The organism is Ruegeria spongiae, assembly GCF_023502395.1.
Lineage (GTDB): Bacteria > Pseudomonadota > Alphaproteobacteria > Rhodobacterales > Rhodobacteraceae > Ruegeria_C > Ruegeria_C spongiae.
Window position 1 is genome coordinate 1 of the sequence record NZ_JAMFMB010000021.1, and the last position, 57152, is coordinate 57152.

The 57152-nt window shown below is 61.6% G+C and carries 53 protein-coding genes (1 of these 53 running past the window's edge); 35 read left to right on the forward strand and 18 right to left on the reverse strand.

Features of this window, described 5'->3' with window-relative positions; genetic code table 11:
* Positions 1-62: 62 nt before the first annotated feature.
* Complete coding sequence (locus tag M3P21_RS15765; RefSeq protein WP_249711352.1) at positions 63-671, reverse strand: TetR family transcriptional regulator C-terminal domain-containing protein; 609 nt, start codon at positions 669-671, stop codon at positions 63-65.
* A 164-nt stretch (positions 672-835) separates the two neighbouring features.
* On the opposite strand from M3P21_RS15765, the gene M3P21_RS15770 reads away from it, so the two are divergent.
* From M3P21_RS15770 to apbC, 9 genes are all read left to right on the forward strand, one after another.
* Positions 836-2086, forward strand: coding sequence for a Zn-dependent hydrolase (locus M3P21_RS15770; protein ID WP_249711353.1), 1251 nt, complete (start codon positions 836-838; stop codon positions 2084-2086).
* Between the two features lie 93 nt (positions 2087-2179).
* Positions 2180-3634 (forward strand): dihydropyrimidinase, encoded by a 1455-nt coding sequence (gene hydA / locus M3P21_RS15775; RefSeq protein ID WP_249711355.1) that lies wholly within the window; start codon positions 2180-2182, stop codon positions 3632-3634.
* A 14-nt stretch (positions 3635-3648) separates the two neighbouring features.
* Positions 3649-4440, forward strand: coding sequence for an ABC transporter ATP-binding protein (locus tag M3P21_RS15780; protein WP_249711357.1), 792 nt, complete (start codon positions 3649-3651; stop codon positions 4438-4440).
* Complete coding sequence (locus M3P21_RS15785; protein WP_249711359.1) at positions 4437-5351, forward strand: ABC transporter permease; 915 nt, start codon at positions 4437-4439, stop codon at positions 5349-5351. The genes M3P21_RS15780 and M3P21_RS15785 overlap by 4 nt, the downstream gene beginning before the upstream one ends.
* Complete coding sequence (locus M3P21_RS15790; RefSeq protein ID WP_249711361.1) at positions 5348-6193, forward strand: ABC transporter permease; 846 nt, start codon at positions 5348-5350, stop codon at positions 6191-6193. Before M3P21_RS15785 ends, M3P21_RS15790 begins: the two co-directional genes overlap by 4 nt.
* A gap of 61 nt (positions 6194-6254) precedes the next feature.
* Positions 6255-7241, forward strand: a complete 987-nt coding sequence (locus M3P21_RS15795; RefSeq protein ID WP_249711362.1) for an ABC transporter substrate-binding protein — start codon at positions 6255-6257, stop codon at positions 7239-7241.
* A gap of 108 nt (positions 7242-7349) precedes the next feature.
* Positions 7350-8117 carry an inositol monophosphatase family protein gene (locus M3P21_RS15800; RefSeq protein WP_249711363.1) on the forward strand — a complete coding sequence of 256 codons (768 nt, stop codon included), beginning with the start codon at positions 7350-7352 and terminating at the stop codon, positions 8115-8117.
* Between the two features lie 141 nt (positions 8118-8258).
* A complete protein-coding gene (locus tag M3P21_RS15805) occupies positions 8259-8456 on the forward strand; it encodes a DUF6494 family protein (protein ID WP_249711365.1) in 198 nt (65 codons plus the stop codon).
* Entirely contained in the window at positions 8453-9514 is a 1062-nt protein-coding gene (gene apbC, locus M3P21_RS15810) for an iron-sulfur cluster carrier protein ApbC (protein ID WP_249711367.1), read from the forward strand. Before M3P21_RS15805 ends, apbC begins: the two co-directional genes overlap by 4 nt.
* A 64-nt stretch (positions 9515-9578) precedes the next feature.
* Here the strand turns inward: apbC and M3P21_RS15815 are convergent, their stop codons facing one another.
* The 8 genes from M3P21_RS15815 to acs form a co-directional block, all read right to left on the reverse strand.
* Positions 9579-10421, reverse strand: a complete 843-nt coding sequence (locus tag M3P21_RS15815) for an alpha/beta fold hydrolase (protein ID WP_249711369.1) — start codon at positions 10419-10421, stop codon at positions 9579-9581.
* Between the two features lie 79 nt (positions 10422-10500).
* A complete protein-coding gene (locus M3P21_RS15820; RefSeq protein ID WP_249711371.1) occupies positions 10501-11913 on the reverse strand; it encodes a 3'-5' exonuclease in 1413 nt (470 codons plus the stop codon).
* Entirely contained in the window at positions 11913-12434 is a 522-nt protein-coding gene (locus M3P21_RS15825) for a hypothetical protein (RefSeq protein WP_249711373.1), read from the reverse strand. The genes M3P21_RS15820 and M3P21_RS15825 overlap by 1 nt, the downstream gene beginning before the upstream one ends.
* Before the next feature lie 33 nt (positions 12435-12467).
* Positions 12468-14291, reverse strand: coding sequence for a DUF294 nucleotidyltransferase-like domain-containing protein (locus tag M3P21_RS15830; RefSeq protein WP_249711374.1), 1824 nt, complete (start codon positions 14289-14291; stop codon positions 12468-12470).
* A 110-nt stretch (positions 14292-14401) separates the two neighbouring features.
* Positions 14402-16192, reverse strand: a complete 1791-nt coding sequence (locus M3P21_RS15835; RefSeq protein WP_249711376.1) for a sodium:solute symporter family protein — start codon at positions 16190-16192, stop codon at positions 14402-14404.
* Positions 16193-16197: 5 nt separating this feature from the next.
* The gene (locus M3P21_RS15840) at positions 16198-16482 is read right to left on the reverse strand and encodes a DUF4212 domain-containing protein (protein WP_249711378.1); all 285 of its coding nucleotides are present in this window, start codon (positions 16480-16482) and stop codon (positions 16198-16200) included.
* Positions 16483-16654: 172 nt separating this feature from the next.
* Complete coding sequence (locus M3P21_RS15845; protein ID WP_249711380.1) at positions 16655-17338, reverse strand: adenylate kinase; 684 nt, start codon at positions 17336-17338, stop codon at positions 16655-16657.
* The gene (acs, locus tag M3P21_RS15850; RefSeq protein ID WP_249711381.1) at positions 17338-19302 is read right to left on the reverse strand and encodes an acetate--CoA ligase; all 1965 of its coding nucleotides are present in this window, start codon (positions 19300-19302) and stop codon (positions 17338-17340) included. Before acs ends, M3P21_RS15845 begins: the two co-directional genes overlap by 1 nt.
* A 468-nt stretch (positions 19303-19770) precedes the next feature.
* Here acs and dctP point away from each other — a divergent pair, with 468 nt between their 5' ends.
* Positions 19771-20787 (forward strand): TRAP transporter substrate-binding protein DctP, encoded by a 1017-nt coding sequence (gene dctP / locus M3P21_RS15855; protein WP_249711382.1) that lies wholly within the window; start codon positions 19771-19773, stop codon positions 20785-20787.
* Between the two features lie 15 nt (positions 20788-20802).
* Here the strand turns inward: dctP and M3P21_RS15860 are convergent, their stop codons facing one another.
* A complete protein-coding gene (locus M3P21_RS15860; protein WP_373320049.1) occupies positions 20803-21387 on the reverse strand; it encodes an exonuclease domain-containing protein in 585 nt (194 codons plus the stop codon).
* Positions 21384-22067 (reverse strand): TetR/AcrR family transcriptional regulator, encoded by a 684-nt coding sequence (locus M3P21_RS15865; protein ID WP_283781005.1) that lies wholly within the window; start codon positions 22065-22067, stop codon positions 21384-21386. Before M3P21_RS15865 ends, M3P21_RS15860 begins: the two co-directional genes overlap by 4 nt.
* Here M3P21_RS15865 and M3P21_RS15870 point away from each other — a divergent pair.
* The 8 genes from M3P21_RS15870 to M3P21_RS15905 all read left to right on the forward strand — a co-directional run bounded on the left by M3P21_RS15870 (position 22066) and on the right by M3P21_RS15905 (position 30631).
* Positions 22066-22944, forward strand: coding sequence for a haloalkane dehalogenase (locus M3P21_RS15870; protein ID WP_249711384.1), 879 nt, complete (start codon positions 22066-22068; stop codon positions 22942-22944). The genes M3P21_RS15865 and M3P21_RS15870 overlap by 2 nt on opposite strands.
* 140 nt (positions 22945-23084) lie before the next feature.
* Positions 23085-24116 (forward strand): LacI family DNA-binding transcriptional regulator, encoded by a 1032-nt coding sequence (locus M3P21_RS15875; RefSeq protein WP_249711386.1) that lies wholly within the window; start codon positions 23085-23087, stop codon positions 24114-24116.
* Between the two features lie 94 nt (positions 24117-24210).
* Positions 24211-25515 carry an ABC transporter substrate-binding protein gene (locus M3P21_RS15880; RefSeq protein ID WP_249711387.1) on the forward strand — a complete coding sequence of 435 codons (1305 nt, stop codon included), beginning with the start codon at positions 24211-24213 and terminating at the stop codon, positions 25513-25515.
* Positions 25516-25640: 125 nt separating this feature from the next.
* The gene (locus M3P21_RS15885; RefSeq protein WP_249711389.1) at positions 25641-26519 is read left to right on the forward strand and encodes a carbohydrate ABC transporter permease; all 879 of its coding nucleotides are present in this window, start codon (positions 25641-25643) and stop codon (positions 26517-26519) included.
* A gap of 10 nt (positions 26520-26529) precedes the next feature.
* Complete coding sequence (locus tag M3P21_RS15890; RefSeq protein WP_249711391.1) at positions 26530-27360, forward strand: carbohydrate ABC transporter permease; 831 nt, start codon at positions 26530-26532, stop codon at positions 27358-27360.
* A 12-nt stretch (positions 27361-27372) separates the two neighbouring features.
* Entirely contained in the window at positions 27373-28377 is a 1005-nt protein-coding gene (locus tag M3P21_RS15895) for an ABC transporter ATP-binding protein (protein ID WP_249711393.1), read from the forward strand.
* On the forward strand, positions 28374-29141 hold the full coding sequence (locus M3P21_RS15900) for an L-iditol 2-dehydrogenase (RefSeq protein ID WP_249711395.1): 768 nt from the start codon (positions 28374-28376) through the stop codon (positions 29139-29141). The genes M3P21_RS15895 and M3P21_RS15900 overlap by 4 nt, the downstream gene beginning before the upstream one ends.
* Positions 29141-30631 carry a mannitol dehydrogenase family protein gene (locus M3P21_RS15905; RefSeq protein ID WP_249711397.1) on the forward strand — a complete coding sequence of 497 codons (1491 nt, stop codon included), beginning with the start codon at positions 29141-29143 and terminating at the stop codon, positions 30629-30631. Before M3P21_RS15900 ends, M3P21_RS15905 begins: the two co-directional genes overlap by 1 nt.
* 18 nt (positions 30632-30649) lie before the next feature.
* Here M3P21_RS15905 and M3P21_RS15910 read toward each other — a convergent pair whose 3' ends face one another.
* Positions 30650-31855, reverse strand: coding sequence for an MFS transporter (locus tag M3P21_RS15910; protein ID WP_249711399.1), 1206 nt, complete (start codon positions 31853-31855; stop codon positions 30650-30652).
* 176 nt (positions 31856-32031) lie between these two features.
* Between M3P21_RS15910 and M3P21_RS15915 the strand changes: the two genes are divergently transcribed.
* The gene (locus tag M3P21_RS15915; RefSeq protein ID WP_249711401.1) at positions 32032-32370 is read left to right on the forward strand and encodes a hypothetical protein; all 339 of its coding nucleotides are present in this window, start codon (positions 32032-32034) and stop codon (positions 32368-32370) included.
* Between the two features lie 24 nt (positions 32371-32394).
* On the opposite strand, the gene M3P21_RS15920 is transcribed toward M3P21_RS15915, so the two are convergent.
* Positions 32395-32946 (reverse strand): LOG family protein, encoded by a 552-nt coding sequence (locus tag M3P21_RS15920; RefSeq protein ID WP_249711403.1) that lies wholly within the window; start codon positions 32944-32946, stop codon positions 32395-32397.
* 129 nt (positions 32947-33075) lie between these two features.
* Between M3P21_RS15920 and M3P21_RS15925 the strand changes: the two genes are divergently transcribed.
* The 4 genes from M3P21_RS15925 to M3P21_RS15940 all read left to right on the forward strand — a co-directional run bounded on the left by M3P21_RS15925 (position 33076) and on the right by M3P21_RS15940 (position 37313).
* Positions 33076-34452, forward strand: coding sequence for a LysM peptidoglycan-binding domain-containing protein (locus M3P21_RS15925; RefSeq protein ID WP_249711405.1), 1377 nt, complete (start codon positions 33076-33078; stop codon positions 34450-34452).
* 24 nt (positions 34453-34476) lie between these two features.
* Positions 34477-36303 (forward strand): ABCB family ABC transporter ATP-binding protein/permease, encoded by a 1827-nt coding sequence (locus tag M3P21_RS15930; protein WP_249711407.1) that lies wholly within the window; start codon positions 34477-34479, stop codon positions 36301-36303.
* Between the two features lie 107 nt (positions 36304-36410).
* Positions 36411-36737, forward strand: a complete 327-nt coding sequence (locus M3P21_RS15935; protein WP_249711409.1) for a hypothetical protein — start codon at positions 36411-36413, stop codon at positions 36735-36737.
* 168 nt (positions 36738-36905) lie between these two features.
* Positions 36906-37313 (forward strand): DUF2147 domain-containing protein, encoded by a 408-nt coding sequence (locus M3P21_RS15940; protein WP_249711411.1) that lies wholly within the window; start codon positions 36906-36908, stop codon positions 37311-37313.
* A 139-nt stretch (positions 37314-37452) separates the two neighbouring features.
* Here the strand turns inward: M3P21_RS15940 and M3P21_RS15945 are convergent, their stop codons facing one another.
* The 3 genes from M3P21_RS15945 to M3P21_RS15955 form a co-directional block, all read right to left on the reverse strand.
* Complete coding sequence (locus M3P21_RS15945) at positions 37453-37998, reverse strand: P-loop nucleotide/nucleoside kinase family protein (protein WP_249711413.1); 546 nt, start codon at positions 37996-37998, stop codon at positions 37453-37455.
* A gap of 275 nt (positions 37999-38273) precedes the next feature.
* Positions 38274-42098: an efflux RND transporter permease subunit gene (locus tag M3P21_RS15950; RefSeq protein WP_249711415.1), complete on the reverse strand. Its 3825-nt coding sequence runs from the start codon at positions 42096-42098 to the stop codon at positions 38274-38276.
* Positions 42095-43339 (reverse strand): efflux RND transporter periplasmic adaptor subunit, encoded by a 1245-nt coding sequence (locus M3P21_RS15955; RefSeq protein WP_249711417.1) that lies wholly within the window; start codon positions 43337-43339, stop codon positions 42095-42097. Before M3P21_RS15955 ends, M3P21_RS15950 begins: the two co-directional genes overlap by 4 nt.
* 242 nt (positions 43340-43581) lie before the next feature.
* On the opposite strand from M3P21_RS15955, the gene M3P21_RS15960 reads away from it, so the two are divergent.
* From M3P21_RS15960 to M3P21_RS15980, 5 genes are all read left to right on the forward strand, one after another.
* Positions 43582-44253 (forward strand): tetratricopeptide repeat protein, encoded by a 672-nt coding sequence (locus tag M3P21_RS15960; protein WP_249711419.1) that lies wholly within the window; start codon positions 43582-43584, stop codon positions 44251-44253.
* A gap of 23 nt (positions 44254-44276) precedes the next feature.
* Positions 44277-45620, forward strand: a complete 1344-nt coding sequence (locus M3P21_RS15965) for a PQQ-like beta-propeller repeat protein (RefSeq protein ID WP_373320051.1) — start codon at positions 44277-44279, stop codon at positions 45618-45620.
* Between the two features lie 49 nt (positions 45621-45669).
* The gene (der, locus tag M3P21_RS15970; protein ID WP_249711422.1) at positions 45670-47127 is read left to right on the forward strand and encodes a ribosome biogenesis GTPase Der; all 1458 of its coding nucleotides are present in this window, start codon (positions 45670-45672) and stop codon (positions 47125-47127) included.
* A 161-nt stretch (positions 47128-47288) separates the two neighbouring features.
* On the forward strand, positions 47289-48275 hold the full coding sequence (locus M3P21_RS15975; RefSeq protein WP_249711423.1) for a fatty acid desaturase: 987 nt from the start codon (positions 47289-47291) through the stop codon (positions 48273-48275).
* A gap of 94 nt (positions 48276-48369) precedes the next feature.
* A complete protein-coding gene (locus M3P21_RS15980; protein WP_249711425.1) occupies positions 48370-49056 on the forward strand; it encodes a helix-hairpin-helix domain-containing protein in 687 nt (228 codons plus the stop codon).
* 30 nt (positions 49057-49086) lie between these two features.
* Here M3P21_RS15980 and serS read toward each other — a convergent pair whose 3' ends face one another.
* The gene (gene serS, locus M3P21_RS15985) at positions 49087-50379 is read right to left on the reverse strand and encodes a serine--tRNA ligase (RefSeq protein WP_249711426.1); all 1293 of its coding nucleotides are present in this window, start codon (positions 50377-50379) and stop codon (positions 49087-49089) included.
* Between the two features lie 34 nt (positions 50380-50413).
* Positions 50414-51733 (reverse strand): pentapeptide repeat-containing protein, encoded by a 1320-nt coding sequence (locus M3P21_RS15990; protein ID WP_249711428.1) that lies wholly within the window; start codon positions 51731-51733, stop codon positions 50414-50416.
* A gap of 149 nt (positions 51734-51882) precedes the next feature.
* On the opposite strand from M3P21_RS15990, the gene yajC reads away from it, so the two are divergent.
* From yajC to ccmB, 7 genes are all read left to right on the forward strand, one after another.
* Entirely contained in the window at positions 51883-52167 is a 285-nt protein-coding gene (gene yajC / locus M3P21_RS15995) for a preprotein translocase subunit YajC (protein ID WP_249711430.1), read from the forward strand.
* Positions 52168-52200: 33 nt separating this feature from the next.
* Entirely contained in the window at positions 52201-53862 is a 1662-nt protein-coding gene (gene secD / locus M3P21_RS16000; protein ID WP_249711432.1) for a protein translocase subunit SecD, read from the forward strand.
* A gap of 1 nt (position 53863) precedes the next feature.
* Complete coding sequence (gene secF, locus M3P21_RS16005; RefSeq protein WP_249711434.1) at positions 53864-54832, forward strand: protein translocase subunit SecF; 969 nt, start codon at positions 53864-53866, stop codon at positions 54830-54832.
* A gap of 36 nt (positions 54833-54868) precedes the next feature.
* Positions 54869-55618, forward strand: a complete 750-nt coding sequence (locus tag M3P21_RS16010) for a sulfite exporter TauE/SafE family protein (protein ID WP_249711436.1) — start codon at positions 54869-54871, stop codon at positions 55616-55618.
* Between the two features lie 3 nt (positions 55619-55621).
* Positions 55622-55975 (forward strand): Mth938-like domain-containing protein, encoded by a 354-nt coding sequence (locus M3P21_RS16015; protein WP_249711438.1) that lies wholly within the window; start codon positions 55622-55624, stop codon positions 55973-55975.
* A gap of 146 nt (positions 55976-56121) precedes the next feature.
* On the forward strand, positions 56122-56736 hold the full coding sequence (gene ccmA, locus M3P21_RS16020; RefSeq protein WP_249711440.1) for a heme ABC exporter ATP-binding protein CcmA: 615 nt from the start codon (positions 56122-56124) through the stop codon (positions 56734-56736).
* Positions 56733-57152 carry the 5' portion of a heme exporter protein CcmB gene (ccmB, locus tag M3P21_RS16025; RefSeq protein ID WP_249711442.1) on the forward strand. It continues 237 nt past the right edge of the window, so only the first 420 of its 657 coding nucleotides appear in the window; the start codon lies at positions 56733-56735; its stop codon lies beyond the right edge, outside the window. The genes ccmA and ccmB overlap by 4 nt, the downstream gene beginning before the upstream one ends.

The window sequence follows — 57152 nt, forward strand, 5'->3', positions numbered from 1 at the left end:
ATAGCGACTTTGCGTGTAGGGGTCTTGGTGTAAGATTTTTTGCGCTCCCAAGAGCGACCTTGTCAAGGTGTCAGCAGGCGGCGGTAGAGTGTTTCCATGAAATCCGGAGCGGTGGCGAATGGGTCTTCGTCGCCCAGCACCGCCCGGACCTGAACGTCGAAATCGGCGTAGTGCTGGGTCAGCGACCAGATCGAGAAGATCAGGTGATAGGGGTGGACCGGGGCGATGCGGCCTTGATCCATCCAGTCTTGCAGAACCGACACCTTTTCATCGACAAGTGATTTCAGTTCTTGCGTCAGCGCGGCATGGATACGGGGCGCGCCTTGCACGATCTCATTGGCAAACAACCGACTTTCTCGGGGATAGTCGCGGCTCATCTGCAATTTGCGCTGCACATAGCCCATCAGTTCCTGCAGCGGGTCGCCCTCGGCCTGCAACTCGCGCAGCGGATCGAGCCATGTGTCGAGCAACTGTTCGAGCAGGGCGTTGTGCATCGCTTCCTTGGAGGGAAAGTAATAGAGCAGGTTTGGCTTGCTCAGCCCGGCCTCACTGGCGATCTGATCGACGGTCGCACCGCGAAACCCATGTGCCGAAAACACATCCAGCGCCGCTTCGAGAATGGCGGCGCGGTTTTTCTTCTGAATGCGAGTGGGAGAGCGATCCGCAGGCATGGGCGTGTCTGTTTTTTCCTCAATACTTCCGGATTTTCATATGGACCGGGATGAAGGTGATGCAATTTCTTGACTGATGCTGTCCCCGTGATAGCGTGACTTTGACCAGTTGGTCAAATCAGGAAAAGACCAGCGAGCCAAATCGCGAGCAACAGGGGAAAGACATGGCAGCTCCGGCGCAGAATCTCAGGATCAATGGGGACCGGCTGTGGGACAGCCTGATGGAGATGGCCAGGATCGGGCCCGGCGTGGCCGGTGGCAACAACCGCCAGACCCTCACCGACGAGGATGGCGAGGGCCGCGCCCTGTTTCAGGACTGGTGCGTGGCGGCGGGCTGTTCGATGGGGCTCGATCAGATGGGCAACATGTTCGCCCGGCGCGAGGGCACCGATCCCGACGCGCTGCCGGTCTATGTGGGCTCGCATCTGGATACCCAGCCTACGGGTGGGAAATATGATGGGGTGCTGGGCGTTCTGGGCGGGCTGGAGATCATCCGCACGCTCAACGATCTGGGCATCAAGACCAGACATCCCATTGTGGCGACAAACTGGACCAACGAAGAGGGCACGCGCTTTGCGCCCGCGATGCTGTCCTCGGGCGTATTCGCCGGAATGCACACGCAGGGCTGGGCCTATGCGCGCGAAGATGCCGAGGGGAAGACCTTCGGCGACGAGTTGCAGCGCATCGGCTGGCGCGGCGAGGAAGAGGTCGGCGCCCGCAAGATGCACGCGTTTTTCGAGCTGCATATCGAACAGGGCCCGATTTTGGAGGCCGAGGGCAAGGATATCGGTGTGGTCACCCATGGTCAGGGGCTGAGCTGGACGCAAATCACGGTGACTGGCAAGGATGCTCATACCGGATCAACCCCCATGCCCATGCGCAAGAATGCCGGGCTGGCAATGGCACGGATATTGGAGAAGGTGGATGAGATTGCGCTGAGCCATGCGCCTCACGCGGTGGGCGCGGCGGGGCATATCGACGTCTATCCCAACTCGCGCAACGTGATCCCGGGCAAGGTGGTGTTCACGGTCGATCTGCGATCGCCCGATCTGGCGGTGATCACGGACATGGAGAACCGGTTGCGCGTCGCCGCCGAGGATATCGTGAACGAAATGGGCCTGAGCGTGGAGTTCGAAAAGGTTGGCGGGTTTGATCCGGTGAGTTTCGACGTGGAATGTGTTGCAGCGGTACGCGATGCGGCCGAGCGGTTGGGCTATTCGCATACCGACATCATCTCGGGCGCGGGGCATGATGCTTGCTGGATCAACCGGGTGGCGCCCACGGCGATGGTGATGTGCCCTTGCGTGGACGGGCTTTCGCATAATGAAGCTGAGGAGATTTCCAGGGACTGGGCGGCGGCTGGCACGGATGTGCTGTTCCATGCGGTCGTTGAGACGGCGGAGATCGTGGAATAGGGGGCGCTGCCCCCGTCGCCCCAGGGGCGACTCCCCCGAGGTATTTTTGAACAGAAGAAGACAGAGGCGCGTGCTGCCCACAGGGAGAAGAAAATGTCGACTGTGATCAAGAACGGAACCATCGTGACCGCAGATCTGACCTATAAGGCGGATGTGAAGGTTGAAGGTGGGGTGATTGCCGAGATCGGGCCGGATCTGCGCGGGGATCAGGAGTTGGACGCCACGGGCTGTTATGTGATGCCGGGCGGGATCGATCCGCATACTCATCTGGAGATGCCCTTCATGGGCACCTATTCCAGCGATGATTTCGAAAGCGGTACCCGGGCGGCTCTGGCTGGGGGCACCACGATGGTGGTGGATTTTGCACTGCCCAATCCGGGCGAGAGTCTGCTGGATGCGCTCAAACGCTGGGACAACAAATCGACACGGGCAAATTGCGACTATTCGTTCCACATGGCGGTGACCTGGTGGGGCGAGCAGGTCTTTGAAGACATCAAGACGGTGATTGAAACCCGCGGCATCAACACCTTCAAGCACTTCATGGCCTATAAAGGCGCGCTGATGGTCAATGATGACGAGCTGTATTCCAGCTTCCAGCGGCTGGCGGAACTGGGTGGCATCGCCATGGTGCATGCCGAGAACGGCGATGTGGTGGCAGAGCTTTCCGCCAAGCTGCTGGCCGAGGGCAATACCGGACCCGAGGCGCATGCCTATTCCCGCCCGCCGCAGGTCGAGGGCGAGGCCACCAATCGCGCCATCATGATCGCCGATATGGCCGGTGTGCCGCTTTATGTGGTGCATACCTCCTGCGAAGATAGCCACGAAGCGATCCGGCGGGCACGGATGCAGGGCAAGCGGGTCTGGGGCGAGCCTCTGATCCAGCATCTGACACTGGATGAGAGCGAGTATTTCCACCACGACTGGGACCATGCGGCACGCCGGGTGATGAGCCCGCCGTTCCGCAACAAGCAGCATCAGGACAGCCTGTGGAACGGGCTGCATTCCGGCTCGCTCAGCGTGGTGGCCACGGATCACTGCGCCTTCACCACCGAGCAGAAACGCTTTGGCGTGGGTGATTTCACCAAGATTCCAAATGGCACCGGGGGCCTTGAGGACCGGATGCCGATGCTCTGGACCCACGGGGTCAATACCGGGCGGTTGACGATGAACGAGTTTGTGGCTGTCACCTCAACAAACATCGCCAAGATATTGAATTGTTATCCGAAAAAGGGGTCGGTTCTGGTGGGTGGAGACGCCGATCTGGTGGTCTGGGACCCCGAAAAAGCCAAGGTGATCACGGCCGATACGCAGCAATCCTCGATCGATTACAACGTATTCGAGGGCAAAGAGGTGCGTGGCCTGCCGCGCTTTACCCTGACGCGCGGGCAAGTTGCGGTGCATGACGGCGAGATCCGCACGCAGGAAGGGCATGGAGACTTCGTGGCCCGTGAGGCCAACACCCATGTGAACCGGGCGCTCTCTACCTGGAAAGAGCTGACCGCACCACGTCCGGTGGAGCGGACAGGGATACCGGCAACCGGCGTATGAGCAAGGCAGATTGAATGACTGAACACCCCGGCGCCGATGTCGTTATCGAAGCGCAAAACCTCGATCTGACCTTTGAAACCAATGATGGACCGGTGCACGCGCTCAAGGATGTGAGCCTGACCATCGACAAAGGCGAGTTTGTCAGTTTCATCGGGCCTTCGGGCTGCGGTAAGACCACCTTTCTGCGCTGTATCGCGGCGCTGGAGCAGCCCACGGGCGGCAGCCTGAGTGTCAATGGCATGACCCCGGATGAGGCACGGCGCAACCGGGCCTATGGTTACGTATTTCAGGCGGCGGGGCTTTATCCTTGGCGCACGATAGCGCGCAACATAAAACTGCCGCTTGAGATCATGGGCTATTCCAGATCCGAGCAGGAAGAGCGCGTCAACAATGTCTTGCAACTGGTTGATCTTGAAGGTTTTGGCGGCAAATATCCCTGGCAGCTTTCAGGCGGGATGCAGCAGCGCGCCAGCATTGCGCGGGCGCTGGCCTTTGATGCCGATATCCTGCTGATGGACGAACCCTTCGGCGCGCTGGACGAGATTGTGCGCGACCATTTGAACGAGCAGCTTCTGGCGCTCTGGGCGCGGACCGAGAAAACCATCGGCTTTGTGACCCACTCGATCCCCGAGGCGGTGTATCTGTCGACCAAGATCGTGGTGATGAGTCCGCGTCCGGGCCGGATCACCGATGTGATCGACAGCCCGCTACCGAAAGAACGCCCGCTGGATATCCGCGATACGCCGGAGTTCATCGAAGTGGCGCATCGGGTGCGTGAGGGGTTGCGAGCGGGGCATTCCGAATGAAGCAGGTGCTGGCCGTCCTCACCGTTGTCGCCGTGATCATTGCCTTCTGGTACGCCGCCAGCGTGCCGATGAATATCCGGGGCGTGCTGGTCGAAGCCGAACGGGCCGGTGAGGTCGTTGACCCGCCGAAAGCGGCGGATCGGCGTCAGATTGATGAGTTTGAACTGATCCTCGACAACCCCTTTGCCATTGACGACACATGGGAACAGGAGCGGCCGCGTCTGCCTGCCCCGCATCAGGTGGCAGAAGAACTGTGGGACACCACGGTCGAGAAAAAGATCACCTCGAAACGTTCGCTGGTCTATCACGCTTGGGTGACGTTGAGTGCGACCTTGCTGGGGTTTGCCTTCGGCACCGGTCTGGGCATTCTGCTGGCCGTGGGCATCGTGCATTCCAAGGTGATGGATATGTCGGTGATGCCCTGGGCGATTGTCAGCCAGACCATCCCGATCATCGCATTGGCGCCGATGATCATCGTGGTGCTCTATTCGGTGGGCGTGCAGGGGATCATTCCCAAGGCGGTGATCTCGGCTTATTTGAGCTTCTTTCCGGTGGTTGTCGGCATGGTCAAAGGGTTGCGCAGCCCCGATATGATGCAGCTTGATTTGCTCAGGACCTATGGGGCCAGCAAGGCGCAGGGGTTCTGGAAGCTGCGGCTGCCGGCCTCGATGCCGTATCTTTTTGCTTCGCTCAAGATCGGGATTGCCGCCTCGCTGGTGGGTGCCATCGTGGGCGAGTTGCCGACCGGCGCGGTGGCCGGTCTGGGCGCTCGGTTGCTGGCTGGCAGTTACTATGGGCAGACGGTGCAGATCTGGTCGGCGCTGTTTGGGGCGGCGATCCTGGCGGCCTGTCTGGTCGGGCTGCTTGGGTTGATTGAGCGGGCGGTTCTGAAACGGATGGGGATGGCATGATGTTGATCCTCGCCGCGATGCTGCTCTGGGCGTTTGGCTGGTGGCTGAACCTGCGGCTGGCCGAGGGGTCGTATGCGCATACCCGGGCCATTCAGGTGACAGTGCCGCTGATCTTCGGGCTGACCATTCTGGTGGTCTGGGAATTGCTGGTGCGCGGGTTGCAGGTGCCGCTGGTCATCCTGCCGCCGCCGACGATGATTGCAGGGCGGTTTGCGAGCAGTACCAGCATCCTCTGGGCGGATTTCGTACAGACTTTCGTCAAGGGCGCGCTCAGCGGCTACGTGATGGGCTGCTGCGCCGCTTTTGTGATGGCGATTGCGGTGGATCGGTCAACCTTCCTGCGGATGGGGTTGCTGCCGGTGGGCAATTTCGTGGCGGCGCTTCCCATCGTTGGAACCGCGCCCATTCTGGTGATGTGGTTCGGATTCGACTGGCAGTCGAAGGCGGCGGTTGTGGTGGTCATGGTGTTCTTTCCCATGCTGGTCAACACGGTGGCCGGGTTGCGAGAGACCACCGCCATGCAGCGCGATCTGATGGAGACATATGCGGCAAGTTACTGGCAGAGCTTCTTCAAGCTGCGCCTGCCTGCCGCCATGCCGTTCATCTTCAACGGGCTCAAGATCTCGACCACGCTGGCGTTGATCGGGGCGATCGTGGCAGAGTTCTTTGGCTCGCCGACCGTGGGCATGGGGTTCCGTATCTCGACCAGCGTAGGGCAATTGGCGCTGGATATGGTCTGGGCCGAAATTGTGGTGGCCGCATTGGCCGGGACGTTGTTTTATGGGGCAGTGGCGATGATCGAGAAGGTGGTGACCTTCTGGCATCCGTCGCAGCGTGGGTAGTCGGGGAAATGAATACGACCTCGGAAATGGGGCGAAAGAGTTCAACAAGGAGAAGAAGAGAATGAAAAAGCTACTGAGTGGGGCCGCGCTGGCATTGTCACTGGCCGCCAGCCCGCTGCTGGCAGCCGATGAGGTGAAGCTGCAACTGCAATGGGTGACCCAAGCACAATTCGCTGGCTATTACGTGGCGCTTGACAAGGGGTTCTACGAGGAAGAGGGGCTGGATGTGACGATCCTGCCCGGTGGCCCCGATATTGCCCCGCCGCAGGTCCTGGCTGGTGGCGGCGCAGATGCGATGCTGAACTGGATGCCGTCGGCGCTGGCCGCACGGGAAAAGGGCCTGCCGGTGGTCAATATCGCGCAGCCTTTCAAGACCTCTGGCCTGATGCTGACCTGCTGGAAGGATACCGGCATCACCGGTCCGCAGGATTTCAAGGGCAAGACCATCGGCGTCTGGTTCTTCGGCAATGAATACCCGTTCCTGAGCTGGATGAGCCAGGAAGGCATCCCCACCGATGGCGGCGACGATGGTGTCACCGTTCTCAAACAGGGCTTCAACGTGGACCCGCTGTTGCAGCGGCAGGCCGATTGCATCTCGACCATGACCTATAACGAATACGGTCAGGTGCTGGATGCGGGCGTCGCCGAGGATGAGCTGGTGACCTTCAAATACGAAGACATGGGCGTCGCCACGCTGGAGGACGGCATCTATGTGCTGGAAGAAAACCTCGCTGATCCGGCATTTGCCGACAAAATGGCGCGGTTTGTAAAGGCGTCGATGAAGGGCTGGAAATATGCCGAAGAGCATCCCGAGGAAGCCGCAGGCATCGTGCTGGACAATGACGCTACCGGTGCCCAGACCGAGGCGCATCAGGTGCGCATGATGGGCGAGATCGCCAAGCTGACTGCGGGCAGCAATGGTGCGCTGGATCCGGCGGATTTCGACCGCACGGTGAACACGCTTCTGGCCGGTGGCTCTGACCCGGTGATTACCAAGGCGCCGGAAGGGGCCTGGACCCATGACATCACCGACAAGGCGCTGAACTGACGCGATCCTGAAAGAGATGAAGCGGGGCCGTTTCGGCCCCGTTTTTTGTTTTTGTCCGGCAAGGGCTTTGCTACATGTCGCGTGGAACGCGTTTCAGAAAAGGGTCCCATGTCCGCCTCCCGACTTGAGTTTGCAGAAACCATCGCGCGGAAGGCGGGGCAACTTGCTGTGGACCTGCGCCAGCATCCCGATGGGCTGGTCATCGACACCAAAGGCCCGCAGGATTTTGTCACCGCCGCCGATCTTGCTGTCGAAACGCTGATCCGTGCGGCAATTGCCGCCAAATATCCCGATGACGCGGTGCTGGGCGAAGAGGGCGGTCTGACCGGAGACGCCGCCGCCTGCTGGATCATCGACCCGATTGACGGCACGGCGAACTACATGCGGGGACTGCCGGACTGGGCGATCTCGGTGGGGTATTTTGACGGGTCGGAGCTGACCCACGGGGTGATATTCGCCCCGGATCTTGGGGCATTGGCCAGCGCGCGCAACGGTCAGCCCGCGCTACTGAACGGCGCGCAGATCAGCGTCTCGGACCGCTTTGATCTTGATCAGAGCATGGTTGTTCTGGGCTATTCCCGGCGGGTTGGTCTGAACGATCATCTGGACCGGATTGGCCGTCTGCTTGAATCGGGATGCGAATATCGCAGGCAAGGGGCGGCGACCATCGGGTTGATGTCCGTGGCCACCGGGCGGGTCGAGGCCTATTACGAACCCTCTCTGAACGTCTGGGACGCCGCCGCCGGGCTTATGATTGTTCGCGCGGCAGGCGGAAAATTTGCCGCCCCGGCCTTTCCCGATTTCCTGAATGCCCCCGGCGAGGTGATGGCGGCCAATCGCAACATGGACAGTCTTGCCGCCCTCTGCCGGAATTGAGACCTCTACCTGCCCATTCTGCCCTTTGGCGCAGAGAAGGGGTGGCGAACCGCGTAAGGCTCAGGCACATATGGGCGCGACCAATGCCTCGGCCCGGCGGGCAGGGGTATTGTTTCGCACACGATCAAGGAGAGCACAGCCATGAGCGGCGATTACAACATGTCGATGCGCAAATTCCTCAAGCAGGTCGGCGTGACCAGCCAGCAGGCCATCGAAGACGGGCTGCGCAAGGCGGGCACGCCCGCGGGCGGCGCGTTCGAGGTCAAGATGGTGCTGACCGTTGACGGGCTCGAGGTGGAACATGTCGTCACCGGCACCATCAAGGATGGCGACGCATGAGCATTCGCGACGCGGTACTGGCGAACCTCAAGCAGATCACCGACCCGGTCTCGGGCCAGGACATCGTCAGTGCGGGCATCGTGCGGGCGTTGAATGTCGAGGGCGACACCGTGCGCTTTGTGATGGAGATCGACCCGAAGCTGGCCGAACAGATGGAGGCGGTGCGCACCGTGGCCGAACGTGCGGCGCGGGCGGTGGACGGGGTGGAAAATGTCTCGGCCATGCTGACGGCGCATGCCGAAAAAGCACCGCCAGAGTTGAAGCCGAAACCCAAGCCCTCACAGACCGGCCCGCAGCCGGTGGCGGGTGTGGACCGGATTATCGCCATTGCCAGCGGCAAGGGCGGGGTCGGCAAATCCACCGTCTCGGCCAACCTGGCCTGTGCTCTGGCCGCTGAGGGGCGGCGTGTGGGTCTGCTGGATGCCGATGTCTATGGCCCGTCGCAGCCGCGCATGCTGGGGGTGTCGGGCCGTCCGGCCAGCCCCGATGGCAAGACCATCCTGCCGCTGCGCAATCACGGCGTGACCATGATGTCGATGGGGCTGATGACCAATGAGGATCAGGCGGTGGTCTGGCGCGGCCCGATGCTGATGGGGGCCTTGCAGCAGATGATGGGGCAGGTGCAGTGGGGCGCGCTTGACGTGCTGATCGTCGATTTGCCGCCAGGCACCGGCGACGTGCAACTGACGCTCAGCCAGAAATTCGCGGTGGACGGGGCCATTGTGGTCTCTACCCCGCAGGACGTGGCGCTGATCGATGCCCGCAAGGGGATCGACATGTTCCGCCAGCTCAAGACGCCGATCCTCGGCATGATCGAGAACATGTCCACTCATATCTGCTCCAATTGCGGTCATGAGGAGCATGTGTTCGGCCATGGTGGTGTCGTGGCAGAGGCGGAGGCGCTGAATGTGCCGCTGTTGGGAGAGATTCCGCTGCATCTCGATATCCGGGTCGCCGCCGACGATGGTGCGCCGATCGTGGTCAGCAAGCCCGACAGCCCGCAGGCCGAAGCGTTTCGCAAGATTGCCCGTGACCTGATCGCCAAGGGACAGGCTTGAGCGATCACAACAGGGCCGCGCAGGACACGCGGCCTGGTTGCACAGGCTCTGAGAGGGCTGCTGCTTACTGGCTCAGAAAATCTCGTATAGCGGAAGAATACGCCTCCGGGTCCTGCAGGTTCGCGAAATGGCTCACGTCTTGCAGGGTCAGCAACGTGGCCCCCGGGATGGTGTCTGCTATCTTTTGGGCGTGATCCGACAAGATGGCCTCGTCATGCGCGCTTTGAACCACAAGCGTGGGCACGCTCACATCCGCCAGTGCCTCGAACCCGCCCGGCTTCTCGGTCCCCCACATCTCCACGACATCCGCGAGAAACGCATCGAACCCATCCGGAGTGGGTGACATGGCGGCATAATCTGCCGCCATCATGCCGACATAAGCGCCAAAAAGCTCATTGGATTCGACCGTTGGGTCGATCCCGTCCAGTGTCACATTTCCCGCATGGGCAAAATGGCTGGCCAGACGGTCCGGCGCTGAGGTCGAGATTGCATATCCGATATTGGCACCATCGGACCAGCCCACCAGATGCACCTTGTCGACGCCTAACGTGTCGAGCAAAGCAAGATAGTCCTGTGCCAGAAGATCATAGGAATAGGCGCTGCCGTCATTCGAGGACCGTCCGTGACCGCGCGTATCGGCGACGATAACGCGGTGATCCGTGGCCAGATCCGCGACCTGATCCGCCCAGATGTCACCATGCGCCAGCCCGCCATGGATCATCAGCACTGGTGTTCCCTCTGCTGCGCCATAAAGCGCGTAATACATATCGATCCCGTTCACCTGTGCCGTGCCGGACTTGACGGCTTCGGGCATCGACGGCGCGGGCGGAAGGGTCAGCCATTTGTCGTCTGCGCAGGCCGCACCTGCTGACAACACGAAGCTCATGAGGGTCAGTATCTTGAACATCCCGGACCTGTCCTTTCCAACATGGTTGGATGCAAGTTTAGATGATCTGACTGGAAATCGCTCGGAAAATGCCAAGACGTTAGTTGAGGTCTTCAATCAAGCGGCCGTATTTGCGGGTCTGGGCGATGACGTCGCCGAAGGTTTTGAACCCGCGCGCCGTCAGCATCGGCAGCATCGCCACCAGAACTTCTGCCGTGGCCTGCGCATCGCCCAAGGCGGTGTGCCGAAGGTTCTCGGGGATGGTCACGCCGAGACGGTCACATAGAGCGTCCAGAGTATGGGTTTCGCTGGCCCCGAACAGCACCGCCGACAGCAGCACGGTATCCAGAATGGGATGATCCCATGTCACCCCCATCGTCTGGGCATCGCGGCGCAGAAACGCCATGTCGAAGGGCGCGTTATGGGCCACGATCACCGCATCGCGGGTGAAATGGTGAAACTGCCGCCCGGCCTTGGCGATATCCGGCGCGCCGTAGACCATCGCATCCGTCACCCGGTGCACACGGGTCGAGGCGGGTGGAATGGGCCTGCCGGGATCGACCAATGTGTCAAAGACCTCGCCTCTGACGAGCCGTCCGCGCAAGACACGCACCGCCCCGATCTGCACCACCGCGTCCTTGTGCGGCAGCAGGCCGGTGGTCTCGGTGTCGAAGACGACAAAACAAAGCTCCTCCAGACTGCGCGCCTCGATGGCCTGGTCGCCAGGCATCTCAAGCAATTCGAAATCGTAAACCAGCGGACGGGCCTCGTCCGGGGCGATCTGGGCCACGCTGTCGTCGAAGATCAGCAGGTACCCGGCTGTCGCGCCCAGCGGCCGCAGGCGCGTGGCATAGCTTTGCCTGCCATCCACGCTGGTGATCTGGGCGCTGACATCCTGCCCGGTCGTGTTCAGACGGGTATGGGCGGCCTCGACCTCGTCGCGGTTGAGATAGTCAAAGAGCAAGGCGTTCAGGCGCGGTGGCGCGGTCTGTGCCAGCACCTCTGCGGCCTGTCCGTCATAGAGCACAATCTGATGGGCAGGGCTGACCAGAACCATCGCGACCGGGATGTCTGTCAGCAGTGCGGTCAGGCGGTCTTTTTCGGCCGTCAGCCGCGCCGTTTCAGACGCGACGGCCTGGGCGGTCGCCAGGGTCTGTTCGGACACCCGCCCCGCAAGCCCGGCAGCGGCGGGCGCCAGATCGCCCAGATAGCGCGCGGCGTCGGTGTCGATCTCCAGATCAAGCGCCGCCGCCTCGCGGGCACGCAGAGACGCGGCGAGCCGTTCGATCGGCTTGGCGACGTTTTCGTCAAACAGCAGCCAGACACCGGCGATCAGCGCCATCAGGCCGAACCCGATGATCAGCCCCGAAAAGACGAAAGCCTGCGGCACACCCGAGGCAGGTGCCCGCGCCGACCCCAGATAAAGCGCCACGCCGGTCAGGCCCAACCCGCCCACTGCCAGCAGGCAGAAGAACAGAAAGACGCGCAAACGCAGGCTGAGACCGCGCAGCATTACGCATCCCCGCACAGCGCCCGGATTACCGCGTCGCCGTCATCGGTGGCGACCCAGTCGGCATCCAGCACCGTGCCGTCGTCTCCGAATTCTGCGCCATCCACCAGATTGGCGCGCCGAGATCCGGCGCAATCCACCAGCACCGGCAATTTCGACACCGCAGCCCAGCGGCCAAAGAAATAGAGATCGGCCAAACGTTGGTCAGGCAGGGTCGGGTTGGTCCGGACCGAGGCGCGATCCAGCGCCGCGAACCGGTCGACATATGGCGCGACATAGGTCCAGGGCCGGTAGATCGCGCGGCTGTCCACGGTCTCGATCACCTCGACATCCTCGGGCAGTGCGGCGGCGGTGCGGGTGTACCAGCTGTATTCGCTGGAAATGGTGACCGCGATCATCGCAAGACCGGCCCCGACCGGGGCCAGCCATTTGGGCAGCCGCCCGGCAAGCATTCGGTTCAGCAGCATCACCAGACCCGCCGTGGCGATCCCTGCAAACACCGTAGCGATCAGTTCCAGAAACATCTCTTTCCTCCCATGCGGGTCTGTTGCTGCGCCTTAGCCCAGCATGCCCTTACCGTGCCCGATAGCCGATTGCATTGTCTTTACCACGACAAAGGCGTCGCGCAGATGGCTCCGCTCGAAATCCGACAGGCTGCCCGGCGCCATGAAGTTATCCGGTGTGAGGCCTGCCTTGACCTGTGCGGCCTGATGTTCCAGCCGCGCATCGGCGATCAGATCATAGGCGTCGCGCAGATCGCGTGCGCCGGACGGGCTGAGCGCGCCGCTGCGTTCGGCACCGTCCAGACGGGCGAGGGTGTTCACAGGCGTCAGTTGCGCGCGCAAGGCATAAAGCCGACCCAGATCGACCACCGGCACGACGCCATTATGTTTCATGTCCACCCTATCGCGATGCTCGCCCGAGCGGATGGTGGCCAGACCGCGAAACAGGCCCAGCGGCACGCTATGCTTGAGCGCGTTGGATATCATGTGGGCCACAAAGATCGAATTGGCGCTGGCGGCTTTCAGTGTCTCGGTCTGGATATTGCGGAACAGATCGAAATCTCCGCCGATGGGGCGCAGGTCGAACATGACGCTGGCCAGCATCTGCGCCTCGGGGTTGGGTTTGGCGATCCAGCTTGCGAAATAGTCGCGCCACACCCGCACCGGCTGGCACCAGCGTGGGTTCGTTGCCATCATCTCACCGGGGCAATAGACATAGCCGCAGGTGTTGAGACCATCGCAGACGATCTTCGCCAGCGCCGCGAAATATGCCATATCCGCCTCGGTCACGCTGTCATCCAGCATCAGGCAATTGTCCTGATCGCTGACCCCGGTCTGCTCCTGCCGCCCTTGTGAGCCGCAGGCCAGCCACAGATAAGGCAGCGGCGGCGGTCCGAGTTTTGCTTCGGCCAGCGCCAGCAAACGCCGGGTTGCGGTGTCGGCAATGTCGGTGATCAGGCGGGTCACCACATCATGGCGGTTGCCACCCGCCACCAGCTGCACCAGCAGGCGGGGGATCTCGGCGGTGACCTGTGCCATGTCCTGCGCTGTTTCGGAGCGGGCCAGCGCCGCCACAAGTTCTGCCGAACTCACCGCCTGAAAACGGGTCAGGTCGGTTTGGGTGACGATGCCCTCCAGACGCCCGGCCTCGGTGATCGGGACATGGCCGATGCGATGTTCCATCATCATATGCAACACGTCCGAACCGATGGCAGAGGGCGGCAGGGTCATTGGCGCGGCGGTCATGACATCGCCCACGGGGGTGGTGCCGGGCAGGGCTTCTCCCACCACCTTGCCGGACAGGTCGCGGATCGTGACGATCCCGCGCAACAGCCCGTCCTGAACCACGCAGAGCGACGAGATGCGCCGGTCGCGCATCATCTTTGCCGCCTGCTGCACCGGCATATCGGGCGCGCAGACTGCCGGATCACGGGCCATCAGCGTTTCGACCGGGCTGGTGGCGAGGTCGTTTTGCGCCACACGAGTCTGGCGCGCGCGGTTGAAGAACCGCGCAACCCCGGCATGGTCGCGCTGCAGGGTTGCGATCAGCGTTGCGGGCAGTATCAGAAGGGTGGTCCGCCCGGTGGCCGTCGCGCTTGTCGCGGCCTTGCCGTCGCGCAGCAATCCGCGCTCGCCGAAACTGTTGCGCAGTCCCAGATGCGAGACCACTGCGCCATTCTCATCGACCACCTCGACCGATCCTTCATGGATCACGAAAAGGCCGGGCAGAGTGTCGCCGAACCGATAGATCGTCTCTTGCGCCGCACAAAGGCGCGTTTCGGCCTGCGCGGCGATGTCGCTCAGCGTCTCAGGTTGCAGCGCGTCATAGGGATGCACCGATCTGAGGAAGCGAATGATCTGATCTTGGTTAAGGGACATGAGGCAATGCCTTGGAATTCTGAAAAAAAGTCCCGCCGGGCCAAGGCCAGACGGGACCAGTCTAATGCGGGCGGGCCGTTACAGGGAGGGTAAAGGGCCCGCCCGGCATATCAGTGATCCGCCGTCGCGGCCGCTGCCCCACGGGGGATGCGCACGCTTTCGACCAGATCCTTGATCTCTTGCGGGGTCTCCTTGGTCATGCCGGCAACCACATAGGCCACGCCGAAGTTGACCATGGCACCGATGGCACCGAAGGAGGTCGACTTGATCGGACCCAGCAGCGGATCGGCATCGGTGAAGGAGTTGGTGCCCGGAATGAACAGCCAGCCCTTGTGCAGGAAGATGTAGACCAGCGTCACGGTCAGACCCGCAAGCATACCCGCAACTGCACCGACATTGTTGATCTTCTTCGAGAAGATACCCATCATCAGCGCCGGGAAGATCGAGGCAGCCGCCAGACCAAAGGCCAGGGCAACCGTCTGTGCCGCAAAGCCTGGAGGGTTGAGACCCAGATAGGTTGCCACCACGATGGCCACGGCCATTGCGATCCGCGCCGCCAGAAGCTCACCTTTTTCGCTGATTGCCGGGTTGATAGAACCCTTGATCAGGTCGTGGGACACCGCCGACGAGATCGCCAGCAGCAAACCGGCAGCAGTGGACAGAGCAGCCGCCAGACCACCAGCCGCGACCAGACCGATCACCCAACCCGGCAGGTTGGCGATCTCGGGGTTGGCCAGAACCAGGATGTCGCGGTTGAACTTGGTCAACTCGTTGCCGACCCAGCCCTTTTCAGCGGCCAGTTCCTGCATCTTTTCCGACTTGTCGTTGTAGTACTGGATCTTGCCGTCGCCGTTCTTGTCTTCCCAGTCCAGCAGACCGGTTTTCTGCCACGTGGCCATCCAGTCATAGCGCGCATCATTGTCGATCTGCTCGACCTTCACGGCGCCACCGTCGATGCCACCATTGGGCCACATCATGTCGGTGATGTTCAGACGCGCCATGGCACCCACAGCCGGGGCCGTCAGATAGAGCAGCGCAATGAACACCAGCGCCCAGCCAGCCGACCAGCGGGCATCGGACACTTTCGGCACGGTGAAGAAGCGCATGATCACATGCGGCAGTCCAGCGGTACCGATCATCAGCGACAGGGTGAACAGCACCATGTTCAGTGTGTTCGAGTGGTGTGCGGTGTATTCCGCGAATCCCAACTCGGAGACAATCGCATCCAGCTTGGTCAGCAGCGGCTCGGTGGTGCCAGCGGCGTCGCCAAACAGGCCAAGCGCCGGAACCGGATTGCCAGTCAGCTGCAGCGAGATGAAGATCGCCGGGATCGTGTAGGCGGTGATCAGCACGCAATATTGTGCCACCTGCGTATAGGTCACGCCTTTCATGCCGCCAAAGACCGCATAAGCGAACACCACGCCCGCGCCGATCAGCAGACCGGTGGTGTTGCTGACTTCGAGGAAGCGACCAAAGGCCACGCCGACACCGGTCATCTGACCGATCACATAAGTGACCGAGGCCACGATCAGGCAGATCACGGCCACCACGCGCGCGGTCGGGCTGTAGAACCGGTCGCCGATGAACTCGGAGACGGTGAACTTGCCGAACTTGCGCAGATAGGGCGCCAGCAGCAGGGCCAGCAGAACATAGCCGCCGGTCCAGCCCATCAGGAAGGACGAGTTGTCATAGCCGGTAAAGGCAATCAGACCCGCCATCGAGATGAAGCTGGCCGCCGACATCCAGTCCGCCGCCGTGGCCATCCCGTTGGTGACCGGGTGCACGCCGCGCCCGGCGGCATAAAATTCAGATGTGGACCCCGCACGGGCCCAGATCGCGATGCCGATATAGACCGCGAAAGACGCGCCTACAAACAGCAGGTTGATGGTAAACTGATCCATGACGCTTACTCCTCATCCACGCCATATTCGGCGTCGAGTTTGTTCATCCGCCAGGCGTAGAAAAAGATCAGGCCCAGAAAGACCAGGATCGAGCCTTGCTGCGCGAACCAGAAGCCCAGATCGGTGCCGCCGACGCTGATGCCCGAGAGCATCGGGCGCAGCAGAATGCCGAAACCGAACGAGACAAGAGCCCAGATCACCAGGCTCACAAGAATGATCCGCACATTCGCCTGCCAATAGCCTTTGTCAGCCTCGGCAACTTGCGCGGAGTTTGTGGTTTGATCCGCCATCGCGGGTCCTCCTTGCTTCCTCCTGATTTGCCCGGGGATCGGGCAAACCTCCTCCGTTTGCCTGCGCCGCTTCACTGGCTACAGGCATGACGTCACCGGTCCGCCAAAGCGGTCAGTCCGGATCTTTCATCAGGGGGTGGGGCAGGGGTTGACCCGGCCCCGGTCTTCTCGCCTAGCGCATCGCCCCCTTGACGATGGTGGCAAGGCCGCGGGCGATCTCGTCGATCTCGCCCATGGCGTTAATTCTCTCCAATACGTCCCGGCTGTCGTAATAGGTGATCAGCGGGGCTGTCTGGGTGTGATAGGCGCGCAACCGGCTGGCGACCGTTTCGGCGTTGTCATCGGCGCGGCGCTTGAACTCGGTATGGCCACAATTGTCGCATTTGCCGTCGGTTTGCGGGGTCTTGAACGTGTCGTGATAGCCCTCACCACAGCCGCCGCAGGTGTAGCGGCCCGAGATCCGGGTCACCATCGCGTCGTCGTTCACCTCAAGGCTGATGGCGGCGCTGACCTTCTGGTTGTTTTTGTCCAGCAGCGTATCGAGCGCCCTGGCCTGCGCATCGGTGCGCGGGAACCCGTCAAGGATCACGCCACCGGCGCAATCAGGTTCCGCCAGACGATCGCCCAGGATGGCGATGACGATCTCGTCGCTGACCAGGCCGCCGGCCTCCATGACCTCTTTGGCCTGCTTGCCAGCCTCGGTTCCGGCGGCGACAGCGGCGCGCAGCAGATCACCGGTCGACAGCTGGATCAGCCCGAACTGCTCTTCCAGCTTGCGGGCCTGCGTACCCTTGCCCGCGCCCGGAGGCCCGAGCAGGATCAGAACGGCGGGGGTGGTGAGAACCTGGGTCTCCATCACTTCACCGCCCGGTTTTCGATCAGGTCCTCGACGACCGAGGGATCGGCCAGTGTCGAGGTGTCACCCAGAGCGCCAAAGTCATTCTCGGCAATCTTGCGCAGGATGCGGCGCATGATCTTGCCCGAACGGGTTTTCGGCAGGCCAGGCGCCCATTGGATCACATCCGGGCTGGCGATCGGTCCGATCTCGGTGCGGACCCAGGTGCGCAACTCTTTGAGCAGATCATCCGATGGTTCACGGTCATTCATCAGGGTGACATAGCAATAGATGCCCTGACCCTTGATATCATGCGGGTAGCCCACCACAGCGGCCTCGGCCACGGCAGCATGGGCGACCAGCGCGCTTTCGACCTCGGCGGTGCCCATCCGGTGGCCCGAGACGTTGATCACGTCATCGACGCGCCCGGTGATCCAGTAATCGCCGTCCGCGTCGCGGCGGCAGCCGTCACCGGTAAAGTAATAGCCTTTGTAATCCGAAAAATAGGTCTTTTCGAACCGCTCATGATCACCCCAGACGGTGCGCATCTGGCCGGGCCAGCTGTCCTTGATGCACAGAACACCCTCGACTCCGTTGCCGGTGATCTCGACTCCCGATTGCGGGTCCAGAACCACCGGTTCGATGCCAAAGAATGGCTTCATCGCCGCGCCGGGTTTCATCGCGTGGGCGCCGGGCAGGGGGGTCATCAGATGGCCGCCGGTCTCGGTCTGCCACCAGGTGTCGACGATCGGGCAATTACCCTTGCCGACCACGTCGTTGTACCAGGTCCAGGCCTCGGGGTTGATCGGCTCGCCGACAGTGCCCAGCACCTTGAGGTCACTCAGGTCGCATTTCTCGACAAATTCCGGTCCCTGACCCATCAGCGCGCGGATCGCGGTGGGGGCGGTGTAGAACTGGTTCACCTTGTGCTTTTCACAAACCTGCCAGAAGCGGGAGGCATCGGGCCAGGTCGGCACGCCCTCGAACATCAGCGTGGTGGCGCCATTGGCCAGCGGGCCATAGACGATATAGCTGTGGCCGGTGACCCAGCCCACATCGGCCGTACACCAGTAGACGTCGCCATCATGGTAATCGAAGGTGATCTCATGGGTCATCGCCGCATAGACCAGATAGCCGCCGGTGGTATGCACCACGCCCTTGGGCTGCCCGGTCGAGCCCGAGGTATAGAGGATGAACAGCGGGTCCTCGGCACTCATCTCGGCGGGAGCGCAGGTATCGCTCGCCTCCAGCGCCATCTCGTTATAGTCGAAATCGCGCCCGTCGACCCAGGTGGTCTGGCCGCCAGTGCGCTTGACCACCAGGCATTTCACCGTGTCCTTGCAATGTAGCAGGGCGGCGTCAGCATTGGATTTCAGCGCCGTTTTGCGCCCGCCGCGCGGGGCCTCGTCGGCAGTGATCAGCACCTTGGCGTCAGAGCCGTTGATCCGGGCCGACAGTGCATCGGGCGAGAAGCCCGCAAAGACGATGGAATGGATCGCACCGATCCGGGCGCAGGCCAGCATCGCGTACGCGGCCTCGGGGATCATCGGCATGTAGATGACGACGCGGTCGCCCTTGCGCACCCCCAGCGAGGACAGCACATTGGCCATCTTGCAGACGCTGCTGTGCAATTGCTTGTAGGTGATGTGCAGGGCAGGCTCGTTGGGATCATCCGGTTCCCAGATGATCGCGGTCTGATCTCCGCGCGTCGCCAGATGCCGGTCGATGCAATTGGCTGACACGTTCAAGGTGCCATCGGCGTACCAGTTGATATTCACATTGCCGAAGTCGTAGCAGACGTCTTTCACCTGTGTGTATGGCTTGATCCAGTCGATCCGCTTGCCATGCTCGCCCCAGAACCCGTCTGGATCGGCGACCGAGGCCGCGTACATCTGGTCGTATTTGGCCGCGTCCACATGGGCATGTGAAACGGTCTCTGCCGATGGCGCATAGGTCCGTTTTTCGGTCAGCGTGTCGGTCGTCATCTGAGGCTCCTCCCAATGACTGTTTTCGTTGATCGCATTTTTCACCCAATATGCAGGGGATTGTCGATCATGTTCCTTCCTTGCCGAAAGTATAGGCGAGTTTGAAAATATTAAAATAAAGTCATGAAAATTAACGATTTGTCTGTAAAGAATTTTTACTGATCGGTGATCAAGTGTAAATGAATTGAAAACAATGTCCGCAAGGCCTCTGAAATGATAAGAAAATTGCTGTCAACATCGGCACGGGTCCACTGCGTGCCTTTGGGTGCGCATTGGCGTGATTCTGGTGTTGCCGTGCAGAAATCGGGCGATACGAGTCGGAAGTGCGGGGGATGGGGGCTTGTAAATGGCCCTGCTCGACCAGTTCCGAGTCGCGCATATCCCGGGCCTTGGCAGCGGCGCGATGTCGACCTAGTCTGCCCTCAAAGACATGTCCGCTGCAGCAGTGGACCGACCGGGAGGGAACTGATGAAAACCTGTCTGACCGCAGCCGCTTGCACGGCGCTGGGGCTTGTCCTTGCGACACAATCCGCGGCAACCGAATGGAACGCCTCGGTCTGGGGCAAGCGCCGCGCCTTTACCGAACATGTAGAAAAGCTGGCTGAACTGGTCAGCGAAAAAACGGGTGGCGAATTCACCATCAACGTCAGCTATGGCGGCTTGTCGAAACCGCGCGAGAATCTGGACGGGATCGAAATCGGCGCCTTCGAGATGGCGCAGTTCTGTGCCGGCTACCACCGCGACAAGAACCGCGCGATCACGGTTCTGGAACTGCCCTTCCTCGGTGTGAACACGTTGGAGGAAGAGGTGGCGGTCAGCCACGCGATCTATGATCATCCGGCGGTGCTGGGCGAGATGGCGAAATGGAATGCGCGGATCATCATGACTTCACCCATGCCGCAATACAATCTGGTGGGCACCGGCACTCCGCCCGATGCGTTGGTTGATTTCGACGGGATGCGCGTGCGCGCCACCGGCGGTCTGGGGCAGGCCTTCGAGGCGGTGGGCGGCGTGCCGACCTCGGTCGCGGCGACCGAAGCTTATGGCGCGATGCAGTCGGGTGTTGTCGACACGGTCGCCTTTGCCCAGCATGCGCATCTGAGCTTCGGCACCATCAACGAGGCTGACTGGTGGACCGAGAACCTCAATCCCGGCACGGTGAATTGTCCGGTCGTGGTCAATATCGAGGCCTACGAGGCACTGCCGCCGGAACATCGCGACGTGCTGAACAGTTCGATCGACGAGGCGATCGCGCATTACCTTGTCAACTATGGCGAACTTCTTGAAACTTGGGACAGCGTTCTGAAAGAAAAGGGCGTGACAAAGGCGAAGGTTCCTGACGAAGTCATCGCCGAGTTCAAGGCCAAGGCCGCCGATCCGATCCGCGAGCAGTGGATTTCCGATATGAGCGCGCAGGGCCTACCGGCGCAGGATCTTTATGACCTGGTGCAGTTCACTCTGAACGCCAAGCGCGGCGGCAACTGAGTTCAGCACCACCGATCAGAGCGGCAGCGACAGTTGGAACGGCGCAAGCACCGCAGACGCCTTGCCTGGTGTATCGGCCAGGCGTTGCTCGGCCCGCAAGACCACCTGAGCCGCTGCGCGCGCATCCTCTTCGGCGTCGTGATGTCGGAAGTCCAGGTCGAGCACTGTTTTCAGATTGCCCAGCCCGTGCCCGCCATTGCCCTTCAACTCGGGCCACGCCACACGGGCGATGGAGACGCTGTTGTTCCAGGACAGTCGGGCACGCGGCAACCCATGTGCCCGGCAGGCGGCGGCGATGGCGTGTTCATCGAACCGGCTGTGCTGGACCAGCGGATGACGTGCGAGCAGGGGCAGTAGATCGGGCCAAACACCCGCGAATGTCGGTGCCCCCCGCACTGTGTCCGGGCCGATGCCGTGCAACTCGATGTTGAAGGGGGCAAAAGGCATCTGCGGGTCGATCAGGGTCGACCAGGTCTGAATGCTGTGATCGGCGCGCACGCAGGCCAGGCCGATCTGGCAGATGCTGGCGCTGTCACCGCAGGCGGTTTCCACATCCAGCGCGATGAAGCGGAACGCGCCGCCGGGCAGGGGCACCGTCACCGCGACACTCCGCGCAGGCGCGCCTTGAGCGAGGCCAAAAGCGTGTCTGTGTAGCAACGCAGGATAGCGACGTCGTCGGTCAGCCGCGAATATGACCACAACCCCTGCGCTGAAATCATCGTGTAGCGGGCCAGATCGTCCAGATCGGCGGCGCTCAGGGGGCCGTCCGCCCCGTTCTCATGGGCGAGCGCCTTGCGAAACCCGGTCACGAGCCGCATGCAATGCGCCTCCAGCTTTTTGCGGGTGGCTTTTTCGGTGGGGTCGATCTGGGTCAGCGTGTTGCCCACAAGGCAGCCGATGCCGACCCCGTCCATTGACTCGAACCCGGTCAGCAGATTGTCGAAATAGGCGCGGATGGCGTCGATCCCGGCATCCTCGGCCTCGACCGGAGCGAAAACGGGCGTCACGACGCTGTCCTGATAGCGGTCCAGACAGGCATGAAACAGCTCCTGCTTGCCGGAAAAATCACTATAGATTCCGCCCCGGCTGACCCCGGTTTCCCGCACCAGATCGCCCATGGAAACAGCATGATAGCCGATCCTCCAGAAGGTTTTCATGGCATTGTCCACAAGGGCCGCGCGGGAATGTGATCGGGTTCTGGGCATGTTTCCTCTTGTTTTGGAATGGTCGTTCCAATACCTTTCCGCCGACTCAAGCGCAAGGGCCGAGGGGCAGATCATGACTACGGGTTTTCGTGACAAAAAGAAATTCGCGACCGTCCACGGCAAACGGATGGCTTATATCGAAGAGGGTGAGGGCGACCCGATCGTGTTTCTGCATGGCAACCCCACCTCGTCCTACCTGTGGCGCAACATCCTGCCGCATCTGGCTGGCAAGGGCCGTCTGATCGCGCCCGACCTGATCGGAATGGGTGATTCCGGCAAGCTGGATGACAGCGGCCCTGATCGCTACACCTATGTGGAGCACCGCAAATACTTGTTCGCCCTGCTTGACCAGCTGGACGTGCGCGAAAACGTGACGCTTGTGCTGCATGACTGGGGGTCCGGGCTGGGGTTTCACTGGGCTCATACGCAGCCGGAGGCCATAAAAGGCATCTCCTTCATGGAGGCCATCGTCGCGCCGGTACCGGGATGGGACAGTTTTCCCGCAGAGGCCCGCGAGATATTTCAAGCCCTGCGCTCACCCGCCGGGGACGAAATGGTGCTGGAGAAGAACCTGTTTGTCGAAGCGATCCTGCCCGGCTCGATCCTGCGCGATCTGAGTGACGCGGAAATGGCCGAATACCGCCGCCCCTTTGCCGCTTCCGGCGAGGGCCGGCGCCCGACGCTGACCTGGCCACGCCAGATTCCCATCGCGGGTGACCCTGCGGATGTGACCGCGATCGTCTCGGATTACTCCGCCTGGCTGGCACAGACGCCGATCCCGAAACTGTTCGTCAATGCCGAGCCCGGCGCGCTGATCGCAGGGCCGGTCCGTGATTACGTGCGGGCCTGGCCAAACCTGTCCGAGGTGACCGTGGCGGGCAGCCATTTCATTCAGGAAGATTCACCCGATCAGATCGGCGAAGCCATTCGGGACTGGCACGCGGCGCTCTGATCTGTATGGGATGTGCGACCGGGAGGGCGTCGGTCACACAAGCGACAAAACTTTTCTCGCGTTATTTTTTGCGATATGTTCATCAGCGGGCGGGGCGTATAGTGTCGCCGTGATTAAGGCTTGGAATGGATGCGCGCGCGATGGGTGGGAACAAGATTCGCAACATGGAAGAATTTGCCGCGCTCAGCGGCATCTCGCGCCCGACGGTTTCGAAATACTTCAATGATCCCGGCAGTGTCCGTGCCTCGACACGGGCGCGGATCGAGGCCGCGCTGGAAGAGCACGACTATCGCCCCAACATCTATGCGGTCAACCAGAACCGCCGCCTGACCAAGAATATCGGCATTGTGGTGCCGTATCTGGCCGATCCGTTCTTTGCCGAAATTGCCCGAAAGATCGAGCTTCGCTGTATCGAGGCGGGCCTGTCTCCGATCCTGTTCAGCGCCCATGGCGAAAAGGACCTGGAGGTCGACATTCTGGACAGTCTGCGCTCGATGAAGCCGGCTGGTGTGCTTCTGGCGCCGCTCGGGCGTATTTCCGATCGAGGCGTGATCGAGAAATTCTGCCGCGATGTGCCAACGATCCTGTTCGATAGCAATCTGGACGGAATTGGCGAAGCCTTTGTGGGATCAGATAATTTCAGCTTTGTGTCGCAAAGCGTGGAATATCTGACACGCACCGGAAACCCGCCGATCCTGTTCGAGATGGTCCGCCCGGCCAACCCGAACGCGAACAAACGCCGCAAGGCCTATGTGTCGATGATGGAGCGGTTGGGATTTGACCCGCAGATCTTTCAGGCCGAGGGGGATGGCTGGGGATTCGAGGAAATCGGATACAAGGAGGGGCTGCGGTTTCTGGATCAGAAACCGGGTCGGACCGATACTGTGCTGTGCAGCAACGACCGGCTTGCGATCGGGTTTCTGTCGGCCTGTTTCGAACGCGGCATACCAGTAGGGCGCGGCGAAACCTGCACCTTGCGCGTGGCGGCACATGACGATCATCCGTTTTCTCGCTTCACCTGCCCATCGCTGACAACCGTGGCCCACGATTATGATCAGGTCTCCAACAAGGTCATTGAGATGTTGTTTCAACTGATCGAAAGCGGCGGGCATTTCGAGAACAGGTCAGAGCACCTCTACCCGGCGAAGCTCGTTCTGCGGTCTTCGGCCTGATCGGATAAAAGTTTACGCGCGTAAAGTTTTTGTTGACTTGCCTCCCGATCAGGACGTAGGGTCATACCCAACATCCAACACAGGGAGGAACAGGATGTATCTCAAGGCATCAATGGGTGCGGCGACTGCCATGGCGCTTGTCATGGGCTCGGGAGCTATTGCCGACACCATCACCATCGCGACCGTCAACAACGGCGACATGATCCGCATGCAGGGTTACACGGACGATTTCACGGCCAAGACCGGCCATGAGGTTGAATGGGTCACGCTGGAAGAGAACGTGCTGCGTCAGCGGGTCACGACCGATATCAGCACCAAGGGCGGCGCATTCGACATCATGACCATCGGCATGTATGAAACGCCGATCTGGGGTGCCAATGGCTGGCTGGTCCCGCTTGACGGTCTGTCCGAGGACTACGACGTCGACGACATCCTGCCCGCGATGCGCGCCGGGCTGAGCCATGACGGCACGCTCTATGCCGCGCCGTTTTATGGCGAAAGCTCGATGGTGATGTATCGCAAGGACCTGATGGAAAAGGCCGGGCTGGAAATGCCCGAGGCCCCGACCTGGGAATTCATCCGCGAAGCCGCGGCGGCAATGACCGATCGCGACGCCGAGATCAACGGCATCTGCCTGCGTGGCAAGGCCGGCTGGGGTGAGGGCGGTGCCTTTATCACCGTCACCGGAAACTCGTTTGGCGCCCGCTGGTTCGACGAGGACTGGAATGCGCAGTTCGATCAGCCTGAATGGGCTGACGCGCTGAACTTCTTTGTTGGGATGATGTCGGAATCCGGTCCTCCGGGCTATGCGACCAACGGGTTCAACGAAAACCTGTCGCTGTTCCAGCAAGGCAAATGCGGCATGTGGATCGACGCAACCGTTGCGGCATCCTTCGTGACCAATCCTGACGATTCAACCGTGGCCGATCAGGTGGGCTTCGCTCTGGCGCCAAATACCGGTCTGGGCAAAAACGCCAACTGGCTCTGGGCCTGGGCGCTGGCCATTCCGGCCGGGTCGCAGAAACTGGAGGCGGCGCAAGCGTTCCTCGAATGGGCGACATCGAAAGACTATATCGAACTGGTCGCTGAAAACGAAGGCTGGGCCAATGTGCCTCCGGGTGCGCGGACATCGCTTTATGCGAACCCCGATTATCAGGCCGTGCCGTTTGCCAAGATGACGCTCGACTCGATCAATGCGGCTGACCCGCAGAATCCGACCGTCAAACCGGTGCCCTATGTCGGTGTCCAGTTTGTCGCCATCCCCGAGTTCGCCGGAATCGCAACCGAGGTCAGCCAGGAATTCTCGGCTGTCTATGCCGGGCAGCAGAGTGTCGACGAAGCGCTGGCCAAGGCCCAGGCGCTGACCAACGACGCCATGGAAGCCGCCGGGTACCGCTAAGGCGACCGGTCGCGCCAAAAACACGCAGAGGGCGCCATGCCCGCCCTCTGCTCCCCCATCCCTTCATATTCACTGTAAGATTCGCCCGAGGCGGTCCCCTGACCGTCAACAGAGGAGGTGTTTCCATGGCTACGCAGCATTCCAGATCAGCCGCCCGCCTAATGATGGCCCCTGCGGTTGTCCTGCTACTCGGCTGGATGTTGATCCCACTTTCAATGACCCTGTTCTTTTCCTTCAAGAAATACCTTCCGCTGCGCGGCGACTCGATGGCCAACGGCCTCGAATGGGTCGGGTTCGCAAACTACACGCGGTTCGTCGGCTCCAGTGCGTTCTGGCCAAGTGTTCAGGCCACGCTGACCATCGTTGGCGGCGTTCTGATCATCACGGTGGTTCTGGGCGTCCTGCTTGCGCTGCTGCTCAATCAGCCGATGTGGGGGCAGGGTGTGGTCCGAATTCTGGTCATTGCCCCGTTCTTTGTCATGCCGACCGTGTCCGCGCTGGTCTGGAAGAACATGTTCATGGACCCGACCAACGGATTGCTGGCCTATTTGTGGAAGTTTTTCGGAACCGAGCCGATTGCATGGCTCAGCCAGGCCTCGCTGCCGTCGCTGATCATGATCGTGTCCTGGCAATGGCTGCCCTTTGCAACGCTGATCCTGCTGACCGCGATCCAGTCGCTGGACGGCGAGCAGCTTGAAGCGGCGGAAATGGATGGCGCGCCTTCGATCAAACGCTTCTGGTTCATCGTCCTGCCGCATCTGAGCCGCGCGATCACCATCGTGATCCTGATCCAGACCATCTTTCTGCTGGCGATCTTTGCCGAGATCTTTGTCACCACCGGTGGCGCTTTCGGAACCAAGACGCTGTCTTATCTGATCTTCCAGCGGGTGCTGGAAAGCCAGAATGTCGGGCTCGGATCGGCAGGCGGTGTCTACGCAATCATTCTCGCCAATATCGTTGCCATCTTCCTGATGCGCATCGTCGGCAAGAACCTGGACGCGTGAGGAGGACCCCATGGCACGCTCTGTTACGCAAAACCGCAAGATCATCAATACCGCCGCCGCCTGGGCAGTCGGATTGCTGATCTTCTTCCCGATCCTCTGGACCATCCTCACCAGCTTCAAGACCGAAGCGCAGGCCATTTCCGACCCGCCAGTATTCCTGGCCTTTGACTGGACGCTGGAAAATTACGGCGTGGTCATGGAGCGGTCGAACTACATGCGGTTCCTGTGGAATTCGATCGTCATCGCGGGCGGCTCGACCATCCTGGGGATCATCATCGCGGTACCTGCCGCCTGGTCGATGGCTTTTGTGCCCTCAAAACGCACCAAGGACATCCTGCTCTGGATGCTGTCGACCAAGATGCTTCCGGCGGTTGGTGTGCTCTACCCGATCTACCTGCTGTTCATCAAACTGGGGCTTCTGGATACCAAGTTCGGTCTGACCATCGTGCTGATGCTGATCAACCTGCCGATCATTGTCTGGATGCTTTACACCTACTTCAAGGAAATCCCCGGCGAGATTCTGGAAGCGGCGCGGATGGACGGGGCCAGCCTGAAGGACGAGGTGCTTTATGTGCTGACCCCCATGGCCATACCCGGCATCGCCTCAACGTTGTTGCTCAATGTCATTCTGGCCTGGAACGAAGCCTTCTGGACGCTGAACCTGACCGCGGCCAAGGCGGCCCCGCTTACGGCCTTCATCGCCAGCTACTCCAGCCCCGAAGGCTTGTTTTATGCCAAGCTCAGCGCGGCCTCGACCATGGCGATTGCGCCAATCCTCATCCTTGGCTGGTTCAGCCAGAAACAACTTGTCAGCGGCCTGACCTTCGGCGCCGTCAAATAAGGAAACTGACCAATGGGACAAATTCAACTGAACCAGGTGACCAAAAGCTTCGGCGACGTCCAGGTCATTCCGCCACTGGATCTGACCATCGAAGACGGAGAGTTCACGGTCTTTGTCGGGCCTTCGGGCTGCGGTAAATCCACCCTTCTGCGTCTGATCGCGGGGTTGGAGGACATCACCTCCGGGCACATCGCCATCGACGGCACAGACGCCACCGATGTGCCGCCTGCCAAGCGTGGTCTGGCCATGGTGTTCCAGTCCTACGCGCTTTATCCGCATATGTCGGTGCGCAAGAACATCGCCTTTCCGATGCGCATGGCCGGGATTGATCAGGCCGAGCAGAACCGGCGGATCGACGCCGCCGCCAAGGCGTTGAACCTGACCGACTATCTGGACCGGCGTCCGGGTCAGTTGTCGGGCGGGCAGCGCCAGCGGGTCGCCATCGGACGGGCCATCGTGCGCGAACCTGCGGCGTTCCTGTTTGACGAGCCGCTGTCCAATCTGGACGCCGCCCTGCGGGTCGGCATGCGGCTGGAAATCAGCGAGATGCATGAACGGCTCAAGACCACGATGATCTACGTGACCCATGATCAGGTCGAGGCGATGACCATGGCCGACAAGATCGTCGTGCTGCGCGCCGGGATCGTCGAACAGGTGGGCAGCCCGCTTGAGCTTTACCAACGGCCCGGCAACACCTTTGTCGCCGGGTTCATCGGCTCGCCCAAGATGAACCTGATCGAGGGCCCGGAGGCGGCCAAGCACGATGCGGCGACCATCGGCATCCGGCCCGAGCATATCGATATCTCGGAAACGGAAGGCACCTGGCAGGGCACCGTGGGTGTGTCCGAACATCTGGGCTCCGACACGTTCTTTCACATCCAGAGCGGGCTGAGCGCTGAGCCGCTGACGGTTCGCGCCGGTGGCGAGCGCAAGTTGAAATACGGGACCGAAGTGTTCCTGACCCCGCAAATCGAACACCTGCATCGGTTCGACCAGCACGGGCTCAGGATCGCATGAAACGGCTGGACGGCAAAACGGCCTTGATCACCGGCGCGGCCCGAGGCATCGGGCGCGCCTTCGCCGAGGCCTATCTTGCCGAGGGTGCCAGGGTGGCGATTGCTGATATAGACATCGCCCGCGCCCGCGAAACCGCCGGTGAGATTGGTGCGATTGCGGTCCATATGGATGTAGCCGATCAGGCCAGCATCGAGGCGGGTGTGGACACGACCATCGCCGAACTGGGCCATATCGACATCCTGATCAACAATGCCGCCGTGTTCACCGCCGCGCCGATCACCGAGATCACGCGCGCGGATTACACCCGCACCTTCGACATCAATGTCGCGGGCACGCTCTTCACGCTGCAGGCGGTCGCCAGGCATATGATCGCGCGCGGGCAGGGCGGCAAGATCATCAACATGGCCTCGCAGGCGGGACGGCGGGGTGAGCCTCTGGTGGCCGTCTACTGTGCCACCAAGGCCGCTGTGATCAGCCTGACGCAATCGGCGGGGCTCAACCTCATCGACCATGGGATCAACGTGAACGCCATCGCGCCCGGTGTGGTCGATGGCGAGCATTGGGACGGCGTGGATGCGTTCTTTGCCCGGCATGAGGGCAAGGCACCGGGGCAGAAGAAGCGCGAGGTCGCTCGGGCCGTGCCTTATGGCCGGATGGGCGTGGCCGAAGATCTAACCGGCATGGCGGTGTTTCTGGCCAGTTCCGAGGCCGACTACATCGTCAGCCAGTGTTTCAACGTGGATGGCGGGCAATGGATGAACTGATGAAAGATACGTCTCCCGTACCCGGGCTGAGCCTGGCAACGCTTGCTGGCATGCCGGACCATATCGACAGACCGCGCTATGACCGGCGCGACCTCAGCCCCGGCATCGTCCATATCGGGCTTGGCAATTTCCACCGTGCCCATCAGGCGTGGTTTCTGCACCGGTTGATGCAACGGGGCGAGGCGCTGGATTGGGCGATCCTCGGTGCGGGCGTGCGGCCCTATGATGCGGCGATGCGAGAGAAGCTGCGCGCGCAGGATTGCCTGACGACCCTCATCGAATTGGCCCCCGATAGCCGCGCTGCTGAAATCATCGGCCCGATGATCGACTATCTGCCCATAGAAGACGGGCACGGCGCGCTTATCCGGGCCATGGCCGATCCCGCGATCCGGATCGTTTCCCTCACGGTGACCGAAGGCGGCTATTTCATCGACGGCGCCACTGGCGGATTCGACGTCAATCATCCCGAGATTCAACATGACGCGGCCAATCCGGGCGCACCCAAAACAGCCTTTGGCGCGATGATTGCCGCGCTTGAGATGCGCCGCGCTGCGAACGTTCCGCCTTTCACCGCGATGAGTTGCGACAATCTGCAAGGCAATGGCCGCATCTTGCGAAACCTGGTCGTCGGGCTTGCCCGATTGAGCGATCCCGAGTTGGCCCGCTGGATCGACACCGAAGGCGCGTTTCCAAACTCGATGGTCGATTGCATCGTGCCCGCCACCGGTCCCGGCGAGTTGGCGCTCGCACGCGAAATGGGCGTCGCGGATGCGGTGCCGGTGCCCCATGAGAACTTTCGCCAATGGGTGATCGAAGACAGCTTTGTAATGGGTCGCCCCGATTGGAACACAGCGGGCGCCACCTTCTCCGAGGACGTGCATCCCTATGAGATGATGAAGATCCGGGTGTTGAACGCCGGACATCAGGTGGTCGCAAATGCGGGCGTGCTGCTGGGTGTCGAGACCATCGCGGACTGCCTGTCCCATCCGCTGATCAAGGCGCTGTTCCGCAAGGTGGAACGCACAGAGATCGCGCCTTATGCCGCCCCGGTTCCGGGTATGACCCCAGAGGCTTATGTCGATCTGGTCGAACACCGTTTCGCCAATCCAGCGATTCGCGACACCACCAGGCGGGTGGCATTCGACGGCTCTTCGCGACATCCCGGTTTTGTCTTACCGATCCTGCGCGATGCGCTTGCCGCAAGTGGCCCCATCGACGGGCTGATGCTGGTCGAGGCGCTCTGGGCGCGGATGTGCGCGGGTACCTGCGAGGATGGAACGGTGATCGAACCGAACGACCCCGCATGGGATCATCTGGTGCCGATCGCAATCCGCGCCAAGGACAGCCCGCAGGTCTGGCTGCAAGAGACCGGGCTTTATGGCGCGCTCGCAACGGATGCGCGGGTGGTGCGGGCCTTTGAACACTGGCTCACGCTCATTTGGCGGGACGGTGTGCCCGTGGCGCTAGAATCCTATATTGGGTCCCCCTAGGGACCATGAACACATGCGTCATTCGTTCACGGCGCTTTGAGTCCAGAGCCGCCGTGCGGCAAGCAGGCTGAGCGCGCAAATGCCACCAAGCGCGAAAAAACTCGGGGCAGGGCCGAAGCGGGCCAGCAACCAGCCGGTCAGCGGATAGGCCAGCAGCCAGCAGGCATGCGACAGGGTGAACTGGGCGGCAAACAGCGCCGGGCGGTCCTCGGGCGGGGCAGAGCGGCGCAGCAGGCGGCCCACCGGTGTCATCACCCCCGAATACCCAATCCCGATCACGACCCACCCGGCAAGCAGACTGCCCGCCGTCAGACCGGCAAGGGCTGCGATGCTTCCCAGCCCAAGACAGGTTGCGACCGAAAGCAGGGTACTGCCCATCATGACAGATCGGTCGGGGCGGTGTTCCAATAGCTGTGGCAGAATCAGTGCCGCCGCCATCGAACCCGCGCCGAAACTTCCCAGCGCCAGCGCCACCATCGTCTCGCTCAGACCCAGTGTGCTGCGGATCAGGACCACGGTGTTGACCAGAACCATACCGCTCACCATCGCCGCCGACAGGCTCAGCGCCAACAGCCCGCGCAGGTGCGGCAGGCTCAGGTAGAGGCGGATGCCGCGCGTGGTGCGGTCCCAGATGCCCCGCCGGATGGCCGGTTTCGGCGAGGGCAGGACCAGCGCCCCGATCAACAGCGCCGAGGCGATGAAGCCGACCGTCGTGCCCCAGAACAGCGTGTCGAAACTTACCAGCATCAGCAGTGCTGCTGCCAGGGCCGGGCTGGCGAGGTTTTCCAGATCATAGGCCAGCCGCGACAGCGACAGCGCGTTGGTATAGTCGCGCTCATCGGGCAGAACGTCCGGGATCGTGGCCTGAAACGCGGGTGAAAACCCGGCCGAGGCCGCCTGCAGCACAAAGATCAGCGCATAAATCTGCCAGATCGCGTCGACAAATGGCAGACACAGGGCCGCCGCCGCCCGCACCAGATCCAGCGCAATCAGCATCTTGCGCCGGTCCAGTTGCTCGGCAAAAGCGGCCGCAATCGGTGCCAGCCCCACATAGGCCAGCATCTTGATGGTCAGCGCCGTGCCCAGCACCACCCCCGCCTGCGCCCCGGCCAGATCAAAGGCCAGAAGGCTCAGCGCAACGGTGGCAAGACCGGTGCCCAGCAGCGCAACCACCTGCGCGGCAAAGAGATTTCGATAGGTCCGGTGGCGCAGAACGCTCAGCATGTCAGAGCTCCGTCAGGGGAAAGTCGTCATGATCGCGTCGGGTCATGGCGCAGCCTTATCCGGTCGGTTGCCTATGTCAAACAGGCGCGATCACATGCGGGTCATTGGCTCAAATCCCGGACACAATGGCGCGATACGGTATTTTCGAACAAAAACGGTTTCCCTATGTCATCAGAATGGAACCGGACTTCAAAATCGAATGGGACGGACCGCGCTCGCGCTACCACGAAACACGCGTACGAGAGCAGGTTTCCCAGCGGGCGCAGTTTCTTGGCGATCCGTCCTTCCCGCGCGGCTGCAGCTATCTGCGTGTTCCGCTGGTGCCACAGAAACATGATGGTCCGGGCATCGACTGCCATTGGGACGAGGACCGCCATGTGCTGGTCTGCTTTATGGATCTGGAAGACGGCCCGCTGCCGGAAGAGCTTGAAGCCTTTGTCAGCCCGAGCGACGAGAGGCCCGAAGAGGTTTCGGCCACGGTTTTTACTCTCGACCGGCCAAGGCGTTTGAATTGAACCCGAGAGGTCGGCCTTCTGGAATCACCCAAAAGCCTGCCGCAATGCCTCCATCGCCTCGTCCGGGTCAGTGACCCAGGTCAGGAACGCGCCAAGCGACGGGTCGGCGAAGCCCTGCTCGATCGTGCGGTCTACCAGCGCGCGCAGCGGATCCCAGTAGCCTTCGATATTCATCACCAGGATCGGCTTGTCATGCAGGCCCAACTGCTGCCATGTCAGCGCCTCGAACAGCTCGTCCAGCGATCCCGGCCCGCCCGGCAGAACCACAACCGCGTCGGCGTTCATGATCATTACCTTCTTGCGCTCATGCATGGTCTCGGTGACCACATAGGTGGTCAGGTCGGATTTTCCGACCTCGCGCCGCACCAGATGCTCGGGGATGACACCGAACGTGTCGCCGCCGGCAGACTGAGCCGCGCGCGCGACCTCTCCCATCAGGCCCACATCACCGGCACCATAGACCAGCCGCCAGCCCTCGCGCGCCAGCAATGTGCCGAAGCTGCGGGCGGTCTGCATATAGGCAGGCATTGCTCCGGACCGTGATCCGCAATACACACAGACGGATTTATTGTTCATGGTCGGGCCTTTCGCTGGCAGAATGAGACGATACTGCCTGATAACGGGGCGCGAGGGCGGGCTCAACATCATGCGCGCATTTCCTGTCGGCGGCGACAGGAACCGGATGGCAAAGACGGAAGGACCGACATGGCCGAAAATGCTGGCGACAAAGGATCGGGCAAAGCGACCTGGATCATTGTTGCGGGTGGCGTCGCGGTTGCGGGCGCGGCGGCGATCTATTTTCTGTCTCCGCCGGATCAACCCGCACCGGACCCGGCTGTCATTGCCGAGACGGCAACCGGCGCGGTGGCAGAGGATGCTCCGATTGCAACCGCACCCGCCGAGACGGACGCACCCGATACGGACAGCACTGCCGAGAACGCGCCGGAGGGGCCTGCCAGCCCGGATGATGCTGACATCTCTGCCGATCCTGCCAGTGACGCAGAAAGCGCCGAAGCACCGGTCGCCGTGCCCGATGATCTCGACGCGCCTGAGCTTGATCTGATCCGGGTCGCCCCGGACGGAGCGACCATTCTGGCCGGGCGCGGGACACCCGGCAGCAAGGTTAAGGTGCTGGTGGACGGGGATGAGGTGCATGCCTTCGAGGTCGACCAGAGCGGGCAGTTTGCGGCCTTTTTCCCGATTGTTCCGGGGAACGCGCCCCGGACCCTGACCTTGCAGACAGAACAGGGCGATCAAAGCACCCTGTCGGACGATTTCCTGATCGCTGCGTCACCCGAGGCAGCGCCCGAGCAGGTGGCCAGCGCCGACCCGCCCACCGGGCAAGACGCCGAAGGTGATACCGCCGCGCCGCCTGCGCAGACCACTGAGCCCACCGGGACAACCGATGCGCCGTCGCAGACCACCGAGAGTGCCGATGCCGCCTCCACAGGTGAGGAACGGACAACACCAGAGGCTTCCGGCCCCGAGGCGGAGACCGGCAGTGACGAGACTGTTTCGGCGGAGGTTGCGCCAGCAGAGGCGCCTGCCATCCTGCGTTCCGGCGAAGAGGGTGTCGAACTGGTGCAATCGCCCCAGCAACAGGACGCCACAGCACCTAGCCTGCAACTGGACACGATCGGCTACACCAATCAGGGTCAGGTCGAGCTGACCGGTCGCGCCGCGCCCGGGGCCACGGTGCGGGCCTATCTGGACAATCGTGCGCTGCGGGACCTGAGTGTTGGCGAGGATGGCCGCTGGCGTGGCGAGATCGCCGGGATCGACCCCGGCACCTACACGCTGCGCCTCGATGCGCTGGGCAAAGGCGGCAAAGTGATCGACCGGCTGGAAACCCCGTTCCGGCGGGAAGCGCCCGAACTTCTGGTCGCCTCGGATACTGATGTCGCGACCCAGACCGCAACCATACGCGCCGTCACCGTCCAGCAGGGCGACACGCTCTGGGCGATATCGCGCGATCGCTATGGCGACGGGGTGTTCTATGTGAAAGTGTTCGACGCGAACCGGGACAGCATCCGGAACCCGGATCTGATCTATCCGGGGCAAATCTTCAACCTGCCGGAGTGATCTCTGGTCCCAGCAGAGCCAGCCATGAAGCCAGCAAGCGCGACCCAGACCAAACAGGACATCACCGAGACGGAGCGCCGCTCGGGCTGGCGCACGATCCGCAAGGTGACGCCCTATCTCTGGCCCGAAGACGAGCCCTGGGTCAAACGTCGGGTGGTCTGGGCCATGGCGGCGCTGGTATTTGCCAAACTGATCGCGGTTTACACGCCAATCCTCTACCGCAACGCGGTGGACACTCTGGCCGGGGATACGCAATCGCAACTGCTGCTGGGCGCGGTGGGGCTGACCGTGGCCTATGGCGTGGCGCGGATGATGACCGTGGGGTTCCAGCAATTGCGCGATGCGCTGTTTGCCCCGGTGGGCCAACGCGCGCTGAGGGCATTGGCGCTGGAGACGTTCCAGCATATTCACCGCCTGTCGATGCGCTACCACATCACCCGCAAGACCGGCGGGCTCAGCCGGATCATCGAGCGCGGCGTCAAGGGCGTGGACTTCCTGCTGCGCTTTCTGCTGTTTTCCATCGGTCCGCTGATCCTGGAACTGGTGCTGGTCGCCATCATCCTGATGTGGCTTTTCGATGTCTGGTATCTGGTCGTCGTTGCCGTCACCATTGGCTTCTACATCTGGTTCACCTTTGCGGTGACCGAATGGCGGGTGAAGCTGCGCCGCGAGATGAACGAGCAGGACACCGAGGCCAACCAGCGGGCCATCGACAGCCTGCTGAATTTCGAAACCGTCAAGTATTTCTCCGCCGAGGAGCGCGAAGCGCTGCGCTATGACCAGTCGATGGGGGCCTATGCGCAAGCCGCTCTCAAGACCGCCTATTCGCTGGCCTTCCTGAATTTCGGGCAATCCCTGCTGATCACCTGCGGGCTGGTGGGCGTGATGGTGATGGCAGCACTTGGCGTACAAAGCGGCCAACTGACCGTGGGCGATTTCGTGATGGTCAACGCCTATATGATCCAGATCACCGTGCCGCTCAATTTCCTCGGCACGGTCTATCGTGAGATCCGCCAGTCGCTGGTGGATATGGGCGAGATGTTCGAGCTGCTGGAACAACCCGCCGAGGTCAGCGACAAGCAGGGCGCCCCCGCGCTTGCAGTGAATGGAGGCGAGATCAGGCTGGAGGATGTGCATTTCGGCTATGAGGCCGATCGCGAGATCCTCAAAGGCGTCTCGCTTGCGGTGCGTGCCGGACAGACCGTTGCCATAGTCGGTGCCACCGGGTCGGGCAAATCGACCATCGGGCGGCTGCTGTTCCGGTTCTATGACGTCACGGCGGGCGCGCTGAAGATCGACGGTCAGGATGTGCGCGACGTGACACAACAAAGCCTGCATGAAAATATCGGCGTGGTGCCGCAGGATACGGTGCTGTTCAACGACACGATCCGCTACAACATCGCCTATGGCCGCGCCGATGCCACCCAGGACGAGGTCGAGGATGCCGCGCGCGCGGCACAGATCCATGACTTCATCGCGCAACTTCCCGAAGGCTATGAGACCAAAGTGGGCGAACGCGGGCTGAAACTGTCGGGCGGTGAGAAACAGCGTGTGGGGATCGCCCGCACATTGCTGAAAAACCCGCCCATCCTGTTGCTGGATGAAGCGACCAGCGCGCTCGACACCGAGACCGAGCAGGAGATCAAGGATGCGCTGGCCCGCGCCGGTGAGGGGCGCACGGTGATCACCATCGCGCACCGCCTCAGCACCATAGCCGAGGCCGACCGGATCGTGGTTCTGGACGCGGGAAAGATTGCCGAGCAGGGCACCCATGATGAACTGCTCAGCCACGACGGGCGCTACGCGCAGCTCTGGTCGCGCCAGCAAAGGGACAGCGACGAGGCAGCCTGACATCGGCCGCGTGCGCCGAGTTTCCGCAGGCATTGCGGTTGTATTCCGTCGCATCCGCAGTCTAGATGCGGGTGGAACATACCACTTTGACCAACAGGACCTCCGCGATGAAAAAACTTCCTCTTCTGGGCGCGATCGCTCTGCTGATTGCAGCCCAGACACCTGCCTATGCCGATGATCTGGAATTCATGCTGGCCAACGAAAGCAGCGCCGATCTGGTCGAGTTCAACATTTCCAGCGCATCATCAGATGACTGGGAGGAAAACCTGCTTGAGGGCGGATACCTCGCGCCCGGATATGAGTCCGGCGTGCTGATCGCCGACGGGCTCAGCACCTGCATCTACGACCTGCGCGGTGTCTTTGCCGATGGCTCCGAGGTCGAGGATTTCAACCTCAATCTCTGCGATCTGGGCGGGTATACGTTCACCGATTGATCGTCGACCCTGTCACTGAATACCACCCGGACGGCTGCGCCAGATAATGGCGCAGCCTTTTTTTGCGGCCATGCCCTCTCGTCGACGGGGCGGGGACAGGTTTGAGCGGCACCGATTGCATGTTAGACTGGGTGGAGTTTCGTTTCGGCAATTTGACGAGGTTCGATCATGTTACCTGTTCTGCGGAATGCTTTGTCCGCATCGGTGTTCGGTGTTGGCATCTTTTTTGCCACCGTTGCCTTTGCCGGTGATCCCATCATCGGCACATGGAAGACGGAACCGGACCGAAAGGATTTGATTTCCCATATCCAGATCACCGCCTGCGGCGACAAGTTCTGCGGCAAGATCCTCAGCGCCTATGACAAATCCGGCAAAGAAGTGCAGACCAAGAATATCGGCAAGAGGTTGTTCTGGGACGTGGCCAGCGAGGGCGGCGGCAAATATGGCGGCGGAGAATTCTGGGTGCCGCTGGTCAATGTCGAGGCGGTTCCCACCATGGTGCTGGACGGCGATCAGCTGAAGGTCAAGGGATGCAGCCACCATGTCTGCGGACATCAGACCTGGTCCCGGCTTTGATCGTTCGGTCAGGCAGGAACGGGCTAGCCAGGAGTTCAGCAACAGGGCCGCTTGGGTTTTATCCTGAATGGCAATGGTGGCGGATGTTCGCTTTTTTGCGGGACGAAGCGGACTTTCGCTGTGCATGCATCAACGACAGCTATCGGTCGTCGCACAACGCTACTCGAATGTCTTCGATCAAAGAACTGATGTTCAACGGATGCTCCGTTTGGACCTCAACCAGATTGCCTACACCTAGCGGAAACCGGTGTGACCATGTTGCCATCCGCTGAGCAAGTTCGTCGGCGTCACTTTGTGAATCCAAATGGCCCGGATGTCTTGTTCTGGCAAGAAATCTCTTGAGAGCGACTTTTGGAGAGCACTGACAGACAACTTCGACAATTCGCTCGTATTCTTGGTCCAGCCAATCCGATGGTGTTCCACTCTCGTCGCTGTCGCCCAGGGAGCGCCAATGTGATACGAGGACAACTGATTCTGATCGCATAGCCGCATCTTTGAAAGCATGATCGCTTTGTCTACTAAGCTGCTTCCGGTGATCATGAGAACGAACTTCGAAGCACTCATAAAGCTTCTCAAGGAAATCGTCTTTGTCGTGAAGATCAAAACCTAAATGCTTTGCTATCTCGCGGGCAATTGTCGTTTTGCCACTCGCAGGAAGCCCCGTTACAATCACGCCAATTTTCATAGACCGCATAATTCCCCTGAATTCCACATGACTTAAAATCTACCAGAAGCCGCATCTCCGATCGACCAAAGACCTGTCCGCAGTATTCATATCTAGAAATTGACGTTCGTGCGCCGCGCAACATCCGGTAAATTGGGCTTAAAACGGACTTTGATCCTTCATCGAATGCTGCCGCTTCTTAATCAAAAACAGGCCGACAACACCTAAGGTCGATGCCCGGCCGGGTTCGGTTCGGGCGCCCGCCGCTACAAAGGCAGGCACCCCGGGGGTGAACCTTATTCCGCCGCCTTGACGGGCGGAGTGCCGGGGGGGACCGGCGAGTCCGAAGGCTCGGGGGATTTGAACTCCGAGACGGCGGCGCTCGACTTGTCGGGCGCCCCCCAGATGATCTCGGTCGCGCTCAGGTCCTTGGCCGAACGGAACAGGCGCATGTCGCGCGCGATCCTGCTGGACCGTCCCGCAGTCAGACGCGCCAGCAGGCGACCCAGCCAGACCGCGTAGGTTTCGATCCAGACCCGCAGCGCCAGGAACGAGGGGGTCAGGATCAGCGTCAGCACCGTGGCGATGCCAAGACCGAACACCACCGCCGTCGCCAGCTGTTTCCACCACAGCGCGGTGGGGCTGTCGATGGAATAGCCGCCATCGATGAAATTCAGGCTCAGCCCGAACATCATCGGCGTTAGCCCCGCCATGGTGGTGATCGTGGTCAGCAGCACCGGACGGATCCGCGCCTCGGCAGTGCGCACGATCGCCTCGATTCGGGGCATGTAGCGGCTGTATTCCTGATAGGTGTCAATCAGCACGATGTTGTTGTTCACCACGATGCCTGCCAGCGCCACGATGCCGGTGCCGGTCATGATGATCGAGAACGGCTGGTTCATTACCATCATCCCGATCAGCACGCCGGTGGTCGACAGCACCACAGCCAGCAGCACCAGAACCGAATTGTAAAAGCTGTTGAACTGCGCCAGCAGGATGATGAACATCAGCCCCAGCGCCCCCATGAACGCGTTGACAAGGAACGCGCCGGATTCCTCCTGCTCCTCCTGATCGCCGGTCCAGAGCCACTCAATCGCGCCGGGCAGGGGATCGGTGTCCAGCCATTTGGTCAATTCGGCAATACGTTCGTTGGGATTGACCGGTGCGGTCTTGGCGTCACCGTCGTCGAAAGCTGCTTGCAGCGCCGTATCGGACGCAGCTCCGAGCAGACTGAACACCGTGTAGCGCGACCCGTTCGGCGCAGTCACCACAGGCCCGGTTGCCTCAGACCCTTCGGGCACTTCCTTTACCATTGCCAGCGTCTGTTCGACACCATCCACATCAGGGCGCGTGACCTTGATCAGCCCCGGTTCGACATCCGCCTTGACGTCAAAGTACCGTTTCTGATCGACCCGGTTGATCGAGGCCAGTTTCGGCACCGGTTTACGGCTCACGAAATTGCTGAGCGGGACCAGACCGTCCGGCGTACGCACCTTGATCGCGTCGAGCGTGCTCAGCACCCGTTCTTCCTCGGGCAGGCGCACGCGGATCTCGATTTCCTCGTCGCTGCCCTCGGGGCGCATCTCGCCCAGAAGCACGCCACGCGTGACCAGTTGCACCATGGCACCGACGGTTGCCACGTCAGCGCCAAAGCGACCGGCATTGGCGACATCCACGTCGATCTGCCAGTCGATGCCGGGCAGGGGCAGGCTGTCTTCGACCTTGATCAGGCCCGGTGTTGCCTCGAACTGTTTCCGGGCGGTTTCCGCTGCCAGCGTCAATTCGTCCCAATCGTCGCCGCGCAGACGCAGATGCACCGGCTTGCCCTGACCGGGGCCCTGTTCCAGCGCCGAGACCTCGGCGATGATGCCGGGCAGCTTGACCAGTTCGGCATTCAGCTGATCGAGGACGAAATTGCCGTCATATTCCGGCGCGATTTCTTCTTTTTCAAAGCCCAGAAGATTTGTGACCGGACCCCAGAACCACCCGGTGATCGGTTCTGAATTGGTGGGGCGGTCCTCCCACGGGATGATTTCGAACTGGACCTGACCAATGGTGTCGGCAGGCGATCGGCCGCCGCCCGGCCCGCCGGTGTTCAGGCCGCCTTCGCCTGCAAAGGAGAAGACGTTGATCACCGCCGGGTGCGCCTTGATGATCTCTTCGACCTCACGCACCATCTCGTCTTTTTCATGCAGCGAGATGTTGCCGCGCGCACGCACATAGGTGGTGGCCTGTTCCGGTTCGCTTTCGACGAAGAATTCGACGCCGCGGTTGTTGCCCATGAAGGTAAACACGGTCATCACGACGCAGAAACCGACCACGGCAATCGACACGACGGGCATGATCGGATTGCCCGCGATGAACTGGATCACCCGGCCAAAGGCGGTATGTTCGCCTGCGCGTTCCACATGGGTACTCTCGTGGACACGCTGGACCGCTCCCATGGTGACAGACGCCGAGAAAGCCCCAAGGACAAACACAAAGAACCCAAGGATCAAACTACCCGTGCCGGTATCACCGCTGCGCAGCAGAATCATCGCGCCCGTGAACACAAGGTAGAGAGCAACAGGAACAAGGGCTGCCCGCAGCCAGAACGGGGCGCTGGCGCGCAACCAATCCGAGATGCGGCCAAGGACGCGGCTCATCCGGCCCGAGACGCCGCCCATCACCGGCAGATAGATCAGCGCCACCACCAGCGAGGCCGAGAGCACGAAGATCAGCGTCACCGGCAGCATGCCCATGAACTCGCCCGGCACACCGGGCCAGAACAGCATCGGCAGGAAGGCGCAAAGCGTTGTGGCTGTGGACGAGACGATGGGCCAGAACATCCGTTGCGCTGCCTCGACATAGGCGTGCATCGGGCCGATGCCGTCCCGGATACGCTTGTCTGCATATTCCACCACAACGATGGCCCCATCGACCAGCATCCCCACGGCCAAAATCAGGCCGAACATGACGATGTTGGAAATGCTGATCCCCATGATCGCCAGCAGCACGAAACACAGCAGGAACGAGGTCGGGATCGCAAAGCCCACCAGCAGCGCGGCGCGGCTGCCAAGCGCCGCCAGCACCACGATCATCACCAGCGCAATGGCGGTCAGCACCGACCCTTCGAGCTGGCGGACCATCGAATTGACCACCCGGCTCTGGTCGTTCGAGGTGCCGACCTCGACGGCGGCCTGCAATTCCTTGGGCCAGCTTTTCTGCGATTCTGCGACGGTGGCTTTGACCAGATCGACCGTGTCGATCAGGTTGTACCCCTTGCGCTTGACCACCTGCAGCGCGACGGTGCTCTGCCCGTCGAAACGGGCCGTGCCCTCGCGGTCTTCGAACGTGTAGTTGATCTGCGCCAGCTCGCCCAGCGTCACAACGCGGTCGCCGTTCACCTTGACCGGCAGGCCATAGACATCCTGCGCCGTGGTGAAGGATGACGGGATCTTGACCGAGAATGCGCCCTGCGCGCTATCGATCTCACCCGCCGCGATCAGCTGGTTGTTGTTCTGAACGACCGTGATCAGTTCCGCGGCTGTGACGTTGTAGGCTTCCAGCCGCAGCGGGTCGATGATGACCTCGAGCAGCTCGTCGCGATTGCCTGCGATCCCGGCCTCCAGAACCGCATCAAGCGCTTCTATGTCGTCCTGCAGGTCCTTGGCGATGCGCGCCATCGTTCGCTCGGGGACCGGACCGGACAGGTTGACGATCACGATGGGAAATTCGGAAAAGTTCAGTTCGGTCAGCGTGTATTGTTCGGCGCCGGTCGGAAACTCGGCCTGTGCGGTGTTCATCGCGTCGCGCACATCGGCGGTGATCGCGGTCTTGTCCCAGCCGAACGCGAACTCCAGCGCCACGCCGGCATAGCCTTCGGCGGCGGTCGAGGTCATTTCCTTGAGCCCGTCCAGATCGGCCAGTTCGGTCTCCATCGGCTTGACCAGCAGGTTCTCGCTGTCTTCCGCCGAAATTCCGGGGAAGTTGACCGAGACGAACAGCGCCGGGATCTCGATATCCGGCTCGCCTTCCTTGGGCAGGCTCACATAGGCGTAGCCGCCGATGACCAGCGACAGCGCGATAAAGGCCAGAACCATCCGGGCGCGAGAGGCGGCCCAGTCGACGATGCCCGTCATTGCGCGGCCTCCCGATAGGTCGGCGCCACCTCGACACCAGCGGTGACGAATTCCTGGCCGACCACGATGACATTCACCGTTTCCGGCAGACCTGCCAGCCAGACGCCCTTGGCGTCATCGCGCAGCAACTCGACCGCGACGAAATCCACCACGTTGCCATCGCCCACGACACGCACGCCCAGCTCGCCCTGATTGTTCAGCGTCAGCGAGGATTGCGGCAACAGATGCGCCTTGGCCCCTTCGGCGGAGATCGCGATCGTTGCGGTCTGACCGTCGCGGATTTTCAGATCGGGGTTGGGGACCGAGATTTCCACTTCGAAGGTGCGGGTCGTTTCATCCGCCGAACGGCTGAGAAAGGTCACTTGCCCCGCCACCTGAAGACCGGCCGCCAACTGCGCGCCAGCTTCTGCGCCCAGTTGCACCCGGTTGACCTCGGTCTCGGGGACGTATCCAACCAGCTTGATCGGATCAAGCTGGATCACCGTCGCGCAGAGCGATCCGGGCTGCATCAGGCTGCCCAGCTCTGCCGCGTCACTTTCCAGCAGCCCGTCGAAGGGGGCGGTGATGGTGATGCGGTCAAGCTCTCGTTCTGCTGCGGCCACTGCGGCGGTCGCGGCTTCGATCCCGGCGCGGGTGGCTTCCAGACCGGATTCGGCGGTCTTGATCCCGGCCTCGGCGGTGCGCACACCCGCCTCGGTCGAAACACGGCGCGTTTCCGAGCCATAGCCACCCTCGGACAGGCGTTGGGCTGCGTTATTGTTGATCAGCGCCTCTTCCAGACGGGCCTTGGCCTCGTCCAGCCGCGCCTGCGATTCGGGCACCCGGCTTTTTGCTTCGCTCCGACGGGCGCGGGCTTCCAGCAGATCGGCCTGGCGGGTGCCCACATCCAACTGGCACAGCAGGTCGCCGGCCTTGACGAACGCGCCCTTGCGCAGCGGCTCGGACACCACGGTCGAGGTGGTCTCGGCCAGCACCGCAACCTCGCGGATCGCTTTGGTCTGGCCGCGCAGAACCACCGCACTGTCGAGTTCACGGGCGGTCGATTGCAGCGCGACCACACCGATCAGGCCGGCCGTGTCATCCTTGGGCGTCGCGTCGGTGGATTCGGCTTGGGCGGACTCGGCGGTGGTCTGGGCGGCGGCGTCCCCTTTGGCGAAGGCCAGAAACGCGTCACGTTCAAACACCAAAAGATAAAGCGCAATTGTCACCAGAACTGCGGTGACTATGGGGATCAGACGCATCTTTTGCCTCTTTCAAATTCTTCACGGCGCAGCAGGGGTGGTCCAGTCAGACCTGCACTGCGACTTGTGACATGGTGTCTCGTTTCCATGTTGTCTACGCTAAACTGACCAGTTCAGATTATTTTTTTTCGCCGCGCTGTGCAAGCGCTGGCTGTTCGCGCAGCTTACGGCCCTTGGCTTGCCCGGTGGGGCACGCTATGACAACCGCCAGAAAACGCATTGGGGCCGGACCGGGGACAGGCATGAGCGACACCGACAGTTTCATTGATGAAGTGACCGAAGAGGTCCGCCGCGACCGCATGTTCCTGCTGCTCAAGCGCTGGGGCTGGGTCGGCGCGCTGGCCGTTGTCGCGATAGTCGGCGGTGCGGCCTATAACGAATATTCCAAGGCGCAGGTACGATCGCAGGCCGAACAGTTGGGCGACGGTATCATCGCTGCGCTGAACGAGAACGACACGGCGGCGCGGGCCGGCAAGCTTGCGCAGATCGATGCCTCTTCCAGCGGCGGTGATGCGATTCTCAAGATGCTGACCGCCTCGGCGCAGGCCGGATCGGAGCAGAACGATGCCGCGGTGCAAAGCCTTGACGCCATTGCCGCAAATGGCGATCTGCCGCGTATCTACCGCGATATCGCCGGTTTCAAGGCGCTGACGCTGCAGAGCGAAACCCTGGCAGTCGAAGACCTGCGGCAACGGTTCGAGGCGCTGGCCCAGCCCGGCGCGCCGCTGCGTCTGCTGGCCGAGGAGCAACTGGCGCTGATCGATATCGCCCAGGGTGAGGCCGAAGCGGCGCTCACCCGGCTTCAGGCCCTTATTCAGGACGCCGAGGCGAGCACGGACTTGCAACAGCGCGCCGCACAGTTGATTGTCGCGCTGGGCGGAACACCGGAACAGGCGCCCGGTCAACGGGGTTGATCCGGTTCCCGAGGGGACCGGCTATGGGTAACGAACAGGCAGGATCGGGCATGGCAATACTCTCACTCTCGCGCAGCGGACTGGCCGCGTTTGGCGCCCTGCTGCTGCTAAGCGCCTGTCAGGAGCCCGATCAGATTCTGCCCGGCAAGCGCGAAACCCTGCGCGGCGCGGAGGTCGGGCAGGGCGAGGTGTCGGCCTCGAAACCGATCCGATTGCCGGCACAGAAGACCAATGCCGCCTGGCCGCAGAGTTTCGGCACGCCGGCCTATCGCACCGATAACCCCGCCTTGCGGGCGACACCGCAGCACATCTGGACCACCCCGATTGGCGCGGGCGACAGCCGCCGCCAGCGCATCACCGCTGATCCGGTGGTTGGCGGCGGGCTGATCTATACGCTGGACGCTGCGGCTCAGGTAACTGCCGTGTCGCCAAATGGCGGTGTTGTCTGGACCCGCAATCTGGTTCCTGCGGGCGAAGGTGACGGTCAGGCGACCGGTGGCGGCATGGCCTTTGACAAGGGTACGCTTTATGTCTCTTCCGGGTTTGGCCGCCTCAGCGCGCTTGATGCCACATCGGGCGCGGTGCGCTGGCAGCAGCGGCTGAACGCGACCGGCAGCGGCACACCGACCGTGCGCGACGGGCTGCTTTATCTGGTTGCCGGGGACGAGACCGGCTGGGCCATCAATACCAAGGACGGGCGCATCGCCTGGCAGGTTGAGGGCACGCCCAGCATCGGCAACGTCCTGGGCGCACCGGCCCCGGCGCTGACCTCGGATCTGGTGATCTTTGCCTTCGCCTCGGGCGATATCATCGCAAGTTTCCGCAAAGGCGGGTTGCGCCGGTGGAGCGCCTCGGTCTCGGGCCAGCGCAAGGGCCGTGCCGTGGCCCGCATCGCAGATGTGACCGGCGGGCCGGTCGTGGTGGGCAGCCGCGTCTATGTCGGCAACCATTCGGGCCGCACCGTATCGCTGGAAACCCAACTGGGCGAGCGGCAATGGACCGCGGATGAGGGCGCGATCTCGCCGGTCTGGCCGGCGGGCGACAGCATCTTCCAGATCAGCGATCGCGGTCAGCTCATGCGTCTCAGCACCAGCGACGGATCGGTCATCTGGGCGCGGGACCTGCCGGGCTTCCTGCGGGACAAGCCGCGCAAGCGCGGTGAGGTGGTCGCCAATTACGGGCCGGTCCTGGCGGGCGGGCGCCTTGTGGTCGCTTCCAATGACGGTTTCCTGCGCTTCTTCCGCCCCGAGGATGGCACGCTTTTGAACCAGGTCGAGGTGCCCGGTGGCGCCACCACCGGGCCTGTCGTGGCGGGTGGCACGCTGTATGTTGTCAGCGCCAAAGGTGATCTACACGCTTTCCGTTGACGCAAACATGCGCTAAAGGGCGCACCTTGAGTCTTGAAAGTGAAGCCCGATGTCTTTGACCCTCGCCATCGTGGGGCGCCCCAATGTGGGCAAATCCACGCTTTTCAATCGCCTTGTCGGCAAACGGCTGGCGTTGGTCGATGACCAGCCCGGCGTGACCCGCGACCTGCGCGAGGGCGAGGGACGGTTGGGTGACCTGCGTTTCACTGTCGTTGACACCGCTGGTCTGGAAGAGGCCACCGATGACAGCCTGCAGGGCCGGATGCGCCGCTTGACCGAACGCGCGGTGGATATGGCCGATGTGTGTCTGTTCATGATCGATGCCCGCGCGGGCGTAACTCCCACGGACGAGCTTTTTGCCGAAATCCTGCGCAAACGCTCCGACCATGTGATCCTGGCCGCCAACAAGGCCGAAGGGTCCGCCGCCGATGCTGGCGTGATCGAGGCCTATGCGCTGGGTCTGGGCGAGCCGGTGCGGCTGAGCGCCGAGCACGGCGAGGGGCTGAACGATCTCTATTCGCAACTGATGCCGGTGGCCGACCGGATGGCCGAAGAGGCCGAGCGGATCGCGCCCGAAACCGATGTGGATCTGGACGAGGATGAGGCCGCCGAAGAGGGGGCCGCGCCCGCAATCACCGCCGCCAAACCATTGCAAGTTGCCGTTGTTGGCCGCCCCAATGCCGGAAAATCCACGCTGATCAACAAGATACTGGGCGAAGAGCGTTTGCTGACCGGCCCCGAGGCCGGGATCACGCGCGATGCGATCTCGTTGCGGATCGACTGGAAAGGCACGCCGATGCGGGTCTTTGACACCGCCGGGATGCGCAAGAAGGCCAAGGTTCAGGAGAAGCTGGAAAAGCTCTCGGTCAGCGACGGCTTGCGCGCGGTCAAGTTCGCTGAGGTTGTCGTGGTGCTGCTGGATGCCGCGATCCCCTTCGAACAGCAGGACCTGCGCATCGCCGATCTGGCCGAACGTGAAGGCCGCGCCGTGGTGGTTGCCGTCAACAAATGGGATATCGAGGACAGCAAGCAGGAAAAACTGCGCGACCTGAAAGAGGCGTTCAACCGGCTGTTGCCGCAATTGCGCGGTGCGCCGCTGATTACCGTTTCAGCCAAGACGGGCCGGGGGCTTGACCGGCTGCATGACGCGATCCTGCGGGCTCATGACGTGTGGAACCGCCGGGTGACCACGGCGGCGTTGAACCGCTGGCTGACCGCGATGCTGGAGCAGCACCCGCCGCCAGCACCTGCCGGACGTCGGATCAAGCTGCGCTACATGACCCAGGCCAAGACCCGCCCGCCGGGATTCGTGGTGATGTGCAGCCAGCCCGACAAGATGCCCGAGAGCTATACCCGCTATCTGGTCAACGGCCTGCGCGAGGATTTCGACATGCCCGGAACGCCGATCCGGCTGACGATGCGCGGGCAGGGCGACAAGAACCCCTATAAGGGCAAGAAGAAGGCAGGGCCGTCGAAGCTGCGCAAACATCTCAAAGGGCGCGCGTAACCACGCCAATTTGCTGCATTTTTCATCTCAAGGCGTGACAAGCCCCGGAAAGGGACGTTATGCATGGCGAGAGAGTGTCATTTTGATTGCATCCTGACGTTGAGCAGGGTGCTATCCGAAGTCGTGCAACAACCAGACCAAACGCGCAGGAGACGGGCGGAATGGATCTACGGGCTTATACGCGCCAATACGCCATCCAGGACAACCTGCTGGCATCGCTCAGCTATTTCGGTACGTTTGCGGCCTATTTCACATCGCTTTATCTGGCGATCCGCTATGTGGATACCTGGCTGATCATGCTGCCCGCCGGTGTGGTTTTTGCCTTTGCGGCGGTCCGGCTCTATGTCCTGCAGCATGATTGTGGCCACCATTCCCTGTTCAAGACCCGCCAGCAGAACGAATGGGCGGGCCATGGCCTGTCGCCTTTCACCTTCGCGCCGTTCGAAGTGATGAAACAGAACCACAACCTGCACCATTCCGGGATCGGCAATCTGGAACATCGCGAAACCGGCGAGATCAACACGATGACCCTGCGCGAATGGAACGCGGCGGACTGGAAAACGCGGCTGGTCTACCGGCTTTATCGCAATCCGTTCATCCTGGTGCCGGTCGGGGCCGCCTTCACCTATTTCATCCGCTATCGCTGGCCCAAAAACACGCGGCGCTTCGGGTGGAGGGGTGTGGCACTGCACAACCTGTCCATCGTGCTGATGCTGGGCCTGCTCTATGGCGTGGCCGGGATGACCGGAATATGGGTCTGGCTGGCCTTTTCGTTTCTCGGCGGCATGCTGGGCGTGTTCCTTGTCTATCTGCAGCACAATTTCGAGGATACCTACTGGGACCGCCGCCCCGATCTCGATCCGCAGATCGCCGCGCTGCAGGGTTCTTCAGCGCTGGATTTCGGCTGGTGGTTCGACATGGCGGTCGCCTGCATTACGTTGCACGACATCCACCATTTCAACGCGCGTATCCCGTCTTACCGGCTGCGCGCCTGTCACTACAACCTGCCGCCCGAATACGCTCCGCGCCGGATCAAGTTCCCCGAGGCTCTGGCGGCGCTCAACCTGAAGCTCTGGGATGAAGACCGCAAAAGGCTGGTCCCCTTCCCGAAACCCTCGCACCGCACGGATGTGCCGCAAGCCGGCTGAGCGCACCCGCCAGTTGGACGGGCCTTGTATCAGCAATCGGTCAGCGGCCCTTGGAAGCAGGGCGGGCGGCCTCAACGAAACGAAGGACAAATGAATGACCAAACTCTCGGACCTCAGCGGCGTTGGTGTCGCGCTTGAAAAGGCGATGGGCAGCATCGGCATCAAGACCCCTGCGGATCTGGCCAAAGCACGGCCCGAACAGCTGATTGCGCTGCCCCGGGTGGGCAAAGTGCGGGCGGCAAAAATGATCGCTGCGGCCAAGGCCGCCGTGTCAGCGCCGGGCACGACCCGCACCAGACAGGCCGCCGCTGCCAAGCCGAGGACCCGGTCAACGCCAAGAAAAGCCCCTGACAGGAGAGCGGCGGCACCGAAACCCGCCGCTGCGAAACCTGCTGCAGCAAAGCCAGCTGCTGCGAAACCTGCCGCCGCCAAACCGGCGGCTGCCAAGGCGTCCGCAGCCAAGGTGACGGCGACCAAACCTGTCGCAAGCAAACCCGCCGCCGCGCCAAGCCCGTCGAAACCTGCAGGTGAAAAACCCAAAGCCGACGCGGATGCCGCCAAGAAGGCCAAGAAAGCCAAGGCCAAGGCCAAAGCGGAGAAGGCCGCGAAGAAGGCCAAAGCGCTGGAGGTCGAGTTCAAGAAGGCCAAGGAAAAGGCCAAGGCGAAGGCCAAGAAGGAAAAAGCCAAGGACGCAAAGGCCAAGGCGAAAGCCAAAGAGGCGAAGGCCAAAGCCAAAGACGGCAAGAAAAAGGGCAAAGGCAAGAAAAAGGCGAAGAAGTAACCCGTCTTCGCCTTTCAGAGCCGAGAAGCTTTAGCTTAGCCGACCATCCAGTCCCAGCGTGGTCTTGCCGCCCAGATAGGGTGCAAGAACGTTGGGCAGGGTGACGGTGCCATCCTCGTTCTGACCGTTCTCCAGCACTGCGATCAGGCAGCGGCCTACGGCCAGACCCGAACCGTTCAGCGTGTGCACGAATGCCGGTTTGCCGCCCGCTTCGGGGCGGAACCGCGCATTCATCCGCCGCGCCTGGAAGTCGCCAGTGGTCGAGACGCTGGAGATCTCGCGATAGGCATCCTGCCCCGGCAGCCAGGCTTCGATATCAAAGGTCCGGCGCGCGCCGAATCCCATGTCGCCGGTACACAGCAAAACGGTGCGATAGGGGATACCCAGCGCCTCCAGCAGTCCTTCGGCACAGCGCAGCATGCTTTTCTGCTCGTCGTCGCTGGCGTCGGGGTGGGTGACCGAGACCATCTCGACCTTCTCGAACTGGTGCTGGCGCAGCATGCCGGCGGTGTCCTTGCCCGCGCTGCCCGCCTCGGAGCGGAAGCAGACCGTGTGGGCGGTCATGCGGATCGGCAGATCAGCCTCGTCCAGAATGTCACCGGCGACCGAATAGGTCAGCGTCACCTCGGATGTCGGGATCAACCACCAGCCATTGGTTGTCTGATAGCTGTCCTCGCCGAATTTCGGCAGCTTATCGGTGCCATACATCGCCTCGTCACGCACCAGAACCGGGGTCTGCATTTCAGTCAGCTCGTTCTTGTCGACATGGGTGTCGATCATGAATTGCGCCAAGGCCCGGTGTATGCGAGCCACACCTTTCGACAGGTTCACGAACCGGCTGCCGCTGGTCTTGGCGGCGGTCTCGAAATCCATCCCCGCCGCCACGGCAGGGATTTCGTAATGCTCCTTGGGTGCAAATTCGAAAGACGCAGGGGTGCCCCAGCGGGTCACCTCGACATTGTCATCCTCACTCGCGCCATCGGGCACGTCATCGGCGGGCATATTGGCGATCCGGGCCAGCATGTCGGTCAGCTTGGCGTCCAACTCCTTGGCCTCGCCCTGCATCGCCGCCACTTCGGCCTTCTTGTCCGCAACCAGCGCCCGCAGCCGCTGAAACTCGTCCTCGTCACCACGACCCTTGGCCGCACCCACCTCTTTGGAGGCCTTGTTCTGTTCGGCCTGTGCCGTCTCGGCGGCCAGGATCTTGGCCCGGCGCGCCTCATCAACAGCCAGCAGTTCCGACGACATCGGCGCATCCCCCCGCCGCGCCAGAGCGGCGTCGAAAGCGGCTGGATTTTCGCGAATAGCGCGGATGTCATGCATGGGGAACTCCCGAAGGCTGAATCGTTTCGATGCCTTATGCCGATTTCTGGTCGGATTTGTAACCTTTGAATGCGAGGAATTTCTCCCATCTGGCAAGTGCTTCCTCCGCTGATCTGATACGCTTGCTCCAGTGTTTTGGTCGCTTCAACATCACGGGAATCTGTACCGAAGGGTCCCCATAAGATTGTTCGAGTTGCTCTTGTGTTATCAGCGCAGTCGACAGGTCACAGTTTTGAAAAAACGCGCCTTCGAGAGTGGATTCCTCGAAGTCCACGTGCCCTCGGAAATCGCAGCTGTCAAATTTCGCCATTCCAAGTTGAAGTTTAGTGAGCTTCGCATCACCGAAAGAACTACCGTGAAACCTACAACCAGAAAAGTCGCATAATTGGGTAAAAGCACCCGAAAAATCACATATTCTCAGATCGAATTTTGACAAGTTCAAGCCGACAATCACCTGATTCTTGAAGCTGCTTGAACGCAGATCAAGATAGTTGCGGCTATCTTGATTGCGATAGGGGACAGCGAGATCAGATATAGTCTCTAGCGCGGTTCGAACATCAGCTCTTGGGAAACTCAGCCGTTCGAATTTTTCGACGAATTCCGGGCTGGCATCTACGTTTACAGGTGAGTGCTTAGTTCCAGAATTTTCGCGTACATAGACAATCAGCGCTCTCAACACCTGCTGCAGTTCAGAAGGAGTTTCGTCAGCGATCCGAGACAACGCCAAGATAGAACCCACGCGAACCTCTAAGTTTGGAACTGAAACCTGTTCGCCCTCTACTGTTATGGTTTTGTCGGTTCCCAGGCCTTCGATTGATTTGGAGAACCTGTCTGTGATTTGCCCCTTCTCCTGAACTTCGGTTTGCCGTCTGCTGAAATTCACACGCACCAGTGTGAGCGGGAAGGCGACCACTGCGGCAGTAGTCGCTGTGAGCGCTGCCAATTTGGCGAGAGAGAACCGCCAATCCCAGATCTCCAGCCGTTCCGTTGGCAAAGCCCTGTGAACCACATCCCAGATTAAAGTTGCCAGTCCGAAACATAACATCCCGAGAATGACTGTCCAGAAGGCCGCGCCAACGAGAAACACGAAGGTGTTTAGTTTAGATAACCCGAGTTCGGACTTTGTTCGTTCAAGAGGGGCCGAGACATTTGAACTGAATTCAGGCGTAACCACCCAAAGCAGCACATAAATCGATACCAACATACCCAGTGCGACCCAGACAATAGTGTGCGTAGTTAAAAAGATTGAAGCTTCCATAGACTGCTCTAAAGTTTTGTTTGGGCGATCATGTGTCACTTTCGTGCTGAGGCCAAGCCGGTCTTCAGGACGATCTATTGCGATGCGTTGTTTCAATCGAAACGGCATGTCTGCACAGTTTGATCATGTTGGGAGAAACTTTCGTATCCGCGCCCCTCCACGCCGCTTGAACCTTTTTGCGCTAACGCATAGGTTCCCGCAAAATTCGCGGGGTGTGCCCGCCTGTCTGAACAAAGGAACATCCCATGGACGGTGGCGCTATTGCCCAGTTTCTCCCTCTCATTCTGATCTTCGCGATCATGTATTTCCTGCTGATCCGCCCGCAGCAGAAGAAGGTCAAGGAACATCAGGCGATGGTCAACGCATTGCGTCGCGGCGATCAGGTGGTCACCCAAGGTGGGCTGATCGGCAAGGTGGCCAAGGTCAAGGATGACGGTGAACTTGAGGTCGAGATTGCTGATGGCGTCAAGGTCCGGGTTGTGCAGGCGACCATCTCGCAGGTGCTGAACAAGACCGAACCTGCGAAGTAAGAACGCCTGACAACCCATTATAAAGGCAGGGTAATGCTGCAAATCGACACCTGGAAACGGGTCCTGATCTGGCTGGTTGTTGTGGCTGGCCTGCTGATGGCCCTGCCGAATGCGTTCTACACCCGTGTGGAACAATCCAACGACGCCCGTGCCGCAATCGAACTTGGTAATGATACCCCGCAGATGCAGGTCAAAGCGGCGCAATGGCCGTCCTGGCTGCCCTCAGGGCTGGTCAACCTCGGCCTCGATCTGCGCGGCGGCGCGCATCTGCTGGCCGAGGTTCAGGTCGAGGATGTATACGCCGCTCGCATGGATGCCATGTGGCCGGAAATCCGCGATGCGCTGCGCGACGAGCGTTCGACGATCGGCACGATCCGCCGTCAGGACAGCGCACCGGGCGAGATTCGCGTCCGCATCAGCCAGCCCGAGGGTATGACCCGCGCGCTGCAGGTGGTGCGCGAGCTTGCAACGCCAATCCAGACCCTTGCTGGCCCCACCGGCACCGATATTGAGGTCTCTGCCCAAGGTAGCGACATCGTCGTGACCCTGAGCGAGGCCGAGAAGCTGGCCTCGGACGATCGCACCGTGCGCCAGGCGCTTGAGATCATTCGCCGCCGGATCGACGAGGTCGGCACCCGTGAGCCCACCATCCAGCGACAGGGTGCCAAGCGTATCCTGATTCAGGTACCGGGCATCGGCAGCGCCTCGGAGCTGAAAGAGATCATCGGCACCACCGCGCAACTGACCTTCAACCCGGTGGTTTCGCGGACAGGCGACGCCGAGTCCCGTGTCGGCCCGGGCGAAAAACTTGTCCCTTCGCTTGACGAGGCCGGCACGTTCTACATCATCGAATCCGCCCCCGTGGTCACCGGTGAGGAACTGGTCGACGCCCAGCCTGCCTTTGACCAGAATGGCCGCCCGGCAGTGAATTTCCGCTTCAACACCACCGGCGCGCGCAAATTCGGCGACTACACGCTGGAAAATGTCGGCGCGCCCTTCGCTATCGTGCTGGATGACGAGGTGATCTCGGCCCCGGTGATCCAGAGCCATATTCCCGGCGGTTCGGGCATCATCACGGGCAATTTCACGGTCGAGGAAAGCACCAATCTGGCGGTGCTGCTCAGGGCAGGGGCTTTGCCTGCCGGGCTGGAATTCCTCGAAGAGCGCACCATCGGGCCTGAATTGGGTCAGGACAGTATCGACGCGGGCAAGGTGGCGACCATGGTGGCCTTTGCCGCGGTGCTGGTCTTCATGGCGCTCAGCTACGGTCTGTTTGGCCTGTTTGCCAATGTGGCGCTGATCATCAATATCGGGCTGATCTTTGGGCTCTTGTCGCTGATCGGGGCGACGCTGACGCTGCCGGGTATTGCCGGGATCGTGCTGACGGTGGGTATGGCGGTGGACGCCAACGTGCTGATCTTCGAGCGGATCCGCGAAGAACTCAAAACCGCCAAAGGACCGGCGCGTGCCATCGAACTGGGCTATGAAAAGGCGCTCAGCGCCATTCTTGACGCCAACATCACCACCTTCATCACGGCGGTGATCCTGTTTGCCATGGGCTCCGGCCCGGTGCGCGGCTTTGCAATCACGCTTGGCTTAGGCATTCTGACCTCGGTTTTCACCGCCATATTTGTCACGCGACTATTGGTGGTGATCTGGTTCGAACGCCGCCGTCCCAAAATGATCGAGGTGTGATATGCGACTGAAACTTGTCCCCCAGAACACCTCGTTCGATTTCTTCAGCCGCTGGAAACTGTGGCTGGGCATCTCGGCCTTCATGATGGCGCTGGCGGCGGGGTCGTTCCTGTATCAGGGTCTGAATTACGGCATCGATTTCCGGGGTGGCACCACCATTCGGACCGAAAGCGCGCAGGTGGTGGATGTAGGCGTCTATCGCGGCGCGCTGGACCCGCTTGAGCTGGGCGATATCACCATCACCGAGATCTTCGATCCGACCTTCGGCCCCGATCAGAACGTCGCCATGCTGCGTATTCAGGCGCAGGAGGGCGAAGAGGCCGCAACCGCCTCCATGGTTGTCGAGGTCGAAGCCGCGCTGAAGGGTGCGGTGCCCGATATCCAGTTTGTCTCGGTCGAATCGGTTGGCCCCAAGGTCTCGGGAGAGCTGATCCAGACGGCGGTGATTGCCGTTGTGCTCGCGATCGGGGCGGTGCTTGTCTATATCTGGCTGCGGTTCGAGTGGCAGTTCGCGTTGGGTGCGGTGGCCGCCTTGGTGCATGACGTCATCCTGACCATCGGGGTGTTTTCCGAGCTGCAGATTCGATTCGATCTGGCGATTATCGCGGCGCTTCTGACCATCGTCGGCTATTCGCTGAACGATACGGTGGTGGTCTTTGACCGGGTGCGCGAGAACCTGCGGAAATACAAGAAGACCCCGCTCAAGGACGTGCTGAACATCTCGATCAACGAAACGCTGAGCCGGACGGTGATGACCTCGGTCACCACGCTGCTGGCGCTGATCTCGCTTTATGTGCTGGGCGGCGACGTGATCCGGGGCTTTGTCTTTGCGATGATCTGGGGCGTCATCGTGGGTACTTATTCTTCGGTCTTCGTGGCGTCGGCGATCCTGCTTTATCTGGGCGTCAAGCGCGACTGGACCAAGCCGTCCAATACTGCCGGAAACCAATACGCCAATATCGATGCCTGATCCCCGGTCACCCGTTTGCCAAAAAGGCCGGACCGGGTGACCGAACATCTGCTGTCACTGGGCAGCACCGACCTGCTGGTGCTGTTCGGTGCTGCTCTGTTGGCGGGCTGTACCAGGGGCTTTACCGGCTTTGGCACCGCAATGGTCTATCTGCCCCTGGCGGGCATGGTTCTGGACCCGGTTTCAGCCATCACGACACTGATCATGATGGATATTCTGGGGCCGGTGCCGATGCTTCCCAAGGTCCTGCCGCATGCTCATCGCGCAGACCTGACGCGGCTGCTGGTGGGGACGGCGCTTGCCGCCCCGCTGGGTCTGGCCGCGCTGTTTGTGATGAACCCCGATCTGTTCCGCGTGCTGGTCTCGTCGGTGTCGTTGCTGATGCTGGCGGGGCTGCTGCTGGGCTGGCGTTATAGCGGGGCACTGGGGCCGCGTGCGGTGTTTGGTACCGGGTTGGTCGCGGGTTTTCTGGGCGGCGCGGTGGGCATGCCCGGCCCTCCGGTGATCTTTGTTTATATGGCCAGCCCGCATCCGGCGCAGGTGATCCGGGCCAACACCACGCTGTTCCTGCTGGGCTATGACATTCTGCTGGTTGCGTTTCTTGCGCTGGCCAGCCGCCTCGACCCGGCCATCGCGCTGACCGGGTTGCTGCTGACCGTTCCGAATATGCTTGGCAACCTCGCGGGCAGCGCGCTATTTGTGCCGGACCGCGAAAAGCTCTACCGCTCCGCCGCTTATGCGCTGATCTTCGGCGTTGCACTGGCGGGATTGCCCATCTGGACCTGACCCATGCGCCTGAACGAGATCGCCTTTACCGATGCCCAACCCGTCGACGGCTATGGCCCCGGGTTTTTCCGCATCGCTGGTCAGGTCCTTTACGGCCCCATCCTGACCGGCGCATCCGGCACCGCCGTTTGGGGCGGCTATGACGATGCCGCGCCGCTGCTGGCGCTGGCAGGTCAGGTCGACGTGCTGTTCATCGGTACCGGGGGCGAGATGGCGCATCTGCCCGACGAATTGCGCGGCGCATTGGAAAAGGCAGGGATCGGGGTCGAGAACATGTCCTCTCCCGCAGCCTGCCGCACCTACAACGTCCTGCTTTCCGAAGGCCGCCGTGTCGCGCTGGCCGCCCTGCCGGTGTGACCCGGTCCGCTCTTCATCTGGCCGATAACATTCCGGGGAGGGTGAGGGGCTGGCCCCTCACGCCTGCCACTTGCCACAGACGCGACACTCCGTCCCTGCGCGACTCCGGCCTTTTGCCTACCCCAGCAATCGGTTAAGCGGGTTTCATGACTCTGACCGTCACAGACCTTGCCATCGCCCGTGGGGGCGTCCCCGTGCTTGAAGGGCTGGGATTTGCCCTTGAGCCCGGGCAGGCGCTGGTGGTGCGTGGCCCGAACGGGATCGGTAAGACAACGCTGTTGCGCGCCATCGCCGGGTTGCAGCCGCCGTTGTCAGGCCGGATCGAAGGGGCCGAGGACCGGATCGCCTATGCGGGCCATTCCGACGGCATCAAGCCAACCCTGAGTGTCACCGAGAACCTGACTTTCTGGGCCGCCGTCTTTGGTGCGCGCGGTATTGAGGGCGCGCTGGATGCTTACGATCTGCACGAGCTTGCCGACCGGCATGCCGGAAATCTTTCAGCCGGACAAAAACGCCGTCTGGGCCTTGCCCGTCTGCTGGTCACCGGGCGTCCGGTCTGGGTGCTGGACGAGCCCACCGTTTCGCTCGACAAAGAGGCCGTTGGAAAATTCGCCGATGCCGTGCGGGCGCATCTGGGGCAGGGCGGATCGGCGCTGATTGCCACCCATATTGATCTGGGGCTCGATGCCACGACGCTGGAGGTCGGCCCGTTCCGCGCGCTGCCCAAACCAGTGGATGATTTCGACGGAGATTTCCTGTGATCGCGCTGTTGCTGCGCGATCTGAAACTGGCCATGCGGGCCGGGGGTGGCTTTGGCCTGGGGCTGGTGTTCTTCCTGATCGTGACAACGCTGGTGCCCTTTGCGGTCGGTCCGCAATCCGACCTGCTGGCCAGCATCGCGCCGGGTGTGCTGTGGCTGGGGGCGCTTCTGGCCTGTCTGCTGTCGCTCGACCGGCTGCTGGCGCTGGATTGGGAGGATGGCACGCTCGACCTTCTGGCCACCGCGCCCTTGCCGCTGGAGGCCGTGGTGTCGGTCAAGGCGCTGGCCCATTGGATCACCACCGGCCTGCCGCTGGTGCTGGCCGCTCCGGTCTTTGGCGTGCTGCTCAACCTGCCTGCGCCCGGGTTCTTCTGGCTTGTGGCCTCGCTGGCGGTGGGCACGCCCGCGCTCAGTGTT

Coding starts and splice junctions, on each gene's coding strand:
- M3P21_RS15770 (WP_249711353.1), top strand. CDS start 836: ATGGCAGCTCCGGCGCAGAATCTCAGGATCAATGGGGACCGGCTGTGG.
- M3P21_RS15825 (WP_249711373.1), bottom strand. CDS start 12,434: ATGTTTCTGGAACTGATCGCTACGGTGTTTGCAGGGATCGCCACGGCG.
- dctP (WP_249711382.1), top strand. CDS start 19,771: ATGAAAACCTGTCTGACCGCAGCCGCTTGCACGGCGCTGGGGCTTGTC.
- M3P21_RS15820 (WP_249711371.1), bottom strand. CDS start 11,913: ATGCTGCGCGGTCTCAGCCTGCGTTTGCGCGTCTTTCTGTTCTTCTGC.
- M3P21_RS15975 (WP_249711423.1), top strand. CDS start 47,289: ATGGATCTACGGGCTTATACGCGCCAATACGCCATCCAGGACAACCTG.
- M3P21_RS15785 (WP_249711359.1), top strand. CDS start 4,437: ATGAAGCAGGTGCTGGCCGTCCTCACCGTTGTCGCCGTGATCATTGCC.
- M3P21_RS15900 (WP_249711395.1), top strand. CDS start 28,374: ATGAAACGGCTGGACGGCAAAACGGCCTTGATCACCGGCGCGGCCCGA.
- serS (WP_249711426.1), bottom strand. CDS start 50,379: ATGCATGACATCCGCGCTATTCGCGAAAATCCAGCCGCTTTCGACGCC.
- M3P21_RS15950 (WP_249711415.1), bottom strand. CDS start 42,098: ATGACGGGCATCGTCGACTGGGCCGCCTCTCGCGCCCGGATGGTTCTG.
- M3P21_RS15885 (WP_249711389.1), top strand. CDS start 25,641: ATGGCTACGCAGCATTCCAGATCAGCCGCCCGCCTAATGATGGCCCCT.
- M3P21_RS15875 (WP_249711386.1), top strand. CDS start 23,085: ATGGGTGGGAACAAGATTCGCAACATGGAAGAATTTGCCGCGCTCAGC.
- M3P21_RS15965 (WP_373320051.1), top strand. CDS start 44,277: ATGGGTAACGAACAGGCAGGATCGGGCATGGCAATACTCTCACTCTCG.
- M3P21_RS15960 (WP_249711419.1), top strand. CDS start 43,582: ATGAGCGACACCGACAGTTTCATTGATGAAGTGACCGAAGAGGTCCGC.
- M3P21_RS15840 (WP_249711378.1), bottom strand. CDS start 16,482: ATGGCGGATCAAACCACAAACTCCGCGCAAGTTGCCGAGGCTGACAAA.
- M3P21_RS15915 (WP_249711401.1), top strand. CDS start 32,032: ATGGAACCGGACTTCAAAATCGAATGGGACGGACCGCGCTCGCGCTAC.
- M3P21_RS15935 (WP_249711409.1), top strand. CDS start 36,411: ATGAAAAAACTTCCTCTTCTGGGCGCGATCGCTCTGCTGATTGCAGCC.
- der (WP_249711422.1), top strand. CDS start 45,670: ATGTCTTTGACCCTCGCCATCGTGGGGCGCCCCAATGTGGGCAAATCC.
- hydA (WP_249711355.1), top strand. CDS start 2,180: ATGTCGACTGTGATCAAGAACGGAACCATCGTGACCGCAGATCTGACC.
- M3P21_RS15940 (WP_249711411.1), top strand. CDS start 36,906: ATGTTACCTGTTCTGCGGAATGCTTTGTCCGCATCGGTGTTCGGTGTT.
- M3P21_RS15830 (WP_249711374.1), bottom strand. CDS start 14,291: ATGTCCCTTAACCAAGATCAGATCATTCGCTTCCTCAGATCGGTGCAT.
- M3P21_RS15945 (WP_249711413.1), bottom strand. CDS start 37,998: ATGAAAATTGGCGTGATTGTAACGGGGCTTCCTGCGAGTGGCAAAACG.
- M3P21_RS15930 (WP_249711407.1), top strand. CDS start 34,477: ATGAAGCCAGCAAGCGCGACCCAGACCAAACAGGACATCACCGAGACG.
- M3P21_RS15835 (WP_249711376.1), bottom strand. CDS start 16,192: ATGGATCAGTTTACCATCAACCTGCTGTTTGTAGGCGCGTCTTTCGCG.
- M3P21_RS15895 (WP_249711393.1), top strand. CDS start 27,373: ATGGGACAAATTCAACTGAACCAGGTGACCAAAAGCTTCGGCGACGTC.
- M3P21_RS15955 (WP_249711417.1), bottom strand. CDS start 43,339: ATGCGTCTGATCCCCATAGTCACCGCAGTTCTGGTGACAATTGCGCTT.
- M3P21_RS15920 (WP_249711403.1), bottom strand. CDS start 32,946: ATGAACAATAAATCCGTCTGTGTGTATTGCGGATCACGGTCCGGAGCA.
- secF (WP_249711434.1), top strand. CDS start 53,864: ATGCGACTGAAACTTGTCCCCCAGAACACCTCGTTCGATTTCTTCAGC.
- M3P21_RS15805 (WP_249711365.1), top strand. CDS start 8,259: ATGAGCGGCGATTACAACATGTCGATGCGCAAATTCCTCAAGCAGGTC.
- yajC (WP_249711430.1), top strand. CDS start 51,883: ATGGACGGTGGCGCTATTGCCCAGTTTCTCCCTCTCATTCTGATCTTC.
- ccmA (WP_249711440.1), top strand. CDS start 56,122: ATGACTCTGACCGTCACAGACCTTGCCATCGCCCGTGGGGGCGTCCCC.
- M3P21_RS16015 (WP_249711438.1), top strand. CDS start 55,622: ATGCGCCTGAACGAGATCGCCTTTACCGATGCCCAACCCGTCGACGGC.
- M3P21_RS15880 (WP_249711387.1), top strand. CDS start 24,211: ATGTATCTCAAGGCATCAATGGGTGCGGCGACTGCCATGGCGCTTGTC.
- acs (WP_249711381.1), bottom strand. CDS start 19,302: ATGACGACCGACACGCTGACCGAAAAACGGACCTATGCGCCATCGGCA.
- secD (WP_249711432.1), top strand. CDS start 52,201: ATGCTGCAAATCGACACCTGGAAACGGGTCCTGATCTGGCTGGTTGTT.
- M3P21_RS15795 (WP_249711362.1), top strand. CDS start 6,255: ATGAAAAAGCTACTGAGTGGGGCCGCGCTGGCATTGTCACTGGCCGCC.
- M3P21_RS15815 (WP_249711369.1), bottom strand. CDS start 10,421: ATGTTCAAGATACTGACCCTCATGAGCTTCGTGTTGTCAGCAGGTGCG.
- M3P21_RS15790 (WP_249711361.1), top strand. CDS start 5,348: ATGATGTTGATCCTCGCCGCGATGCTGCTCTGGGCGTTTGGCTGGTGG.
- M3P21_RS15925 (WP_249711405.1), top strand. CDS start 33,076: ATGGCCGAAAATGCTGGCGACAAAGGATCGGGCAAAGCGACCTGGATC.
- M3P21_RS15780 (WP_249711357.1), top strand. CDS start 3,649: ATGACTGAACACCCCGGCGCCGATGTCGTTATCGAAGCGCAAAACCTC.
- M3P21_RS15890 (WP_249711391.1), top strand. CDS start 26,530: ATGGCACGCTCTGTTACGCAAAACCGCAAGATCATCAATACCGCCGCC.
- M3P21_RS15980 (WP_249711425.1), top strand. CDS start 48,370: ATGACCAAACTCTCGGACCTCAGCGGCGTTGGTGTCGCGCTTGAAAAG.
- M3P21_RS15865 (WP_283781005.1), bottom strand. CDS start 22,067: ATGATCTGCCCCTCGGCCCTTGCGCTTGAGTCGGCGGAAAGGTATTGG.
- M3P21_RS15765 (WP_249711352.1), bottom strand. CDS start 671: ATGCCTGCGGATCGCTCTCCCACTCGCATTCAGAAGAAAAACCGCGCC.
- M3P21_RS15845 (WP_249711380.1), bottom strand. CDS start 17,338: ATGGAGACCCAGGTTCTCACCACCCCCGCCGTTCTGATCCTGCTCGGG.
- M3P21_RS15910 (WP_249711399.1), bottom strand. CDS start 31,855: ATGCTGAGCGTTCTGCGCCACCGGACCTATCGAAATCTCTTTGCCGCG.
- M3P21_RS15870 (WP_249711384.1), top strand. CDS start 22,066: ATGACTACGGGTTTTCGTGACAAAAAGAAATTCGCGACCGTCCACGGC.
- M3P21_RS15800 (WP_249711363.1), top strand. CDS start 7,350: ATGTCCGCCTCCCGACTTGAGTTTGCAGAAACCATCGCGCGGAAGGCG.
- apbC (WP_249711367.1), top strand. CDS start 8,453: ATGAGCATTCGCGACGCGGTACTGGCGAACCTCAAGCAGATCACCGAC.
- M3P21_RS15905 (WP_249711397.1), top strand. CDS start 29,141: ATGAAAGATACGTCTCCCGTACCCGGGCTGAGCCTGGCAACGCTTGCT.